70 protein-coding genes (1 of these 70 cut by a window edge) are annotated in these 51,702 nt (G+C 63.2%); 50 read left to right on the plus strand and 20 right to left on the minus strand.

Annotated elements, in window-relative coordinates:
• The 23 genes from rpsC to QA643_RS16425 all read left to right on the plus strand — a co-directional run.
• A protein-coding gene (gene rpsC, locus QA643_RS16315) for a 30S ribosomal protein S3 (protein ID WP_283034125.1) crosses the window boundary here: on the plus strand, positions 1-288 show its 3' portion. 423 nt of this gene lie to the left of the window's left edge; 288 of the gene's 711 nt are visible here — the last part of the coding sequence; its start codon lies off the left edge, out of view; the stop codon is at positions 286-288.
• Between the two features lie 30 nt (positions 289-318).
• Positions 319-732 carry a 50S ribosomal protein L16 gene (gene rplP / locus QA643_RS16320; protein WP_283034126.1) on the plus strand — a complete coding sequence of 138 codons (414 nt, stop codon included), beginning with the start codon at positions 319-321 and terminating at the stop codon, positions 730-732.
• 4 nt (positions 733-736) lie between these two features.
• A complete protein-coding gene (gene rpmC / locus QA643_RS16325; protein ID WP_171578048.1) occupies positions 737-943 on the plus strand; it encodes a 50S ribosomal protein L29 in 207 nt (68 codons plus the stop codon).
• Positions 944-953: 10 nt separating this feature from the next.
• A complete protein-coding gene (gene rpsQ / locus QA643_RS16330; protein WP_009797129.1) occupies positions 954-1,202 on the plus strand; it encodes a 30S ribosomal protein S17 in 249 nt (82 codons plus the stop codon).
• Between the two features lie 76 nt (positions 1,203-1,278).
• Positions 1,279-1,647, plus strand: coding sequence for a 50S ribosomal protein L14 (gene rplN / locus QA643_RS16335; protein WP_011473865.1), 369 nt, complete (start codon positions 1,279-1,281; stop codon positions 1,645-1,647).
• Positions 1,647-1,961 carry a 50S ribosomal protein L24 gene (gene rplX / locus QA643_RS16340; RefSeq protein ID WP_225673667.1) on the plus strand — a complete coding sequence of 105 codons (315 nt, stop codon included), beginning with the start codon at positions 1,647-1,649 and terminating at the stop codon, positions 1,959-1,961. Before rplN ends, rplX begins: the two co-directional genes overlap by 1 nt.
• Positions 1,954-2,511 carry a 50S ribosomal protein L5 gene (gene rplE, locus QA643_RS16345; RefSeq protein ID WP_283034127.1) on the plus strand — a complete coding sequence of 186 codons (558 nt, stop codon included), beginning with the start codon at positions 1,954-1,956 and terminating at the stop codon, positions 2,509-2,511. Before rplX ends, rplE begins: the two co-directional genes overlap by 8 nt.
• A 44-nt stretch (positions 2,512-2,555) precedes the next feature.
• Positions 2,556-2,861, plus strand: coding sequence for a 30S ribosomal protein S14 (gene rpsN, locus QA643_RS16350; RefSeq protein ID WP_065750118.1), 306 nt, complete (start codon positions 2,556-2,558; stop codon positions 2,859-2,861).
• Between the two features lie 14 nt (positions 2,862-2,875).
• Entirely contained in the window at positions 2,876-3,274 is a 399-nt protein-coding gene (gene rpsH / locus QA643_RS16355) for a 30S ribosomal protein S8 (RefSeq protein WP_283034128.1), read from the plus strand.
• A gap of 16 nt (positions 3,275-3,290) precedes the next feature.
• The gene (gene rplF, locus QA643_RS16360; RefSeq protein ID WP_057834253.1) at positions 3,291-3,824 is read left to right on the plus strand and encodes a 50S ribosomal protein L6; all 534 of its coding nucleotides are present in this window, start codon (positions 3,291-3,293) and stop codon (positions 3,822-3,824) included.
• An 11-nt stretch (positions 3,825-3,835) separates the two neighbouring features.
• Positions 3,836-4,195, plus strand: a complete 360-nt coding sequence (gene rplR / locus QA643_RS16365; RefSeq protein ID WP_283034129.1) for a 50S ribosomal protein L18 — start codon at positions 3,836-3,838, stop codon at positions 4,193-4,195.
• A gap of 57 nt (positions 4,196-4,252) precedes the next feature.
• The gene (rpsE, locus tag QA643_RS16370) at positions 4,253-4,828 is read left to right on the plus strand and encodes a 30S ribosomal protein S5 (RefSeq protein WP_029081759.1); all 576 of its coding nucleotides are present in this window, start codon (positions 4,253-4,255) and stop codon (positions 4,826-4,828) included.
• A gap of 35 nt (positions 4,829-4,863) precedes the next feature.
• Positions 4,864-5,058, plus strand: coding sequence for a 50S ribosomal protein L30 (gene rpmD, locus QA643_RS16375; protein ID WP_283034130.1), 195 nt, complete (start codon positions 4,864-4,866; stop codon positions 5,056-5,058).
• A gap of 81 nt (positions 5,059-5,139) precedes the next feature.
• Positions 5,140-5,625 (plus strand): 50S ribosomal protein L15, encoded by a 486-nt coding sequence (rplO, locus tag QA643_RS16380; protein WP_283034131.1) that lies wholly within the window; start codon positions 5,140-5,142, stop codon positions 5,623-5,625.
• A gap of 146 nt (positions 5,626-5,771) precedes the next feature.
• Positions 5,772-7,103 carry a preprotein translocase subunit SecY gene (secY, locus tag QA643_RS16385; protein ID WP_283034132.1) on the plus strand — a complete coding sequence of 444 codons (1,332 nt, stop codon included), beginning with the start codon at positions 5,772-5,774 and terminating at the stop codon, positions 7,101-7,103.
• A 76-nt stretch (positions 7,104-7,179) separates the two neighbouring features.
• Positions 7,180-8,025: an adenylate kinase gene (locus QA643_RS16390; protein ID WP_283034133.1), complete on the plus strand. Its 846-nt coding sequence runs from the start codon at positions 7,180-7,182 to the stop codon at positions 8,023-8,025.
• Between the two features lie 206 nt (positions 8,026-8,231).
• On the plus strand, positions 8,232-8,600 hold the full coding sequence (gene rpsM / locus QA643_RS16395; protein WP_283034134.1) for a 30S ribosomal protein S13: 369 nt from the start codon (positions 8,232-8,234) through the stop codon (positions 8,598-8,600).
• Between the two features lie 129 nt (positions 8,601-8,729).
• Positions 8,730-9,119 carry a 30S ribosomal protein S11 gene (gene rpsK, locus QA643_RS16400; protein ID WP_006021048.1) on the plus strand — a complete coding sequence of 130 codons (390 nt, stop codon included), beginning with the start codon at positions 8,730-8,732 and terminating at the stop codon, positions 9,117-9,119.
• A gap of 104 nt (positions 9,120-9,223) precedes the next feature.
• Positions 9,224-10,255, plus strand: a complete 1,032-nt coding sequence (locus QA643_RS16405; RefSeq protein WP_283034135.1) for a DNA-directed RNA polymerase subunit alpha — start codon at positions 9,224-9,226, stop codon at positions 10,253-10,255.
• Between the two features lie 159 nt (positions 10,256-10,414).
• Positions 10,415-10,834, plus strand: a complete 420-nt coding sequence (gene rplQ, locus QA643_RS16410; protein WP_283034136.1) for a 50S ribosomal protein L17 — start codon at positions 10,415-10,417, stop codon at positions 10,832-10,834.
• Positions 10,835-10,961: 127 nt separating this feature from the next.
• Positions 10,962-11,420, plus strand: a complete 459-nt coding sequence (gene greA / locus QA643_RS16415) for a transcription elongation factor GreA (protein ID WP_283034137.1) — start codon at positions 10,962-10,964, stop codon at positions 11,418-11,420.
• A 26-nt stretch (positions 11,421-11,446) separates the two neighbouring features.
• Complete coding sequence (locus QA643_RS16420) at positions 11,447-11,746, plus strand: DUF1330 domain-containing protein (protein ID WP_283034138.1); 300 nt, start codon at positions 11,447-11,449, stop codon at positions 11,744-11,746.
• Positions 11,747-11,897: 151 nt separating this feature from the next.
• On the plus strand, positions 11,898-12,245 hold the full coding sequence (locus QA643_RS16425; RefSeq protein WP_283034139.1) for a DUF1236 domain-containing protein: 348 nt from the start codon (positions 11,898-11,900) through the stop codon (positions 12,243-12,245).
• Between the two features lie 63 nt (positions 12,246-12,308).
• On the opposite strand, the gene QA643_RS16430 is transcribed toward QA643_RS16425, so the two are convergent.
• The 4 genes from QA643_RS16430 to QA643_RS16445 all read right to left on the minus strand — a co-directional run bounded on the left by QA643_RS16430 (position 12,309) and on the right by QA643_RS16445 (position 16,616).
• A complete protein-coding gene (locus QA643_RS16430; protein WP_283034140.1) occupies positions 12,309-12,692 on the minus strand; it encodes a hypothetical protein in 384 nt (127 codons plus the stop codon).
• A gap of 301 nt (positions 12,693-12,993) precedes the next feature.
• Positions 12,994-14,487, minus strand: coding sequence for an amidase family protein (locus tag QA643_RS16435; protein ID WP_283034141.1), 1,494 nt, complete (start codon positions 14,485-14,487; stop codon positions 12,994-12,996).
• Positions 14,488-14,494: 7 nt separating this feature from the next.
• Complete coding sequence (locus QA643_RS16440; RefSeq protein WP_283034142.1) at positions 14,495-15,472, minus strand: tripartite tricarboxylate transporter substrate binding protein; 978 nt, start codon at positions 15,470-15,472, stop codon at positions 14,495-14,497.
• A gap of 130 nt (positions 15,473-15,602) precedes the next feature.
• A complete protein-coding gene (locus tag QA643_RS16445; protein WP_283034143.1) occupies positions 15,603-16,616 on the minus strand; it encodes a zinc-binding alcohol dehydrogenase family protein in 1,014 nt (337 codons plus the stop codon).
• Positions 16,617-16,743: 127 nt separating this feature from the next.
• Here QA643_RS16445 and QA643_RS16450 point away from each other — a divergent pair, with 127 nt between their 5' ends.
• The 4 genes from QA643_RS16450 to QA643_RS16465 all read left to right on the plus strand — a co-directional run bounded on the left by QA643_RS16450 (position 16,744) and on the right by QA643_RS16465 (position 20,640).
• Positions 16,744-17,121, plus strand: a complete 378-nt coding sequence (locus tag QA643_RS16450; protein ID WP_283034144.1) for a helix-turn-helix domain-containing protein — start codon at positions 16,744-16,746, stop codon at positions 17,119-17,121.
• Positions 17,122-17,204: 83 nt separating this feature from the next.
• Positions 17,205-18,599 carry a DegQ family serine endoprotease gene (locus tag QA643_RS16455; protein ID WP_283034145.1) on the plus strand — a complete coding sequence of 465 codons (1,395 nt, stop codon included), beginning with the start codon at positions 17,205-17,207 and terminating at the stop codon, positions 18,597-18,599.
• The gene (locus tag QA643_RS16460) at positions 18,596-19,933 is read left to right on the plus strand and encodes a replication-associated recombination protein A (protein WP_283034146.1); all 1,338 of its coding nucleotides are present in this window, start codon (positions 18,596-18,598) and stop codon (positions 19,931-19,933) included. The genes QA643_RS16455 and QA643_RS16460 overlap by 4 nt, the downstream gene beginning before the upstream one ends.
• Positions 19,930-20,640 carry a tetratricopeptide repeat protein gene (locus QA643_RS16465; protein WP_283034147.1) on the plus strand — a complete coding sequence of 237 codons (711 nt, stop codon included), beginning with the start codon at positions 19,930-19,932 and terminating at the stop codon, positions 20,638-20,640. Before QA643_RS16460 ends, QA643_RS16465 begins: the two co-directional genes overlap by 4 nt.
• 18 nt (positions 20,641-20,658) lie before the next feature.
• Here the strand turns inward: QA643_RS16465 and QA643_RS16470 are convergent, their stop codons facing one another.
• Together QA643_RS16470 and QA643_RS16475 are read right to left on the minus strand one after the other, a co-directional pair.
• A complete protein-coding gene (locus QA643_RS16470; protein ID WP_283034148.1) occupies positions 20,659-21,492 on the minus strand; it encodes a class I SAM-dependent methyltransferase in 834 nt (277 codons plus the stop codon).
• 145 nt (positions 21,493-21,637) lie between these two features.
• Entirely contained in the window at positions 21,638-22,237 is a 600-nt protein-coding gene (locus QA643_RS16475) for a TetR/AcrR family transcriptional regulator (protein ID WP_283034149.1), read from the minus strand.
• Between the two features lie 169 nt (positions 22,238-22,406).
• Here QA643_RS16475 and QA643_RS16480 point away from each other — a divergent pair, with 169 nt between their 5' ends.
• On the plus strand, positions 22,407-22,784 hold the full coding sequence (locus tag QA643_RS16480; protein WP_283034150.1) for a tautomerase family protein: 378 nt from the start codon (positions 22,407-22,409) through the stop codon (positions 22,782-22,784).
• A 148-nt stretch (positions 22,785-22,932) separates the two neighbouring features.
• On the opposite strand, the gene QA643_RS16485 is transcribed toward QA643_RS16480, so the two are convergent.
• Entirely contained in the window at positions 22,933-23,874 is a 942-nt protein-coding gene (locus QA643_RS16485; RefSeq protein ID WP_283034151.1) for an alpha/beta hydrolase, read from the minus strand.
• Between the two features lie 180 nt (positions 23,875-24,054).
• On the opposite strand from QA643_RS16485, the gene QA643_RS16490 reads away from it, so the two are divergent.
• The 9 genes from QA643_RS16490 (at position 24,055) to QA643_RS16530 (ending at position 31,717) form a co-directional block, all read left to right on the plus strand.
• Positions 24,055-24,339, plus strand: coding sequence for a type II toxin-antitoxin system RelE/ParE family toxin (locus QA643_RS16490; protein ID WP_283034825.1), 285 nt, complete (start codon positions 24,055-24,057; stop codon positions 24,337-24,339).
• A gap of 12 nt (positions 24,340-24,351) precedes the next feature.
• Positions 24,352-24,663, plus strand: coding sequence for a HigA family addiction module antitoxin (locus tag QA643_RS16495; RefSeq protein ID WP_283034152.1), 312 nt, complete (start codon positions 24,352-24,354; stop codon positions 24,661-24,663).
• Between the two features lie 6 nt (positions 24,664-24,669).
• Positions 24,670-25,887: an RluA family pseudouridine synthase gene (locus QA643_RS16500; RefSeq protein ID WP_283034153.1), complete on the plus strand. Its 1,218-nt coding sequence runs from the start codon at positions 24,670-24,672 to the stop codon at positions 25,885-25,887.
• 97 nt (positions 25,888-25,984) lie between these two features.
• The gene (locus tag QA643_RS16505) at positions 25,985-27,199 is read left to right on the plus strand and encodes an amidohydrolase family protein (RefSeq protein WP_283034154.1); all 1,215 of its coding nucleotides are present in this window, start codon (positions 25,985-25,987) and stop codon (positions 27,197-27,199) included.
• Positions 27,200-27,357: 158 nt separating this feature from the next.
• Entirely contained in the window at positions 27,358-28,131 is a 774-nt protein-coding gene (locus tag QA643_RS16510; RefSeq protein WP_283034155.1) for an ATP12 family protein, read from the plus strand.
• An 83-nt stretch (positions 28,132-28,214) separates the two neighbouring features.
• Complete coding sequence (locus QA643_RS16515; RefSeq protein WP_283034156.1) at positions 28,215-29,816, plus strand: flagellar hook-length control protein FliK; 1,602 nt, start codon at positions 28,215-28,217, stop codon at positions 29,814-29,816.
• Entirely contained in the window at positions 29,813-30,079 is a 267-nt protein-coding gene (locus QA643_RS16520; RefSeq protein ID WP_283034157.1) for an EscU/YscU/HrcU family type III secretion system export apparatus switch protein, read from the plus strand. Before QA643_RS16515 ends, QA643_RS16520 begins: the two co-directional genes overlap by 4 nt.
• A 160-nt stretch (positions 30,080-30,239) precedes the next feature.
• Positions 30,240-30,665 carry an EF-hand domain-containing protein gene (locus tag QA643_RS16525; RefSeq protein ID WP_283034158.1) on the plus strand — a complete coding sequence of 142 codons (426 nt, stop codon included), beginning with the start codon at positions 30,240-30,242 and terminating at the stop codon, positions 30,663-30,665.
• Between the two features lie 239 nt (positions 30,666-30,904).
• The gene (locus QA643_RS16530) at positions 30,905-31,717 is read left to right on the plus strand and encodes a penicillin-binding transpeptidase domain-containing protein (RefSeq protein ID WP_283034159.1); all 813 of its coding nucleotides are present in this window, start codon (positions 30,905-30,907) and stop codon (positions 31,715-31,717) included.
• Between the two features lie 8 nt (positions 31,718-31,725).
• On the opposite strand, the gene QA643_RS16535 is transcribed toward QA643_RS16530, so the two are convergent.
• From QA643_RS16535 to QA643_RS16545, 3 genes are all read right to left on the minus strand, one after another.
• Positions 31,726-32,214, minus strand: a complete 489-nt coding sequence (locus QA643_RS16535; protein ID WP_283034160.1) for a hypothetical protein — start codon at positions 32,212-32,214, stop codon at positions 31,726-31,728.
• A 108-nt stretch (positions 32,215-32,322) separates the two neighbouring features.
• Entirely contained in the window at positions 32,323-33,324 is a 1,002-nt protein-coding gene (locus QA643_RS16540; protein ID WP_283034161.1) for a dienelactone hydrolase family protein, read from the minus strand.
• Between the two features lie 71 nt (positions 33,325-33,395).
• Positions 33,396-33,803 carry a DUF4260 domain-containing protein gene (locus QA643_RS16545; protein WP_283034162.1) on the minus strand — a complete coding sequence of 136 codons (408 nt, stop codon included), beginning with the start codon at positions 33,801-33,803 and terminating at the stop codon, positions 33,396-33,398.
• Positions 33,804-33,938: 135 nt separating this feature from the next.
• Here QA643_RS16545 and QA643_RS16550 point away from each other — a divergent pair, with 135 nt between their 5' ends.
• On the plus strand, positions 33,939-35,471 hold the full coding sequence (locus QA643_RS16550) for an acyl-CoA carboxylase subunit beta (RefSeq protein ID WP_283034163.1): 1,533 nt from the start codon (positions 33,939-33,941) through the stop codon (positions 35,469-35,471).
• 114 nt (positions 35,472-35,585) lie between these two features.
• Here the strand turns inward: QA643_RS16550 and QA643_RS16555 are convergent, their stop codons facing one another.
• Positions 35,586-36,044: a VOC family protein gene (locus QA643_RS16555; RefSeq protein WP_283034164.1), complete on the minus strand. Its 459-nt coding sequence runs from the start codon at positions 36,042-36,044 to the stop codon at positions 35,586-35,588.
• 156 nt (positions 36,045-36,200) lie between these two features.
• Complete coding sequence (locus QA643_RS16560; RefSeq protein ID WP_283034165.1) at positions 36,201-36,836, minus strand: glutathione S-transferase family protein; 636 nt, start codon at positions 36,834-36,836, stop codon at positions 36,201-36,203.
• Positions 36,837-37,128: 292 nt separating this feature from the next.
• On the opposite strand from QA643_RS16560, the gene QA643_RS16565 reads away from it, so the two are divergent.
• Positions 37,129-37,821, plus strand: a complete 693-nt coding sequence (locus QA643_RS16565) for a hypothetical protein (protein WP_283034166.1) — start codon at positions 37,129-37,131, stop codon at positions 37,819-37,821.
• Positions 37,822-37,906: 85 nt separating this feature from the next.
• Here QA643_RS16565 and QA643_RS16570 read toward each other — a convergent pair whose 3' ends face one another.
• From QA643_RS16570 to QA643_RS16580, 3 genes are all read right to left on the minus strand, one after another.
• Positions 37,907-38,047, minus strand: coding sequence for a hypothetical protein (locus QA643_RS16570; protein ID WP_283034167.1), 141 nt, complete (start codon positions 38,045-38,047; stop codon positions 37,907-37,909).
• Complete coding sequence (locus QA643_RS16575; RefSeq protein WP_283034168.1) at positions 38,044-38,244, minus strand: hypothetical protein; 201 nt, start codon at positions 38,242-38,244, stop codon at positions 38,044-38,046. The genes QA643_RS16570 and QA643_RS16575 overlap by 4 nt, the downstream gene beginning before the upstream one ends.
• Positions 38,245-38,425: 181 nt before the next feature.
• Complete coding sequence (locus tag QA643_RS16580) at positions 38,426-38,635, minus strand: hypothetical protein (protein WP_283034169.1); 210 nt, start codon at positions 38,633-38,635, stop codon at positions 38,426-38,428.
• 218 nt (positions 38,636-38,853) lie between these two features.
• Here QA643_RS16580 and QA643_RS16585 point away from each other — a divergent pair, with 218 nt between their 5' ends.
• The 7 genes from QA643_RS16585 (at position 38,854) to QA643_RS16615 (ending at position 44,938) form a co-directional block, all read left to right on the plus strand.
• Entirely contained in the window at positions 38,854-39,360 is a 507-nt protein-coding gene (locus QA643_RS16585; RefSeq protein WP_283034170.1) for a hypothetical protein, read from the plus strand.
• A 51-nt stretch (positions 39,361-39,411) separates the two neighbouring features.
• Complete coding sequence (ftsZ, locus tag QA643_RS16590; RefSeq protein WP_283034171.1) at positions 39,412-40,635, plus strand: cell division protein FtsZ; 1,224 nt, start codon at positions 39,412-39,414, stop codon at positions 40,633-40,635.
• A 128-nt stretch (positions 40,636-40,763) separates the two neighbouring features.
• A complete protein-coding gene (locus tag QA643_RS16595) occupies positions 40,764-41,111 on the plus strand; it encodes a hypothetical protein (RefSeq protein ID WP_283034826.1) in 348 nt (115 codons plus the stop codon).
• A 155-nt stretch (positions 41,112-41,266) separates the two neighbouring features.
• Positions 41,267-42,070 carry a hypothetical protein gene (locus tag QA643_RS16600; protein ID WP_283034172.1) on the plus strand — a complete coding sequence of 268 codons (804 nt, stop codon included), beginning with the start codon at positions 41,267-41,269 and terminating at the stop codon, positions 42,068-42,070.
• Between the two features lie 82 nt (positions 42,071-42,152).
• Positions 42,153-42,890 (plus strand): protein-L-isoaspartate(D-aspartate) O-methyltransferase, encoded by a 738-nt coding sequence (locus QA643_RS16605; protein ID WP_283034173.1) that lies wholly within the window; start codon positions 42,153-42,155, stop codon positions 42,888-42,890.
• Between the two features lie 151 nt (positions 42,891-43,041).
• On the plus strand, positions 43,042-43,638 hold the full coding sequence (locus QA643_RS16610) for a GNAT family N-acetyltransferase (RefSeq protein ID WP_283034174.1): 597 nt from the start codon (positions 43,042-43,044) through the stop codon (positions 43,636-43,638).
• A gap of 310 nt (positions 43,639-43,948) precedes the next feature.
• Complete coding sequence (locus QA643_RS16615; RefSeq protein WP_283034175.1) at positions 43,949-44,938, plus strand: tripartite tricarboxylate transporter substrate binding protein; 990 nt, start codon at positions 43,949-43,951, stop codon at positions 44,936-44,938.
• A 115-nt stretch (positions 44,939-45,053) separates the two neighbouring features.
• Here the strand turns inward: QA643_RS16615 and QA643_RS16620 are convergent, their stop codons facing one another.
• Positions 45,054-46,244 (minus strand): glycerophosphodiester phosphodiesterase family protein, encoded by a 1,191-nt coding sequence (locus QA643_RS16620; protein ID WP_283034176.1) that lies wholly within the window; start codon positions 46,242-46,244, stop codon positions 45,054-45,056.
• Positions 46,245-46,499: 255 nt separating this feature from the next.
• Between QA643_RS16620 and QA643_RS16625 the strand changes: the two genes are divergently transcribed.
• Together QA643_RS16625 and QA643_RS16630 are read left to right on the plus strand one after the other, a co-directional pair.
• A complete protein-coding gene (locus QA643_RS16625; RefSeq protein ID WP_283034177.1) occupies positions 46,500-46,814 on the plus strand; it encodes a hypothetical protein in 315 nt (104 codons plus the stop codon).
• Between the two features lie 188 nt (positions 46,815-47,002).
• Positions 47,003-47,359: a twin-arginine translocation signal domain-containing protein gene (locus QA643_RS16630; RefSeq protein ID WP_283034178.1), complete on the plus strand. Its 357-nt coding sequence runs from the start codon at positions 47,003-47,005 to the stop codon at positions 47,357-47,359.
• A 79-nt stretch (positions 47,360-47,438) separates the two neighbouring features.
• Here QA643_RS16630 and QA643_RS16635 read toward each other — a convergent pair whose 3' ends face one another.
• The 3 genes from QA643_RS16635 to QA643_RS16645 all read right to left on the minus strand — a co-directional run bounded on the left by QA643_RS16635 (position 47,439) and on the right by QA643_RS16645 (position 49,637).
• Positions 47,439-47,687, minus strand: a complete 249-nt coding sequence (locus QA643_RS16635; protein ID WP_283034179.1) for a hypothetical protein — start codon at positions 47,685-47,687, stop codon at positions 47,439-47,441.
• 97 nt (positions 47,688-47,784) lie between these two features.
• Positions 47,785-48,795 carry an alpha/beta hydrolase gene (locus QA643_RS16640; protein WP_283034180.1) on the minus strand — a complete coding sequence of 337 codons (1,011 nt, stop codon included), beginning with the start codon at positions 48,793-48,795 and terminating at the stop codon, positions 47,785-47,787.
• 332 nt (positions 48,796-49,127) lie between these two features.
• On the minus strand, positions 49,128-49,637 hold the full coding sequence (locus QA643_RS16645) for a hypothetical protein (RefSeq protein WP_283034181.1): 510 nt from the start codon (positions 49,635-49,637) through the stop codon (positions 49,128-49,130).
• A 320-nt stretch (positions 49,638-49,957) separates the two neighbouring features.
• Here QA643_RS16645 and QA643_RS16650 point away from each other — a divergent pair, with 320 nt between their 5' ends.
• Both QA643_RS16650 and rnk read left to right on the plus strand, forming a co-directional pair.
• Positions 49,958-50,440, plus strand: coding sequence for a GreA/GreB family elongation factor (locus QA643_RS16650; protein ID WP_283034182.1), 483 nt, complete (start codon positions 49,958-49,960; stop codon positions 50,438-50,440).
• A 16-nt stretch (positions 50,441-50,456) separates the two neighbouring features.
• The gene (gene rnk, locus QA643_RS16655; protein ID WP_283034183.1) at positions 50,457-50,870 is read left to right on the plus strand and encodes a nucleoside diphosphate kinase regulator; all 414 of its coding nucleotides are present in this window, start codon (positions 50,457-50,459) and stop codon (positions 50,868-50,870) included.
• Between the two features lie 27 nt (positions 50,871-50,897).
• Here the strand turns inward: rnk and QA643_RS16660 are convergent, their stop codons facing one another.
• Positions 50,898-51,596, minus strand: coding sequence for a metalloregulator ArsR/SmtB family transcription factor (locus tag QA643_RS16660; RefSeq protein WP_283034184.1), 699 nt, complete (start codon positions 51,594-51,596; stop codon positions 50,898-50,900).
• Positions 51,597-51,702 lie beyond the last annotated feature (106 nt).

A 51,702-nucleotide genomic window follows, 5' to 3' on the forward strand; every position in this document is an offset into this window, starting at 1 on the left:
ATGCGCCTCGGCGCCGAGGGCATCCGCATCAACTGCTCGGGCCGTCTCGGCGGCGCTGAAATCGCGCGCATGGAGTGGTACCGCGAGGGCCGCGTGCCGCTGCACACGCTGCGCGCCGACGTCGATTACGGTGTGGCGACCGCGTTCACGACCTTCGGCACCTGCGGCGTCAAGGTCTGGATCTTCAAGGGCGAGATCCTCGAGCACGATCCGATGGCCCAGGACAAGAAGATGGCCGAGGGCGAGGGCGGTGGCTCGCGTCCGCGCCGTGACGCTGCCGCAGCGTGAGAAATAGAGAAGGTTTGAGGGCTTAAAGCCATGATGCAACCAAAGAAAACGAAGTTCCGGAAGGCGCATAAGGGCCGTATCCACGGCGTTGCGTCTTCGGGTGCGACGTTGTCGTTCGGTCAGTTCGGCCTGAAGGCGATGGCGCCCGAGCGCGTCACCGCCCGTCAGATCGAAGCCGCGCGCCGCGCGCTGACCCGTCACATGAAGCGCGCCGGCCGTGTCTGGATCCGCGTATTTCCCGACGTGCCGGTGTCGAAGAAGCCCGCCGAAGTCCGCATGGGCTCGGGCAAGGGCACGCCGGAATTGTGGGTGGCGCGGGTCAAGCCGGGCCGCGTGATCTTCGAGATCGACGGCGTCAACGTGCAGACCGCGAAGGAAGCGCTGACGCTCGCCGCCGCCAAGCTGCCGATCAAGACGCGCTTCGTCGCGCGCATTGCGGAGTAACGTCATGGCCCCGATGAAAGTGGAAGACATCCGCGCGATGAGCGACGACCAGAGGGAGGACGCGGTCCTCAATCTGAAGAAGGAGCGCTTCAATCTGCGTTTCCAGCGCGCCACCGGGCAGCTGGAGAACACCTCGCGCTTGCGCGAAGCGCGCCGCGATATCGCCCGTATCAAGACCATCGCCGCGCAGCTTCGCGCGAAGAAGAAGTAAGAGGCCGCCAATGCCGAAACGTACCCTTCAGGGCGTTGTCGTGAGCGACAAGCAAGCCAAGACGGTGGTGGTGCGCGTCGATCGCCGCTTCACCCATCCGATCTACAAGAAGACGATCCGCCGCTCCAAGAACTACCACGCGCACGACGAGAACAACGAGTTCAAGCCGGGCGACATGGTGTGGATCGAGGAAAGCAAGCCGATCTCGAAGTTGAAGCGCTGGACCGTGGTCCGGGGCGAGCAGAAGAAAACCGCCTGATAATTTCGGCTTGGCCGAGATCATTCAGGAAAAATTTTGAGCGCGATAGAGCGCAGAAAGAGGACGAGGTGCATCAATGATTCAGATGCAGACCAACCTCGACGTGGCCGACAATTCAGGCGCACGCCGTGTCATGTGCATCAAGGTGCTGGGGGGCTCCAAGCGCCGCTATGCCACCGTGGGCGACGTTATCGTCGTTTCGATCAAGGAAGCGATCCCGCGCGGTAAGGTGAAGAAGGGCGACGTGATGAAGGCCGTCGTGGTGCGGGTCCGGAAGGACATCCGCCGCGCCGACGGCTCGGTCATCCGCTTCGACCGCAACGCCGCCGTCCTGATCAACAACCAGTCGGAGCCGGTCGGCACCCGCATCTTCGGGCCGGTGCCGCGCGAGCTGCGCGCCAAGAACCACATGAAGATCATCTCGCTTGCGCCGGAGGTGCTGTGATGGCTGCCAAGATCCGCAAGGGTGACAAGGTCATGGTGCTGACCGGCCGCGACAAGGGCCGGACCGGCGAAGTCTATGAGGTCCGCCCCGCCGACAACACGGCGCTGGTGCGTGGCATCAACATGGTGAAGCGTCACCAGAAGCAGACCCAGAACCAGGAAGGCGGCATCATCTCCAAGGAGTCGCCGATCCACCTGTCCAACATCGCCTATGTCGGCAAGGACGGAAAGCCGACCCGCGTGGGCTTCAAGATTCAGGCTGATGGCAAGAAGGTACGCATTGCCAAGAGCTCGGGAGCAGAGATCGATGGCTGATACCGCTTACGTGCCGCGCCTGCGCGCGGAGTATGACCGGACGATTCGTGGCCAGCTGACTGAGAAGTTCGGCTACGCCAACGTCATGCAGGTGCCGCGGCTGGACAAGGTCGTGCTCAACATGGGCGTCGGCGACGCGGTCAATGACCGCAAGAAGGCCGAGGTCGCCGCCGGCGAGCTGTCGATGATCGCCGGCCAGAAGGCCGTCGTGACTTATTCGCGGATCGCGATCTCGACCTTTAAGCTGCGCGAGAACCAGCCGATCGGCTGCAAGGTCACGCTGCGCAAGGCGCGGATGTACGAGTTCATCGACCGCCTGGTGACGGTGGCGCTGCCGCGCGTGCGGGACTTCCGTGGCCTCAACCCGAAGAGCTTCGACGGCCGCGGCAACTATTCGCTCGGCATCAAGGAGCACATCATTTTCCCCGAAATCGATTTCGACAAGGTTTCGGAAGCCCGCGGCATGGACATCACGGTCTGTACCACGGCCAAGACCGACGACGAGGCGCGCGCCTTGTTGACCGCTTTCAATTTCCCGTTCCGGCAGTGAGACGCCCGTAAAGCCTCTCAAACGCGGAAACCCAGGAGCCAAGCATGGCAAAGAAGAGTTCGATCGAGAAGAACAACCGGCGCAAGCGGATGGCCAAGAACGCCGCGCCTGCGCGCGCGAAGCTGAAGGCGATCATCGCCGACAAGACCAAGCCGATGGAAGAGCGGTTCGCGGCGACGCTGAAGCTCGCCCAGCTGCCGCGCAACTCGTCGACGACCCGGATCCGCAACCGCTGCGAGCTGACCGGCCGTCCGCGCTCGAACTACCGCAAGAACAAGCTCTCGCGCATCGCGCTGCGTGAACTCGGCTCCAAGGGCCTGGTTCCCGGGCTCGTGAAGTCGAGCTGGTAAGGAGGGTCGGCAAGATGTCAACGCACGATCCAATCTCCGATCTGATCACCCGCATCCGCAACGCGCAGATGCGCTCGAAGTCCAAGGTCTCCAGCCCGGGCTCGAAGATGCGCGCCAGCGTGCTCGAGGTGCTGAAGAGCGAAGGCTATATTCGCGGCTATGCCAGCGTCGAGCACGCTTCGGGCCGCAGCGAGCTCGAGATCGAGCTGAAGTATTTCGACGGCGAGCCGGTCATCCGCGAGATCGAGCGGGTGTCCAAGCCGGGCCGCCGGGTTTACGCCTCGGTGAAGAACCTGCCGCGGGTGAACAACGGTCTCGGCATTTCGGTGTTGTCGACGCCGAAGGGAATCATGGCTGACCACGACGCGCGCGACGCGAATGTGGGCGGCGAAGTTCTCTTCACGGTGTTCTGAGGAAGGATTTTTAGCCATGTCACGTGTTGGCAAGCGGCCTGTGGCGATCCCGTCCGGTGTGACGGCGACCGTCGAAGGGCAGACCGTCAAGGTGAAGGGCCCGAAGGGCCAGCTTCAGTTCGTCGTGCATGACGACGTCGAGGTGAAGTTCGAGAGCGGTGCGGTCAAGGTCGCGCCGAAGTTCAAGACCAACCGCGCCCAGGCCATGTACGGCACCGCGCGCGCCCAGGTCGCGAACCTCGTCGAGGGCGTCACCAAGGGTTTTGAGAAGAAGCTCGAGATCACCGGCGTCGGCTACCGCGCTGCGATGCAGGGCAAGAATCTGCAGCTTGCGCTCGGCTACAGCCACGACGTCGTCTACGCGATCCCGGAAGGCATCACCATCGCGGTGCCGAAGCCGACGGAGATCACGATCACGGGCACCGATTCCCAGCGCGTCGGGCAGGTTGCCGCCGAGATCCGCGCCTACCGTCCGCCGGAGCCCTACAAGGGCAAGGGCGTGAAGTACGCCAACGAATTCATCTTCCGCAAGGAAGGCAAGAAGAAGTAACGGAGCCGGTCATGTCACTGAAGGTCACGAATGCCCGGCGCAAGCAGCGCGTGCGCAACGCGCTGCGCCGGTCCGCCAATGGACGCCCGCGTCTGTCGGTGTTCCGTTCGTCGAAGCACATCTACGCCCAGGTCATCGACGACCTGAAGGGCGAAACGCTGGCTTCCGCCTCGTCGCTGGAAAAGACCATGCGCGAGAGCGGCAACACGGGCGCCAACATCGATGCGGCCAAGGCCGTCGGCAAGCTGCTGGCGGAACGCGCCGTGAAGAACGGCGTCAAGGAAGTGATTTTCGATCGCGGTCAGTATCTCTATCACGGGCGCGTCAAGGCGCTTGCCGATGCGGCCCGCGAGAGCGGATTGAGCTTCTAACGGTTTTGGACATTTACGAGGACAGGGGCTTTCTTCCCCTAAAGATTGGAAAACACCATGGCAGGTGAACGCGAACGCGGCGGACGCGAACGGAGCAGGGATCGCGAGGAGCGCGACAGCGAGTTCGTCGACAAGCTCGTCCACATCAATCGCGTGGCGAAGGTCGTCAAGGGCGGCAAGCGCTTCGGCTTTGCGGCGCTGGTCGTGATCGGCGACCAGAAGGGCCGGGTCGGTTTCGGCCACGGCAAGGCGCGCGAAGTGCCCGAGGCGATCCGCAAGGCGACCGAATCGGCGAAGCGCAACCTGACGCGAGTGGCGTTGCGCGAAGGCCGTACGCTGCATCACGACATCGCCGGCCGCCACGGCGCCGGCCGCGTCTATCTGCGCGCCGCTCCGGCCGGTACCGGCATCATCGCTGGCGGCCCGATGCGCGCGGTGTTCGAAACGCTCGGCATCCAGGATGTGGTGGCGAAGTCGATCGGCTCGTCGAATCCCTACAACATGGTTCGCGCGACCTTCGACGCGCTGAAGCATCAGGATTCGCCGCGTTCGGTGGCGGCGCGCCGCAATATCAAGGTGTCCACGCTGCAGTCGCGCCGCGTCGGCGGCGACGCTGAAGCGGTGGCTGAATAACCGGCGCTTCCAAAGCGCTTTTTGGAGTTAAGACGATGGCCAAGGCCGCAAAGACGATCAAGGTCGAGCAGACCGGCAGCGCGATCCGCCGCCACCACTCGCAGCGTTCCACGCTGATCGGCCTCAAGCTCAACAAGATCGGCCGTGTTGCCGAGCTTCCGGATACGCCGGAAGTTCGCGGCATGATCACCAAGGTCCAGCATCTCGTCCGCGTGGTCGGCGAGAAGTAAGTCAGACAGAGAGGGCATGATCCCGAACAGCGGGGACCGGGTTCCGGTCAAGATCATGCTCAAAGGATAAGGACGCTAACGATGAAGCTCAGCGATATCGCCGACAATCCGGGCTCGCGCAAGAAGCGCATGCGCGTCGGCCGCGGCATCGGTTCCGGCAAGGGCAAGCAGTCCGGCCGCGGCGGCAAGGGCCAGACCGCGCGTTCGGGCGTGCGCATCAAGGGTTTTGAGGGCGGCCAGATGCCGATGCATCGCCGCCTGCCGAAGCGCGGCTTTAACAACATCTTCCGGCTCGAATTCGCCGAGATCAATCTCGATCGCCTGCAGGACGCGATCGACGCCAAGCTGATCGACACCAAGGAAACCGTGACCGCCGAATCGCTGGTCAAGGCCGGCGTGATCCGCCGCGCCAAGGACGGCGTGCGGCTGCTCGGCCGCGGCGAACTCAAGGCCAAGCTCGCGATCGAGGTGTACGGCGCCTCGAAGTCCGCGGTTGCGGCGGTCGAGAAGGCCGGCGGCACGGTGAAGATCCTGGCCCCGGCCAAGGAAGAAGGCGAGGCGGCGTAACATCTGCGTCATTGCCCGCAAATGGGCAGACGATCCGCACCGCGGAATGATGGACTTATCGAAGCCGAGCACCAAATAATGTCCGGCGTCTGCCGATGGCCCCGGAGCGGGCCTCGGCCTCGGAGGCGACGGGAGAAAGCCTGAACATGGTCTCAGCAGCAGAACAACTTGCCGCCAACCTCAATTTCGGCGCTCTGGCGAAGGCCGACGAACTGAAGAAGCGCATCTGGTTTACGCTGGGTGCGCTGCTTGTTTATCGGCTGGGCACCTATATCCCGCTGCCCGGCATCGATCCCGCGATCTGGGAACAGGTGTTCAAGTCGCAGGCCGGCGGTATTCTCGGCATGTTCAACATGTTCGCCGGCGGTGGCATCCACCGCATGGCGATCTTTGCGCTGAACATCATGCCGTACATCTCGGCATCGATCATCATCCAGCTCCTCACCACGGTTTCGCCGCAACTCGAAGCGCTGAAGAAGGAAGGCGAGGCCGGCCGCAAGACGCTGAACCAGTACACGCGCTATTTGACGGTGATCCTCGCCGCGTTTCAGTCCTACGGCATCGCCGTCGGCCTGCAGGGCGCCGGCAACGTGGTCAGCGACCCCGGCATCTTCTTCCTGCTCTCCACCACGATCACGCTGACCGGCGGCACCATGTTCCTGATGTGGCTCGGCGAGCAGATCACCTCGCGCGGCATCGGCAACGGCATCTCGCTGATCATCTTGGCCGGCATCGTGGCCGAATTGCCCTCGGCGCTCGCCAACATGCTGGAACTGGGCCGCCAGGGCGCGCTGTCGACCGGCCTGATCCTGATCGTCATCGTGATGGCGGTCGCCGTGATCGCCTTCATCGTGTTCATGGAGCGCGCGCAGCGCCGGCTCTTGATCCAGTATCCGAAGCGCCAGGTCGGCAACAAGATGTTCGAGGGCCAGTCCTCGCATCTGCCGCTCAAGCTCAACACCTCGGGCGTGATTCCGCCGATCTTCGCCTCGTCGCTGCTGCTGCTGCCGGCGACGGTCGCGAACTTCAACGCCGGCAAGGGACCGGAATGGTTCCAGTGGCTCAACACGCAGCTCAGCCACGGTCGCCCGCTGTTCCTGTTCCTTTATCTGGCGCTGATCGTGTTCTTCGCCTTCTTCTATACGGCGATCGTATTCAACCCGACCGAGACCGCCGACAATCTGAAGAAGCATGGTGGCTTCATTCCCGGCATCCGCCCGGGCGAGCGCACCGCCGAATATATCGACTACGTGCTGTCCCGCGTCACCGTGCTCGGTGCGATCTATCTTGCGATCGTCTGTCTGATTCCCGAGATCCTGATTTCCTATGCGTCGGTGCCGTTCTATTTCGGCGGCACCTCGCTTCTGATCGTCGTCAGCGTGACCATGGATACGGTGGCGCAGGTGCAGGGTTATCTGCTCGCCCATCAGTATGAAGGGCTGATCAGGAAGTCCAAGCTGCGGGGCCGTCGCCGCTGATCAGCGGCCACGCATGGTCTGAAATTTCAATAAAGGTGTGCGGGGTTTCGCTCACCAAGCCGGGGGGCGAATAGTCATGAGATTGATCCTTTTGGGGCCGCCGGGGTCGGGGAAGGGTACCCAGGCGCAGCGGCTGGTGCATCGCTACGGGATCGTGCAGCTCTCGACCGGCGAGATGCTGCGCGCGGCGGTAGCCGCCGAGACGCCGGTCGGGCTGAAGGCCAAGGACCTTATGGCCAATGGCCAGCTGGTGCCTGATGAGATCGTGGTCGGAATCATTTCCGACCGCATCGACCAGCCCGATGCCGCCAAAGGTTTTGTTCTTGACGGCTTCCCGCGGACGGTGCCGCAGGCCGAGGCACTCGATGAACTCCTGAAGAAGAAGCATCTGCGCCTCGACGCGGTGGTCGAGCTGCGCGTCAACGAGAGCGCGCTGCTGCAGCGCGTCGAAACCCGCGTCGCCGAGATGCGCGCGCGCGGCGAGGAGGTCCGTGTTGACGACACGCCGGAAGTGCTGACCAAGCGATTGGCCGCCTACCGGTCGCAGACCGAGCCGCTGATCCACTACTATTCGGAGCGGCGCAAGCTCGCCACCGTCGACGGCATGATGTCCATCGAGCAGGTGACCCGCGAGGTTAACCGGATCCTGTCCGCCGTCGGTGCGCTGGAACCCAAGGCGGCGCCGGCCCGGAAGGCCAAGGGAGCCGCCAGGAAGAGCGCCAAGCCAGCCGCTAGATTGGCGGCCAAACCAGCCAAAAAGGCCCGTAAGGTCGCCAAAACGGCCTCGAAGGGGGGCAAGAAAGCCGGCCGGAAGGCTGCTGCGGCGGTCAAGGGGCGGGGAGCTGGCAAGGCCAGGAAGGCGGCCAAAAGGGCTGTCCCGAAGGCGGCCAAGAAAGTCACGAAAAAGCGAGCTAAACGCTAGAATCGGTTGACGAAACCCGTTTGAATCCCTTAATAAGCCCCGCATCCAGATCGGATAGTTTTCAGACGATGCCGGGCCCCGGGAAACCAAGGGGTTAGGGCGTCGTGTTCGCGTTTGTGGACACCTGCCCGAGCGAAGCAAGACAAGGCGCGCGAGCGTCTTAACCGAAATGTCCGGCCCGGTGGCCGGCGACAGGAGAGAATTCCGTGGCCCGTATTGCCGGCGTCAATATCCCGACCAACAAGCGCGTCCTGATCGCGCTCCAGTACATCCATGGCATCGGCCAGAAGAACGCCGCCGACATCATGGATAAGGTGAAGATCCCGCTGGATCGTCGTGTCAGCCAGCTGAGCGACCAGGAAGTCCTGCAAATCCGCGAAGTGATCGACCGCGATTATCTCGTCGAAGGCGACCTTCGCCGTGAGACCGGCATCAACATCAAGCGCCTGATGGACCTCGGCTGCTATCGCGGCTTGCGTCATCGCCGCGGCCTGCCGGTGCGCGGCCAGCGCACCCACACCAATGCGCGCACGCGCAAGGGCCCGGCCAAGGCGATCGCCGGCAAGAAGAAGTAAGTTTCGCGAATAGCGAAATAGGGAGTGGCGAATAGTTCTGTTCGCTACTGGCCATTCGCCACTCGCTTTTTTTCGGTGTAGCCGCTGGCAGTACGGCGGCGTTTGAGATCACAGGAAGGTTTTAGGATAATGGGCAAGGAAGCCACCCGCGTACGCCGCCGCGAACGCAAGAACATCGCCTCCGGCATCGCGCACGTGAATTCGTCGTTCAACAACACGACCATCACCATCACCGACGCGCAGGGCAACACCATCGCCTGGTCGTCGGCCGGCACGATGGGCTTCAAGGGCTCGCGCAAGTCGACCCCCTATGCCGCACAGGTCGCGGCGGAAGACGTTTCCAAGAAGGCGCAGGAACACGGCATGCGCACGCTGGAAGTGGAAGTTGCCGGCCCCGGTTCGGGCCGCGAATCGGCGCTTCGCGCGCTGCAGGCTGCGGGCTTCACCGTGACGTCGATCCGCGACGTCACCACGATCCCGCACAATGGTTGCCGTCCGCGCAAGCGCCGGCGGGTTTGATGTTCGATTGCGGGCGGTTCTGCCGCCCGCAATTGTTTTTGGAATTTTCCGCGGACTGATCCGCGATCTCCAACGCCAGTGATCGGATTACCATCGACTGGCCCATGGGTGACAAAGTGACGATCCAGAAAAATTGGCAAGAACTGATTCGACCGAACAAGCTGCAGGTGACGGCGGGCTCCGACGCGAGCCGGTTTGCCACCGTCGTCGCCGAGCCGCTCGAGCGCGGTTTCGGCCAGACGCTCGGTAACGCGCTGCGCCGCATCCTGCTGTCGTCGCTGCAGGGCGCCGCCGTGCAGTCGGTGCACATCGACGGCGTGCTGCACGAGTTCTCCTCGATCGCGGGCGTTCGCGAGGATGTCACCGACATCGTGCTCAATATCAAGGACATCTCGATCAAGATGCAGGGCGAAGGCCCCAAGCGCATGGTCGTGAAGAAGTCGGGCCCGGGTGTCGTCACCGCCGGCGACATCCAGACCGTCGGCGACATCGTCGTGCTCAACCCCGACCTGCAGCTCTGCACGCTGGACGAGGGCGCGGAAATCCGCATGGAGTTCACGGTCGCCGCCGGCAAGGGCTATGTCGCCGCCGAGCGCAACCGTCCCGAGGACGCGCCGATCGGCCTGATCCCGGTCGACAGCCTGTTCTCGCCCGTGCGCAAGGTCTCCTACAAGGTCGAGAACACCCGCGAGGGCCAGATCCTCGACTACGACAAGCTGACCATGACGATCGAGACCAACGGCGCGATCACGCCGGAGGACGCGGTGGCCTATGCCGCTCGCATCCTGCAGGATCAGCTCAACGTGTTCGTGAACTTCGAAGAGCCGCGCAAGGAAGTCGCGCAGGAGATCATCCCGGATCTCGCCTTCAATCCGGCCTTCCTCAAGAAGGTGGACGAGCTCGAGCTGTCGGTGCGTTCGGCCAACTGCCTGAAGAACGACAACATCGTCTATATCGGCGACCTCGTGCAGAAGAGCGAAGCGGAAATGCTCCGCACCCCGAACTTCGGCCGCAAGTCGCTGAACGAGATCAAGGAAGTGCTGGCCCAGATGGGTCTGCATCTTGGCATGGAAGTGCCGGGCTGGCCGCCGGAGAACATCGACGAGCTGGCCAAGCGCTTCGAGGATCACTACTGAGTTTTCGTCATTCCGGGGCGCGCGAAAGCGCGAACCCGGAATCTCGAGATTCCGGATCGCCGCTTCGCGACGTCCGGAATGACTGGGGCGAACGCAGGAAGCCCACCTGAGAAACTTGTCGCTGAACCACCGCGACAGAATTGAAGAAGGAATAGTCCAATGCGTCACGGCAAGGTTCACCGCAAGCTCAACCGCACCGCCGAGCATCGCCGCGCGATGTTCGCCAATATGTGCGCCGCGCTGATCAAGCACGAGCAGATCGTCACCACGCTGCCCAAGGCCAAGGAGCTCCGCCCGATCGTGGAGAAGCTCGTCACCCTCGGCAAGAAGGGTGGTCTCTCCATGCGCCGCCAGGCGATCTCCGAGATGCGTGACAAGGACCAGGTCAAGAAGCTGTTCGACACGCTGGCGCCCCGCTACAAGGACCGCCAGGGCGGCTACACCCGCATCATCAAGGCCGGCTTCCGCTACGGCGACAATGCCCCGATGGCTGTGATCGAGTTCGTCGACCGCGACGTCGACGCCAAGGGCCAGGATTCCGGCCCGGTGCAGGAAAAGGCGGCCGACGAAGCGGCGTAAGCCTTTCGGACCGGTTCAGTCAAAAGCGGCGCTTCGGCGCCGCTTTTTTGTTGGCTGGCGCACCCCGCGCCGTCATCACTGCGTGATGACATAGGAACCGCGCCGGGCCACCAAGCGTTGACGTCCCATGAGTAGAGCTTTCGTCAAGGAAACTGCGGACGTCGAGGATCTGCCTGACCGGCCGATCTCCGATCTTCCGAATGACGTCACGGCTGAAGGTCTGGACCGGATCGAGCAGGCGTTGGCCGCTGCCGAGGCGAACCAGGCTGCGGCGCAATCCGCCGGTGATAGCGCGGCCTTGGCCAGCGCGCGCCGCGATCTCCGCTACTGGAGTGCGCGCCGCGCCACCGCGAAGGTCGCCCCTGAACCCGCGGACAATTCGGTCGTGCGGCTCGGCCACACCGTCACCATCGTGCGCGAGGATGACCGCCGGCAGACCTTCCGTATTGTCGGGGAAGACGAAGCGGATCCCGCGCACGGCACGATCTCGCACGCCGCGCCGCTGGCGCGCGCGCTGTTCGGCAAGGCGATCGGCGATGTCGTCGCCATCGCCGGAGGCGAGGCGGAGATCCTGGAAATCCGGTGATCTGCAAAACCATCCGGCGAGTGAAGATGTCAGCCTATGTCATTTCTGAAGTCGGCGAGGTGCGCGACGCGGCAGCATTCGAGGCCTATCGAACCATCGCGGCGAAAGCGATCGCGGCCTATGGCGGGCGCTATCTGATCCGTGGCGGCGCGGCAAATGTGGTCGAAGGCGTCCCGCCGCCGAAGACTATTATTGTCGTCGAATTTGCGACGATGAATCGATTGCGCGAATGGTACGCCTCGCCGGAATATGCCGAAGCATTGAAGCTGCGGCAGGATGCGTTCGATCGGCGACTGATCTTTGTCGAGGGCCTGTCGCCGGCGTGAGGTGAATTGCGGCTGGCGGCTCCGATGCCGTACGGCCAGTGCCATATCGTTGCATATTCAACGCGTTGCGGCGCCGAATTCTTGCCGGAACAACACGCTGGAAAATCTGTTTCCTCGAAAGCCGCGCTGATGCGGTTTGAGGAGGAACTAGATGAAGAAGCTGTTCATACTTGCGGCGGCAGCGTCGCTGGTTGCGACGATGGCCAATGCGCAGACGACCATCACCACCGAGACCACGACCGGTACCGCCGGCGCGGCAGTTCGGATCGAGCCGGAATACCGCACGAGGATCAAGAGCTACGTGACGGAGCACAAGATCCGTCCGGTCGAAACGCGCGAGCGGATTGTGGTTGGCGCCCAGGTGCCGACAGATGTCGAGCTAGCGCCGGTGCCTTCGGACTGGGGTCCGTCGGTGACGAAGTATCGCTACGTCTATTCGAACAACCGCGTGATGCTGGTCGATCCGGCCACGCGTACCGTGGTGCATGAGATCGATTGAGGCAGTCTCGTCGCTCCATGCAAAAAGGGCCGCCATTTTCGGCGGCCCTTTTCATTTGGTGCGTCACCAGTGATGCCAGTGACGTCGATGGTAGAAACGCGGACCGTAGAACCGCGGGCCGCCATAGTAAGCGTAAGCGGGCCGAATCACGCGGCGGTAGCGAACGACGGGATAGTAGGGTTCGCTGTAATAACCACCGTAATAGGCCGGCGCATAGCCGCCGTAATAGCCGGGGTAGTAGCCGTCATAGTAGCCGTAGCCGGGACCATAGGCGTAGGCGTTCGAAGCCAACCCGCCGATCACGGCGCCCGCGATCAGTCCGCCAGCCAAAGCGCCGCCCCAGCCCCAGCCCCCTCCGCGCCAGTGGGCTTCCGCTGGCGAAGGTGCCGTTACCGCCGTCAAGCCCAGGACCGCTGCTGCGGCCAAAGCCAAAGGTGCCTTCCTCATGACCAACTCCTTTCCGTAGTCTGACAGTCGCTAAACACTTTCGGGTGAAGTTCGTTTCTCAGGGCGCTCGTCGCCAATGCGCTACTGCCAAATTTAACTTTGATGAACATGCGTTCAGGGCGACGCGGGCCATCTGCCGACAAGAATCGTCAAGATCCGAGCCGTTTGGAACTCAAGGCTGCGTGAGCCGGCCCGATCTGGCTGCGGCGAAATCGCCGGGCACTGCTAATGCCGGTCACCGTGTTTTTGGATTTACTAGGAAAGGTTGCGTTCAATCCATAGAGGCCGAATCCTCGCCGTCTTAATCAAAAGCGCGAAAACCCGGCCGAGAGGCCATCGGCGGCTGGCGGCCGAGCCACGCGATATCGGGGATGGGGCGGGCCGTCTCCGGATTAGCGCCGAGCAGCGCCTCGATCTCGCGGGCGACCGCGAGCGTCGCGGCATCGCCGCCGCGCGGGCCGACGATCTGGATGCCGAACGGCAGTCCGGCGCCGTCGCGGCCAGCCGGTATCGCCACCGCCGGATGCCCGGCATTGGTCACTGCATAGGCCATCGCCAGCCAGTGGAAATAGGTTTTCGTCGCTACGCCGTCGATCATGGCCGGGTAGAGCTCCGACCACGGCCGCGGGGAGATCGTGACCGCCGGGGCGATGACGAAATCGTGCTGGCCGAAGAACTGCTGCCAGTTTCGATAGAGCGTCGTTTGCAGCGAGAGCGCGCGCGCGACATCAAGGGCGGAATATCCCAGGCCCTCGGCGACGTTGTCGCGAATATTGGGACCGACCTTGTCGGGGTGTTTCTCGACGAGGTCGCGGTGGCGACCAAGGAACGCGACGGCGCGCAAGACCCGGAACACTTCGTCGGCATGGCTGCAGTCCGGATGCGTCCATTCGAGGCTGCGGAACGTCGATCCGAAGGTAGCGATCTTCTTCCTGAACGTCTCGGCGATGGCGCGCTCGGTCGGCGCAAAGCCGAAATCGGTCGTCGCCGCGATCCGCAAGGTGGCGAGATCGACCGGAGGCGGATTGCGATAGGCCGTGGTCACCGGCGTGCCGCCGGCATGCAGGATCGCCGACAGCGGATCGCGTGCGTCACGGTCCAGCATGCAGGACAGCATCAGGCAGGCGTCCGACACGTTTCTCGCCATCGGGCCGAGCTGCGAGATCTGCAGCCAGGCCATGTTGCGGCTGTTGCTGGCGATCAGCCCGGGCGAGGGGCGGAAGCCAACGACGCCGCAGAACGCGGCGGGATTTCTGACCGAACCGCCGGTGTCCGAGCCGGTCGCCAGCGGCACCATGCCCGCGGCGAGCGCCACCGCCGATCCGCCGGACGAGCCGGCGGCGGAGCGTTCGGGATCGAACGGATTGCCGGTCGCGCCATGAAGCGCGTTGCGGGTGTTGCCGCCCGCGCCCCATTCGGGGACGTTGGTCTTGCCGACGACGATGGCGCCGGCCCGTTTGAGCATCGCGACGATCGCCTCGTCGGCCGCCGCGATATTGTCGGCGAACAGCACGCTGCCGAAACTGGTCGGCAGCCCCTTGGCGTCGATCAGGTCCTTCACGCCGAGCGCTAGCCCGTGCAGGGGCCCGAGCTCGTCGCCGCGCATCACCGCGGCCTCGCTTTCCCGCGCCGCCACGCGCGCCGTATCGAACGCGCGCGCGATGATCGCATTGACGGCAGGATCGACCTTCTCGATCCGACCGATGCAACTGTCCATGAGTTCGACCGGCGAAAGCTTGCGCTCGCCGATCAGCGCCCGCGCCGTGACGGCGGGCAGATCGCACGGCTCCGTCATCTCAGAACTACTCTTCCTTGATGCCGCCCTGGCGGGCCAGCTCCTTCATCTCGGCGGTTTCCTTGGCGATAAATCCCGGCCAGTCCGAATAGCGCTTGAAGCCGGGCTCATAGCCGACCTTCTGGAAGCGCTCGATCACCGAAGGGCTCGCGATCGCCTCTTCCAGCGTCGAGGCCAGCCGGTCGCGAATGGCCGGCGGCGTCCCCTTGGGCACCACGACAGTGCCCCATGAGACAAGGTCGATATTGGAATAACCGAGCTCAGCGAGCGTCGGAACATCAGGGAGGAACTGCGAGCGCTTGGCGGAGAACACCGCCAGCGGGCGAACCGTGCCGGCTTCGATCTGCGGCCTGATCGCGATCACGGTATCGACGTGGTACTCGATGTGCTTGCCGATCAAATCGTTCATCGCTGGCGCGCTGCCGCGATAGGGCAGGTGCACCATCTTGATGCCGGCACTCGACTTGAACAGCTCGCCGGCAAAATGCGAAATGGTCGCCACGCCAAACGACGCCAGCGACAGCTTGTCGGGATTGGCCTTGGCGGCCGCGACCAGCGCCGCAACGTCCTTGATCGGATTGTCGCGATGGGTGACCAGCACCATCGTGATGGTGCCGGTCTGGGCGATCGGCTCGAAATCCTTCGCGCTGTCATACGGCACGTTCTCCTTCACCGCATTCTGCAAGGTGAAGGTCGAATTCGAGCTGGAGAACAGGGTGTATCCATCGGGAGCCGCGATGGCGACCTCCTTGGCGGCGATCGTGGTGCCGCCGCCGGGGCGATTGATCACGATCACGGGCTTGCCGAGGCGCGTCTCGAGCTCGCCGGCAATGATCCGCCCGACGACATCGGAGGCCCCGCCCGCCGGGAAGGGCACGATCAGCTGCAGCGGCTTTTCGGGATAGTTGGCTTGCGCCATTGCGATCGACGGACACACCGCCACACAGGCCGACGCAATCGCGGCCGCCAGAAACTTACGCACCATGTCGAAACAGGCCTCCTGTCTTGCTTAACCCCCGGCAATTCGCGCCGGGGTTTTTGCCGACAGGCCATCCCGGATCGATGGCAACAGCGTTCCCTAAATCGATTTCTCGATCAACCCTGTTGTTTGGTCGCTACCATCCCTCCAGCACGATCTTGCCGCGCGACTTGCCGCTTTCCAAAAGCGCATGTGCCCGTTTCAGGTTAGCTGCGTTGATGGTACCGAAAGTCTGATCGAGCGTGGTGCGCAGCACGCCTTTGTCGAGCAGATCTGCCACATCGTTGAGCAGATGATGCTGGGCGATCATATCAGGCGTCTGGAACGAGGAGCGCGTGAACATCGATTCCCAGTGCACCGAGATCGCCTTGCCCTTGAAGGCGGACATGGTGAATTCCGGGGGATCGTCGATCAGGCCGAACTTGCCCTGCGGCGCCATGAACTCGGCGATGCTCTTATAGTGCTGATCGGTGAAGGTGAGGCTCGCGACGAGCGCGACCGGCGGCAGCTTCAGCTTCTCGATCTGCTCCTTCATCGGCTTGCCATGATCGATCACGGCATGGGCGCCGAGATCGAGGCACCATTTTTGCGATTCGGGCCGTGTGGCGGTGGCGACGACGGTGAGGCCGGTGAGGCGGCGCGCAAGCTGGATCAGGATCGAGCCGACGCCCCCGGCGCCGCCGATGATCAGCAGCGTGCGCGGATCGAGGCTCTTGCCCGGCACGGCGCCGAGCCGGTCGAACAGCAATTCCCAGGCGGTGATCGAGGTCAGCGGCAGCGCCGCGGCCTGTGCGAACGACAGCGATTTCGGCTTGCGGCCGACGATGCGCTCGTCGACCAGATGATATTCCGCATTGGTGCCCTGACGCAGGATTGAGCCGGCGTAAAACACTTCGTCGCCCGGCTTGAACAGGGTGACGTCGGGACCGACGGCATCGACGATGCCGGCTGCGTCATAGCCCAAAATTTTGGTCTCGCCCTCCGGCGGGGCGGCGCGCTTGCGCACCTTGTAATCGACCGGGTTGGCGGAGATCGCTCTTATGGCGACGCGGATGTCGCGGCCAGCCGGTTCCGGCTTGGCGGCCTCGAAATCGATCAGCGCATTGGCATCCTCGATGGGGAGCGATTTGCGGTATCCGACGGCTTTCATGTCCGTGTCTCCTTGTTGGAAGTGTTGGTTTCCTACCTGTCGTGCTGGCATCCAATTGGCAAGTACTGTAAATTCGGGGAACTAGTCCCTGTTTGGATACTATTGGAAAAAATCCCGGGAAAACCTCATGAAGCGGCGAGATTTTGCCCGACGGCCGGGCTGTGCGGTGGAAGCCACGCTCGACCTGATCGACGGCAAGTGGAAGGGCGTGATCCTGTTTCATCTCCTGGCCGGCACCCAGCGCTTTGGGGAGTTGCGGCGGCGGATGCCTGGGATTACCCAGCGCATGCTGACCAAGCAGCTCCGCGCGCTCGAGGAGGACGGGCTGGTGATCCGAAAAGTCTACGCCGAGGTGCCGCCGCGGGTCGAATATACGCTGTCCGAGATCGGCGAGAGCCTGCGTCCCGTCATCGAGACGCTCAGGGCCTGGGGCGAGAGCCACCAGCAACGGCTATCCTGTGGGCCCGCGCCCGACGCCGTCAAAGCATCCGATCGCGCCGCGTAGAAGCCGTTATTGTGTACCGCTTTATCTTCTATCGTTGCCGCCCCGCATCTATATGTGTGGCGCTCATTCCCAGGGTTTTCGAGATGAATTTGATCCGCTCCGCCGTTCTGCTGCTGGCTTCCGTCGTCGTTGCAACGCCGGCACTGGCGCAGGACCGCCGCGTGCCGTCCTCCGGCGCCGAGCTGCGGCTGTCCTACGCGCCGATCGTGCAGCGCGTCCAGCCGGCCGTGGTGAACGTCTATGCTGCGAAGACTGTGCAGAACCGCAATCCGCTGCTCGACGACCCGATCTTCCGCCGCTTCTTCGGCGTGCCCGGCCAGCAGCCCGAGCAGATGCAGCGTTCGCTCGGCTCGGGCGTGATGGTCGACCCGGCCGGGCTCGTCGTCACCAACAACCACGTCATCGAGGGGGCCGACCAGGTCAAGATCTCGCTCGCCGACAAGCGCGAGTTCGAGGCCGAGATCGTGCTCAAGGATAGCCGCACGGATCTCGCCGTGCTGCGCGTCAAGGATGGCAGGGAGAAGTTTGCGACGCTGGACTTCGCTAATTCCGACGAGCTTCTGGTCGGCGACGTTGTGCTTGCGATCGGCAACCCCTTCGGCGTCGGCCAGACCGTGACCCACGGCATCGTCTCGGCGCTGGCGCGCACGCAGGTCGGCATCACCGACTACCAGTTCTTCATCCAGACCGATGCCGCGATCAATCCCGGCAATTCCGGCGGCGCGCTAGTCGACATGACCGGCAAGCTGGTCGGCATCAACACCGCGATCTTCTCGCGCTCCGGCGGCTCGCAGGGCATCGGCTTTGCAATTCCTGCCAACATGGTCCGCGTCGTCGTGGCCTCCGCCAAGAGCGGTGGCAAGGCGGTCAAGCGGCCGTGGCTCGGCGCCAAGCTGCAGGCGGTGACGCCCGAGATCGCCGAGACGCTAGGGCTGAAGCTCCCGAACGGCGCGCTGGTCGCCAATGTTTCGCCGAACAGCCCGGCGGCGCGCGCCGGACTGAAGCCGTCGGATTTGATCGTCGCGGTCGAAAGCCAGACGATCGACGATCCGAACGCGTTCGATTACCGCTTCGCGACCCGGCCGCTCGGCGGCGCGGCGCAGATTGACGTGCAGCGCGGCGGCAAGACCGTCAAGCTGACGGTGCCGCTGGAGACGGCGCCCGACAGCAACCGCGACGAGATCGTGCTCACCGGGCGCTCGCCGTTCCAGGGCGCCAAGGTCGCCAATATCTCGCCGGCGGTTGCCGACGAACTGCGTCTGGATTCGCAGACCGAGGGCGTCGTCGTGATCGACCTCGCGGACGGCGGCACGGCCGCCAGCGTCGGCTTCCAGAAGGGCGACATCATCCTGGCCGTCAACAACCAGAAGATCGCCAAGACCAGCGACCTCGACAAGGTATCGAAGGCCGGCTCCAGGCTATGGCGCATCGTCGTGGTGCGTGGCGGCCAGCAGATCAACGTGACATTGGGCGGATGAGTCCGAAGCAGCCCCGCGAAGCACCGAACCTCTTTGCCGCGGCAGGGATGGAAGAGGATGCGCCGCGTCCGCTTCCCGACCGGCTGCGCCCGCGTTCGCTCGCTGATGTCGTCGGGCAGGACCACATCCTCGGCCCCGACGGTGCGCTGACGCGCATGCTGGAGACGCGCACGCTCGGCTCGCTGGTGTTCTGGGGACCGCCCGGCACCGGCAAGACTACGGTGGCGCGGCTTCTGGCTGACGCCACCGAATTGCATTTCGAGCAGATTTCCGCGGTATTTTCCGGTGTCGCGGACCTCAAGAAGGTATTCGACGCGGCGCGGGCCCGGCGCGAGATGGGCAAGGGCACGCTGCTGTTCGTCGACGAGGTGCATCGCTTTAACCGCGCGCAGCAGGATTCGTTTCTGCCCGTGATGGAAGACGGCACTGTGGTGCTGGTCGGCGCCACCACGGAAAACCCGTCCTTCGAGCTCAACGCGGCGCTTCTGTCGCGGGCTCGGGTGCTGGTGTTCCATTCGCTTGACGCTGCCGCGATCGAAAAGCTCTATGCCCATGCCGAGAAGGTCGAGGGCCGCAAACTGCCGCTCGATGCCGAGGCGCGCGCCGTGCTGGTGCGGATGGCCGATGGCGACGGCCGCGCCGCGCTGACCTTGGCCGAAGAAGTCTGGCGCGCCGCGCGCAAGAACGAAATCTTCAACGCGGCGCAGTTGCAGGAAATCCTGCAGCGCCGTGCGCCGATCTACGACAAGTCCGCCGATGGCCATTACAACCTGATCTCGGCGCTGCATAAATCGGTGCGCGGCTCCGATCCGGATGCCGCGCTATACTATCTCGCGCGGATGCTGGATGCCGGCGAGGACCCGCTGTTCCTGGCGCGGCGCGTGGTGCGCATGGCGGTCGAGGACATCGGGCTTGCCGATCCGCAGGCGCTCGTCATCTGCAACGCCGCCAAGGATGCGTTTGACTTCCTCGGCCATCCCGAGGGCGAGCTCGCGATCGCGCAGGCCGTGATCTATCTCGCCACCGCGCCGAAATCGAATGCCGCCTACAAGGCCTTTGGCGCGGCGATGCGCACGGCGAAGGAGGGCGGTTCGCTGCTGCCGCCAAAGCATATTCTGAACTCGCCGACCAAGCTGATGAAGTCGGAAGGCTATGGCGCGGGCTACGAATATGATCACGACGCGCCGGATGCCTTTTCCGGACAAGACTATTTTCCGGAAGCGCTCGGACGGCAGACCTTCTACGATCCACCGGACCGCGGTTTTGAGCGGGAAATCCGCAAGCGGCTGGATTACTGGGCCAAGCTGCGCAGGGAACGAGGCCAGCAAGAATGAAATGTCTAGTGAAGCATTTTGGCCGGATCACCGGAGCAGCCGCCTTCGTTGTGGCAATGGCGCTGCCTGCCGCTGCCGAGACCGTCGAGGTGGCGCCCGGCGTGCAGGTGACGAAGCGGAGCTATTCCGCGCCGACCAACGAGCAGCCGTTCTTTGGATTTGCCGACAAGAACGCGGAAGAGAAGGCGGGCGACGAGAAATTCGTCAGCGCCATCGTCGCCGCGACTGGCACCCGCGAGAAGGCGTTCCAGGAAATCACCATGCGCGCATGGCGGGCGCTCAACACCGGCAAGATCCACGAGGCCGCGCTGCGATTCAATCAGGCGTTCCTGATCTCTCCGGCGGAGAGCGCCGTCTATCACGGCTTTGCCGTGGTCGCGCAATTTCGCTTCAACGACTTCGAAGCATCGGATGAATTGTTCAAGATCGCGCTCAAGCAGCCAGATCCGGTGAAGGCGTTGCGCGCCGATTATGGTCGCATGCTCTTGATCGCCAAGCGCCCGCGCGACGCCGAGCCGGTGCTGGAGCAGGCGGTCAAGGATGCGCCTGACTTCGGCGATGCCTGGACCAATCTAGCCGTAGCGCGTTTCCAGAACGGCAATGCCCCGGCGGCCTGCGCGGCGGTGGAGGAGGCGCTGAAGCGTCGTCCAACCAACAATTCCAGCCAGGACCTGATGACGGTGAAGAATCTCGCGCAGTGTAAGTAGCTGTTGCAGTGTCGCCGTCTACTTGTTCGCTACTATCCGGACTCCGCCGAGCTTGCGCTGTTGAACGAGGTCGACAAATCGAATGTAGGACTCGTGAAATGCATCGTGTCCCACGGGTGTTCCGGACTGCCTCGCTTCCTCGCGCAGCCGTTGGTACATGGCGAGCCGTTCTTTGAGTATCGGCCTCCATTCCTCCGTCAAGTCAGTGACCGAAAGCACCGTCAAGCCGACGCCCTCGACCAGGTGCCGGTAGTCCGGAATCGAACGGAGCGGCTGAATTGCCATCCCGTCCCACATCAGTTGCACGTCGGCGGCTGCGAGCGGTTGGTTGGCTACCCAGTCTGTGAAGGCCAATCGGCCGCCAGGCTTCAGAATGCGTCTGGCTTCTGCCAGTGCCTTCTTCACATCCGGGACGTGACAGAATGATTCCTGGCTGACGACCGCATCGACGCTCGCATCGGCCAGCGGAGCGTCCATCACGTTGCCCTCAACGATCCGCGCCGTCTCCTGAAGGCCCACCATTTGGGTCAGCTCTTGCGCGCCTGCAGCGCGCACAGGCGTGAATTCGACACCAGTAACGTCGGCTCCGTATTTGTGTGCGAGATAGCGTACGGTCCCGCCAAGGCCGGCGCAAAAGTCGGCGGCGGCCGTTCCGGGACCGATCTGCGCCGCTCGCGCCAGTTCGTCCGTGGCGTTGAGACCACCATAGTGGTCCTGATCGTGCGCATATAGGTCCTCAGGGCGCAGGTTGTCGAGATGACCGTGGCTTGCGCGCAGTTTGGCGACGATGATATCGCGCGAGATCGGATGACGATTATAGAAATAAAACAATTGCGAGGAGGTGTCGTTCATCAAGCCCGCTCCAAAGTTTCAGATAAACGGCCTGGAGATGACGCCGCTTCGAAGCGCCAATGCCAGATCAATAAATAGATTCCTGTGACCTCAGGCTAAACTCCGAAGATCATATCAAGTCAGAGGAGGGCGATGCTAGGGTCCGCTAGCGACTATCCTCGCCGAGCACGAGATCGATCGTGTGCCCGGCGATCTTGCGCAACTGGGCCTCGTCGCCGAATGCGCGTTCGAGCACGGCTAGGCCGCGCGTAACCGTCGCGATGTGGAGCGCCGCCGTCGCGGGCACCCCGCTAAACTCGCCGCGCTTTTTGCCCTCAGCAAAAGCTTCCTCGATGAGACTGGTGGCGCGCGCCACCAGATCCGCAAAAGCCTGGCGCGCATTCTCATCCAGCCCTTCACCGTCACCCGATGCGAGCTCCATCAGCCCGCGCGTGGTCGGACATCCGCGGGGCGGGGAGCCGGAACGAAAATTCTTGATCGTGACGTCGAAGAATGCCGTGAGCCGCTCGCGCAACGTACCCGAGCCGAGCGCCTTTTGCAGCGTGGCGAGATATTTTCTCGCGTAACGCTCATAGGCGCAGAGAAACAGCGCCTCCTTGCTGCCGAAGGCATTGTAAAGACTGCCGCGCTGGACGCCCGCGTCGCGCGCGATGTCCGACAACGACGTGCCGCGCACGCCCTTGCGCCAGAACTGCTCAAACGCGATCCGCAGGACGTCGTCATGGTCAAACTCGCGCGGCCTCAAATCTAGCTCCTTTGTCTCAACGTGCGGGTGCCTTTGCTGCCAGATAGTATTTGACGCGTCGTCAACAATGTGTTTTTGATATCGTGTCAAAAACTACTGATAGTTCATTTCGCCCATGAAGTGAACCACCCGCGCCGGGATCGCCGCGCGGGATGCGAAAGGATTTGCGATGCCTCTCATTCACATCTCGCTACGCGCCGGCAAGCCGGAGGCCTACCGGCAGGCAATCTTCGACAGCCTCTACCGCGCGATGCGCGAGGCGCTCCACGTGCCCGAAGACGATCAGTTCATGACCATCACCGAGCACGATGCGGCGAACTTCCGCTATGGCAATGCCTTCGGCATCAAGCGTAGCGACGATCTCGTCTACATCCAGATCACCGTGTTCGACGCGCGTACATCAGAGCAGAAACACGCGCTGTTCCAGCGGATCGCGCAACTGCTCGGCGACCGTCCCGGCATCCGGCCGGAGGACATATTCGTGAACATCCTCGCTTCAGCGAAAGAGAACTGGTCCGTAGGCCACGGCCTCGCGCAATTCGCGTGAGGCGGCTTGTCGTCCCCCCGCGCAGGCGGGGGACCCAATACGCCGCGGCTTCTCAATTAATCACGGCTGTCTCTGGAATACTGGGTCACCCGCCCCAGTGCGCAATTGCGCACAAGGCGGGTGACGACGAACGTCGGCCGCCGGCGGTCTACTTCCCCGTCTTCACGAATTCCAGAATCTCGTCGGCAAGACGGCCTTCCACCGCATTGATCGCATACACTTCCGACATATGGCTGTGCTGCTGAAGCATGGTTGCGCGGGCGCAGCCGTTCGGCCCCTTGCAGCTTGCCTGCTTTAGGAGATTGAACTGCTCGACGAAGCGCGGCGGGTCGAGTTCGGCGGCGGCGATCATCAGCGGGATCTTTGTCGCGAGCAGGCCCTGCAGCGAGGAGCGTTCCGCATAGCGCGACGGGTCGGAGCCGAAATAGGCGATCTCGCCGTCGCCCATCGGCGAGGCGCCCATTTCATAAAGTCCCGACACCATCACGGCGCCGGCAAGACCGCCGTCCTGCACCTTGTGGAATTCGGGGTGCGAGACGTAATTCGCGACATGGATCGCGCCGGCCGAGTGCCCCATCAGATAGATGCGCGCGGGATCGCCGCCGCGCTCGCCGATCTTGGCGGCAACCCAGGCCACGATCGCGGCGATATCTTCGGCGCCGGCCGGGTAGGGCGATTGCGGCGCCAGGCGGTAGGTGGCATTGACGCCGACGAAGCCGTTATTGACGGCCCACAGCATGATGTTGTCGTAGAACGGGCTGCCGGGTGTGCGCTTGTTGCCGGCAATAAAACCGCCGCCATGGATGAAGATCAGCACCGGCCGTGCCGATGAACCGGTCTCCTGCGTGAAGACATCGAGCAGATGGCGGTCGGCCTGGCCGTATTGGATGTCCCGCTCGATCTTGATGCCCTGATAGGGTTCCTTCTGCTGCAGCGGTGCGAAGATCGCAGCCGTCTTCGGCGGGTCGATGACGCGGCCGAGTTCGAGCAGTTTCCAGGCGAGATCTTCCGACATCGGGACTTGCTGAGCGGAGGCTGCGCTTGCGAGGAGGGCTGCAACCGCCGTCAATGCGGTTCTCGAAAAGGCCATCGGGGAAACTCCCTTCGTCGTCCGTGTCGGGCGGAACATGGCCGATCTTGGGACGGATTTGTAGTAGTTTCGCTGCGACGATCCGTTGCGTTGCGGACCGTAACGAAAAGCGAGATGAAATGCCCGCGATCGGATATTTACTATTTACGTAACTCGTAAATCCTGTTACCTTGCTTGGCGATGATCGTCAGCTATCGGGACAAGCGCACGGAGCGGTTTGCCTCAGGACGTCACGTCAAGGAGTTCTCCGGCTTCGCGCGACAGGCCGAGATGCGGCTTGATCGACTGGACGCAGCGACCAGCCTGGCTGATTTGGCTGCGCTGCCCGGCAACCGTCTGGAAGCACTCAGAGGCGATCGCGCTGGATTGTATTCGATCCGCATCAATGATCAGTGGCGAATATGCTTTGCCTGGCCGGAAGGATCATCCGGTCCGATAGAGGTAGAGATCGTCGATTATCACTAGGGAAAGACCATAATGCCTCGCTCACCCATTCATCCCGGCGAACATCTCGCTGAAGAGCTGAACGAGCTTGGAATCACCGCTGCGGAACTGTCGCGTCAGATCGACGTGCCGGTAAACCGGATTACCGGCATCATTCACGGTCAGCGCGGCATCACCGCCGACACCGCACTGCGCCTGGGGCACTGGTTTGGCAACAGCCCGCAATTCTGGATGAACCTGCAGCAGCTCTACGAATTGCGTCTTGCTGAAAATGAAGTTGGTGCGGAAATCGCAGCGTTGCCGCGCCGCGCCGGTCGAACGGCGTCGCGCCAGGGCAGGAGCTAGATCGTCATGAGCCGTCGCGTCAAAAGACCTCTCGCGAAATCCCATGCGCCGGGCGATCGTCCCAAGGGGGATCGCCTCAAGGGCGCGCGCCCGTTTCGCGGAGCGCAGAGCGATCGCCCAGCGCCGCATCGTCAGGGCGCTAAATCGCAGCGCTTTGCCGAGCCGCGGCGGGACAAGCCGTCCCATGCACCGGCCGAGCCCGAGGCGGCAAAAGCCGAGCCGCCACCGCTGCCGACAAAAGTCCAGACGGTCGTCGTCACACCGGACGAAAACAACATGCGCGTCGACCGCTTCCTCGAGGCGCGCTTCCCCGGCCTGTCGTTCTCCCACATCCAGCGCATCGTCCGGAAGGGCGAGCTGCGCGTCAACGGCAAGCGCGCCGACAGCAAGGACCGGCTGGAGGAAGGCCAGAGCGTGCGCATTCCGCCGCTGCGGCTTGACGCGCCGAGGGGCGCGGGCCCGCTCTCGGAGGCCGCAACCAAGACGCTGCAGGCGCTGAAGGAGATGACGATTTACGAGGACGCCGACGTTCTCGTCTTGAACAAGCCTGCCGGGCTCGCCGTCCAGGGTGGCTCGGGCATCACGCGCAATGTCGACCAGATGCTGGAGGTAATGCGCGATGCCAAGGGGCAGAAGCCGCGGCTGGTGCACCGGCTGGATCGCGAGACATCCGGCTGCCTTCTGATCGCAAAGACCCGCTTTGCCGCCACCGCGCTGACCGGTTCGTTCCGCCACCGCTCGGCGCGAAAAATCTACTGGGCGCTGGTCGCCGGTGTGCCGAAGCCGAAGCAGGGTCGCATCTCGACCTACCTCGCCAAGGAAGAGAGCGAAGAAGACAGCATCATGCGGATCGCCAGGCATGGCGAGGAGGGTGCCAGCCACGCGGTGACTTATTATGCCGTGGTCGAGACCTCGGCGCAAAAACTGGCCTGGGTGTCGCTGAAGCCGGTCACCGGGCGCACCCATCAATTGCGTGCCCACATGGCGCATATCGACCACGCCATCATCGGCGACCCCAAATATTTCAACAAGGAGAACTGGGATCTGCCGGGCGGCCTGCAAAACCGGCTGCATCTGCTTGCGCGCCGGCTGGTGATTCCGCACCCGCGCGGCGGCGTGATCGACGTCAGCGCGCCACTGCCGCCGCACATGCTGCAATCCTGGAATCTGCTCGGGCTCGAGGCCGACCGCTTCGATCCGATCGAGAACGCGCCGGAGGAATAGGACCGCCTTCATCGTTGGCGTGCAGCAATATCGATCAAAGCGGCGTCGCGCGGTTCCGCTAGTCTGCGCGATGCAGCTGTTCGGAAAGGCTTTGCTCATGACCCGCCATTGGCTCGGCGCGGCGCTTCTCGCCTGTGTTCTTGTTATCTCGACGGGCGCGGAAGCCCAAACGCTGGTCCTGAACGGAGGCAGCGTCTACGCCTCGCCAGAAGCCGCGCCGATCTCCAACGCCGTCATCGTGACATCGGCGGGCGTCATCACGGCCGTCGGACGAGCCGGTGAGATTCAGGTTCCGCCCGACGCGCGTGTGATCGACTGCACCGGCAAGACCGTCGTCGCCGGCTTCTGGAACAGCCACGTCCATTTCACCGAAGCCGTGTGGCGGAACGCCAGCAGCGCGCCGGCGGCGCCGCTTACGGCGCACATGCAGGCAATGCTGACGCGCTGGGGTTTTACCACCGTCTGGGACATCGGCTCCAACACCGACGACTCGCTGGCGCTGCGCCGCCGCGTCCATGCGGACGAAATCCCCGGTCCCAACATTTTTCTTGCCGGCAACATTTTTCCCAAAGACGGCCATCCGGCCTATCTGCCGGCCAGCGTTCAGCTACCCGAGGCGGCGACGCCGGAGCAGGCGGCGGAAATGGCGCGGAACTACCTGCGGATGGGCCTCGACGGCATCAAGCTGTTCACCGGATCCTACAAGGGCGAAGACAAGCCTGTCGTGAACATGGACGCGGCCATTGCCAAGGCCGCGGTCGATGTCGCGCATGTGCAGGGCAAACCGGTATTCGCGCATCCGCAGAACACAGCCGGTATCGAGGTCGTGATTGCCGCAGGCGTCGACGTGATGGCACACACGGTTGCGAGGCAGCCGGGCTATCCTGCCGAGCAACTCGCGCGCTTCAAACAGCAGGGGATCGCGCTGACCCCGACATTGTCGCTGTTTGCAAAACTGCCCGTGCCGCCCGAGATCGCCGCGCGCATCGTCGACAACATTGTCGGCCAGCTCAGGAGCTTTTCGGAAAACGGCAGCACGGTGCTGTTCGGCACTGATGTCGGCTACATCCAGCTCTACGACACCACGCTGGAATACAAACTAATGCGCCGGGCGCTGTCGGAGCGGCAGGTGCTGGCGTCGCTGACGACCAACCCGGCGAGCTATTTCAAGGCGGCGAAGAAGGGGCGGATCGAGAAGGAGTTCGATGCCGATCTCGTCGTGCTCGACGGCGATCCGATCGCCGATGTCCGGAACCTCGCCAAAGTCGCCACCACGATCCGGGCCGGCAAGGTGATCTATCAGAAGCCCTGAGGCATCACCCCCAAATCAAGACCCCAAGTCGAGGGAACCTAGCCAAACCAATCTCACGATTGATCGTTGCAACGGCCTCATCAGCTTTATTTGCGTCCACCGTTATCGTATTGTCAGCGCTGAATTTTCCCTCGATATTGGCAAGCTGAAATCACGACATGCGTGAATTATTCGATGAAGTCGCCGGACAGTCGCCGCTCGACCCGCAGGAGGCGGTGCGTCGCGCCACGCGCGCGCCGCAGCGCAAGCGGTTCTACAAAGAGGCTGATATCGCTGAGGCCGATGGCGGCTTTGCCGTGACGCTGGATGGCAGGCCGATCCGCACGCCGTCCGGCCGCCAGGTCGTTGCGCCGACCAGTAGCATTGCCGAAGCAATCGCGGCCGAATGGAACGCGCAGGGCGAGACCATCGATCCCCTGACCATGCCGCTGACGCGTTTTGCCAACTCGGTCGGCGAGGTCACCGATCGCGTCGATGCCGTGGCCGACGATGTCGAAAAATATCTCGGCACCGATCTGCTGTTCTACCGCGCCGGCCATCCCGAGGCGCTGGTCGCCCGCGAGGCCGCCTATTGGGATCCGGTGCTGGCCTGGGCCGCAAGCCAACTCGGCGCCCACTTCATCCTGTCCGAGGGGATCGTGCATGTGACGCAGCCGGAGCAGGCGATCAAGGCCGCGCGGAGTGTCTTCCCGGCCGACCCTTGGTCGGTGGCGGCACTGCACGTGGTGACGACGGTGACGGGCTCGGCCTTGTTGGCGCTGGCGCTATTTCGTGGCGCCATGGACTCCGACGAGGTCTGGGCGGCCGCTCATGTCGACGATGACTGGAACGTCGAGAAATGGGGCGTCGACGAGGAGGTCGCCGCCCGCCGGGCGGCCAGATTCATCGATTTCCGGGCTGCGGTGACCATTTTGGACGCCCTGAAGGCCTGATCGCCCCGGGCCGGTTCGAGCCGGTTAAGGAGAGGTTTACGGCGCCGGGTTAGCCTTCCTGACCCTGGCCGAGACCTCAAACTATGGCGATTTCGATCAATCCCGTTTTGCCGGTGCTGGCGGCCCAAGAGGCCGGCAGCATTGCGCCCGAGCTCGTGCTGCAGCCGGGCAGCGTCGTCAACGCCCAGGTCCTGAAAGTGCTGTCTGCCGATCTGGTGCGGATTGCGATCGCCAGCCTCTCAATCGATGTCGCTACCGAAATTCCGCTGCAGCAGGGCCAGAGCCTGCAGCTTGCGGTCACGCAAACCAAGGACGGCATTCGCCTCGCGGTGGTCGGGCAGGGCGGCGATGCGCACGATGCGGTCACGCTGTCGCCCGACGCGCTGGCCGATCTCCCCGTCAATCAGCCGGCCGTTGCGGCCCCGAAGATCGTGCTGACGCCGGCGGAGCGCGCCGCCGTCTTCGCCGCGGCGCAGGCTGCCGTCAGCGAACAGGACAGCCTGGCCCCCTTGTTTGCCAATCTCGGCGCCGCCGTCTCCTCCAGCAGCCTGCCACCAAAACTGCGCGAGGCGATCGCGCAGGTGCTGGCGCAACAAACCAGTCTCGATCAGAACCTCGACGGCGGCGACATCAAGACGGCGTTCCAGAAGTCCGGAATTTTTCTCGAGGCGTCGCTCGCGGCGGGGACGGTCCCGCAGAATGGCGTGCCCGATCTGAAGGCCGCGCTGATCGTGCTGCGCCAGACGCTGCAGTCGGCGCTCGGGCTCAATGCGACGCCGGCATCGCCCGCCGTACCGGCAGCGCCAACCGGGGCGCATCCAACCGCACAGCCCCAGGCGCTGCCCCAGGTCTCCACCGCGACTTCTGCGCCGCCTTTGGCGCCTAACATCGACGCGTCGGAAATTCTGCCGCCACAGGCGCGATTGCCCGCCGGAGACGCGCTGGCGCCGCAGGCCGCGAGAGGCGCCCTGGCGCCGGGTGCCGAACATTCGGCAGGGGCGACGCTGAACCTGCTGCGGGAAGCGCTGCATGAACTCGGCATTCCCATGCGGACAGCCGCTGCCGTGCCGCGGGACATGCGCGGTGGCGATGTGACCTTCCAGACCAACACACCGCCGCCACCGGTCCGTGGCGCGCCGCCGGCCGTGCAGCCGATCGCTACCCCGACACTTCAGCCGCAAGCGCCGCTCGAAGCGACCGCGCATCATCTGCTCGACGATACCGATGCCGCGATTGCACGGCAGACCTTGCTGCAGGTCGCATCCCTCCCGGACCGCGTCGACACATCCTCGCCTCGGCTGGACGCAACGGCGCCGCGCTGGCATTTCGAAATCCCGTTCGCAACGCCGCAAGGCACGGCGATGGCGCAGTTCGAGATCTCGCGCGACGGCGGCCACGAGGACGTCGAGGCGGCCAAACGGGTCTGGCGCGCGCGCTTTTCGCTCGACGTCGAGCCGGCAGGGCCGGTGCACGCGCTGATCTCGCTCAGCGGCGACAAGACATCGGTGCGGCTCTGGGCGGAACGGCCAGCAACGGCAGAACAGTTGCGCGCGGGATCGTCTCAGCTCAGCCAGGCGCTCAGCCGCGCCGAATTGCAACCCGGCGATATCGTGATCCGCGACGGCGCGCCGCCGCAGGCCGCGCCTGCCGCGCGTGCCGGCCATTTCCTGGACCGCGCGCTATGAGTGTCGACACCAAGAACAAGCTTGCGGTCGCGCTGCATTACGACAAGACGGGTGCGCCGCGCGTCGTCGCCAAGGGCAAGGGCACGATCGGCGCCAGGATCGTCGATCTCGCCAAGGAGCATGACATTCCGATCGAGGAGAACGAGGTGCTGGCGGCCGCGCTGTCGCATGTCGAGATCGGCGACGAAATTCCTCCCGAGCTCTACAAGGCGGTCGCCGAAGTCCTGATCTTCGTGCTGCGGCTGTCGGGGCGGATCCGCTAGGCCTGTACCCAAAAGAGCGATGTCGGATTCCGAGGACCGGCCGCGCTTTCGGCGAGGCGGTGGCCGTACCATCTCACGGGATTATGACGGAACGTAGCTCGAAAACCTGCATTTACCGTCGCCGAAGCAATCCGCTTTGGCACCAAACGAGGAAACGCCCATGAGGAAAACCGTTCGCGTCGTGGGAGTTACGATATCTGCTCTCGTGCTGGCATATGGCGCCGTCAGCGCGATGGCACAGGCCCAGCCAAGCCAACAGGCTCAACCCCATAGCATGGATCAGCAAGAAGTCGGTACGACGGGGCAAGGTGGTATGGGGCAAGGCGGTATGATGTCTGGAGGCATGATGGGTCGCGGCATGATGGGCCGTGGAATGATGGGTGGCCACATGGGGTCTCCGATGATGTTCCGCATGATGTTCGCTCTGATGGACGATGGCGACGGGCAGATCTCATTGCAGGAGTTTCAAGCGGCCCATGAGAGGATTTTCAAAGCGATGGACAGCAACAAGGACGGCCAAGTGACGATGGAGGAGATGCAAGCCTTCATGCACGGGCAGCCCAGGACATCAGCTTCGCACCAGTAGTGCCGGCTCAGGACGTGGATGCTGTACCTCAGCGGCGTAAGGCTGGTCTGAATGATCATTCGCCTTTTGGCGCCTAGACGACCCTCAGGCGATGCCGCTTTTGCGCTGCTGTTGAGCCTAAAACCAAGCGCTTGATACAGAGGTACACGCCCTGGATCGGTTCCTGCTATTGTCATAGTTTCTCCACGATGCCATCAGCATCGTCGCGCCGTTTCCTCAACCAGCGTCGGACATTCCTCGTGATCAATCGCCGCTATGCGCTCGGTCTTCTTGCCGCGACCCCGCTCATGCCCGCGCGTGCCCTTGCCAACGTCTCCTATCAGCGCAGCGAGTTTCGCGACGATCTCTCCCGGCGCTTCTTCGATCTCGGCACGGTCGGAACCTTCGTGGCCTACAAGGTGGACGACTACCTGATCATCGCCAGCGACAAGGTTCGCTCGGGCGAGGGGAGGCCGCCGGCTTCGACCTTCAAGATTCCGAACTCGGTCATCGCACTCGAGACCGGCGTGGTCGAGGACCCCGACAAGGACGTCTTCAAATGGGATGGCGTGACGCGCAGCATCGAGGCCTGGAACAAGGACCATACACTGCGCTCGGCGATCGCGGTCTCCGCCGTGCCGGTCTATCAGGAAATCGCCCGCCGCATCGGCGCGGAGCGCATGCAGAAATATCTCGACCTGTTCGACTACGGCAACCATGACATCGGCGGCGGCATCGATCAGTTTTGGCTATCAGGCAATCTGCGCATCGATCCGATCCAGCAGATCGATTTCGTCGACCGGCTGCGGCGCGGCGTGCTGCCGATCGGCAAGCGCAGCCAGGAGCTGACGCGCGACATCCTGCCGGTGACGAAAATCAATGATGCCACCATCCGCGCCAAGAGCGGATTGCTCGGCGCGGAGCAGGGATCACTGGGCTGGATGGTCGGCTGGGCCGAGAAGGGCAGCCAGCAGACCGTGTTCGCGATGAACATGGACTGCAAGGAGCCAAGCCACGTCGCGGCGCGCATGACGGTCGTGCAGCAATGCCTCGCCGATCTCGTGGCGATCTGATCCGCCGGTTAGCGCCGGTTCAGCGTGAGCGAGACGGCCGTAATGTTGGCGCCCTGCGGCTGGATCGAGACCGTCTGACGGCCGCCACGCGTGGTCAATGACAGGTTGGCCGAGAAGCTGTCGCCTCTGGCCGCCGCCTCGACATGATCACCGGACGCCCGTCCGGAAAGCGTCCCGGAGGCGTTGCGGCTTGCTTCGCTCCATGATCCCGAGATCGCACCGCCGCGATATTCGACCTCGCTTGCGAGATCGAAATTGTAGCTCGGGCTGGCGCATCTCAGATTGAGCCGGAGCTGCTCGCCGCTGCCGGCGACATCATATGCCGCGCGGCAACGCAATTCTTCGCGCTGTCCGTCGCTGGTGCTGAGCACGCCGCCGCCGGACCATGAACCCGCCATGGCGAGGAAAGGCGAGGCCGGCACGGCCAGCGCGACGCCGCTGGGCAGGCTGAGCGACGCCAGGAGCAGCGCTGTTCGCGTGAGATTGGATCGATACATCGGATGGCCTCCGTTTCGGTTTGGGCAATCAACGTCCCAAGCCATCCGCGGCTCTATGGTTCCACTGCCGCCACACGTTTGTGAAGCAAGGTTCCGCCTGCAGACGAATTAGCCGAGCTTGAGCAGCGCCTGCAAAAATTCGCTCACCGCCTTCTGCGCTTCCTTTGCTGTGGCCGGATTGCCGCCGACATGCGGGTTGAGCGCGATGCATTCATCCTTGTAGGTGAAGGGCGCTTTCGTATCATCGTTCATCAACACGCCGCCTTCGCCTTCCCGGATGCGGCAGTTGCGCGCCGACTGCGCGTTGGCTGAGATGGCGACGGTGCTGACGCCGAGCAGGCCGGAATCGAAGCCATGTGCGGAATCCGGATATTCGGTCAGCGCGACATCGCGATTGGCTTCCTGCAGGCGGGCGAGATAGGCCTTGCAGGTGGCGACCGGGTTATAGTCGTCGGGTGTGCCGTGAAAGATCCGGATCGGCCGTGCGACGGTCTCGGTGTCGGTGGCGTAGGTGGTCGAGCAATCCGGATAGAACGGAATGTAAGCGGCGAACTGCGCGCCTGATCTGTTCCACGTCTTGTGGAAGCGTTCGAGGCTGGCATAGAGCGCGGCCTGTCCGCCGCGCGAAAATCCCATCAGCACGATGCGATCGGCGTCGACGCGCGGATGTTTGGCGAGGATTTCCAGCGCGCGATAGATGTCGATGATGAAATTGAGCCGGCCGAGCAGGGCCTGATTGGGGCCGACTGCCGTGAGCCCGCGGCCGCTGAAGCCGTCGATCACAAAGGTCGAGACTCCCATCGCATTGAAGTGGCGCACCCAAGGATCCATTCCGGCGCCGACGCCGCTGGAGCCATGCATCAGCACGATCGCGGGGAGCCTGCCCGTTCCTTGCGCGATGCGGAATTCGCCGGCAACGGTGACCTGCTTGCCGCTGGCATCGCCGCTCAGAAACTGCTGATCGGAAATCGTCAGCGAAGGGATCGCGTAGATCTCGGTGCGAACAGCAACGTCCTTCGGCAAGGATTGCGCCGACGTTTCGATGCAGGTGACCAACAATCCCGTGCAGAACGCCGCAGCCGCAGCGGTGAAGCGCCAGTTCGCCAGCATAAAGTCCCCCCATATTTTGTCGCCGTCATGCGACGGCTTTGGAGGGACTACAACAAGCCAACAATAGGCTGTCAATTCGTTGGCTTGCCGATCCGCCCGAGATGCGTGAGGGAAAAGCCGGCTGCATATTTCAGCCCATAGCCGAGCGCGCGGTCGAAGCCGATATGGGCCAGCCAGATCATCGCGATCGAAAGGATCAGCGGCGAGGCGGTGGCAAAGCCTGTTGTCATCATCGCCATCGGCGCCAGGTAGCTGTGGACGGCGTTGTAGATCATGGCGCCGAACCGCGGTCCGCTCAGATAGCCAGCAAAGCTCAGATCAGGAACGAAGAACAGGGACGCGTAGACCCACCAGTCGCCGTCCCAGACATAGTAAAGCAGCGTCATTCCGATAAAGAGCGCTAATCCTTCCAGCCGAAGCACCGTTCGCACGCCCCCCGTGGCGGCGCCCGAGGCGTCGGCGCTAGCAATTTCGGTCATTCCGATCCCCATGGTCAGGATGCGCATATAGGGGCCGCGCCACGGCGGTACCAGAGGCGGGAAGGGGTGTTTCCTGTCTCGAAAATGCCGTGTTAGAAGGCCTCTCAAAGTGGCACCTGAGCGGGCGGAAGCAGCATGAAGGATATTCTGGACACCCTCGAGGCACGGCGCGCCGGCGCCAAGCTTGGCGGCGGCGAAAAGCGCATCGAGGCGCAGCACGCCCGCGGAAAATTGACCGCGCGGGAGCGCATCGAGCTGCTGCTGGACAAGGGCTCGTTCGAGGAATTCGACATGTTCGTCGAGCACCGCTCGACCGAATTCGGCATGGAAAAGACCAAAGTGCCGGGCGACGGCGTCGTCACCGGCTGGGGTACGGTGAACGGCCGCAAGACCTTTGTCTTCGCCAAGGATTTTACCGTGTTCGGCGGCTCGCTGTCGGAAACCCACGCGCTGAAAATCACAAAGCTGCAGGACATGGCGATGAAGGCGCGGGCGCCGATCATCGGCCTCTATGACGCCGGCGGCGCGCGCATCCAGGAGGGCGTCGCCGCGCTTGCGGGCTATTCCTATGTATTCCGCCGCAACGTCATCGCCTCGGGCGTGATCCCGCAGATCTCCGTCATCATGGGTCCCTGCGCCGGCGGCGACGTCTATTCGCCGGCGATGACTGACTTCATCTTCATGGTGAAGAACACCAGCTACATGTTCGTCACCGGTCCCGACGTGGTGAAGACCGTGACCAACGAGGTGGTGACGGCGGAAGAGCTCGGCGGCGCCTCAGTGCACGCGGCGCGCTCTTCGATTGCGGACGGCGCGTTCGAGAACGACGTCGAGACGCTCTTGCAGATGCGCCGCCTGATCGACTTCCTGCCCTCCAACAACACCGACGGTGTGCCGGAATGGCCGAGCTTTGACGACGTCGGCCGGGTCGATATGTCCCTGGACACGCTGATCCCCGACAATCCGAACAAGCCTTACGACATGAAGGAGTTGATCTTTAAGGTCGTGGACGAGGGCGACTTCTTCGAGATCTCGGAAGCTTTTGCCAAGAACATCGTCACCGGCTTCGGCCGCATTGCGGGGCGCACTGTGGGTTTCGTCGCCAACCAGCCGATGGTGCTGGCGGGCGTGCTCGATAGTGACGCCTCGCGCAAGGCGGCGCGCTTTGTCCGCTTCTGCGACGCTTTCAACATCCCGATCGTGACGTTCGTGGACGTGCCGGGCTTTTTGCCGGGCACCGCGCAGGAATATGGCGGCCTGATCAAGCACGGCGCGAAACTGCTGTTCGCCTATTCGCAGTGCACGGTGCCGCTCGTCACCGTCATCACCCGCAAAGCCTATGGCGGCGCCTTCGACGTCATGGCGTCAAAGGAAATCGGCGCCGATATGAACTACGCCTGGCCGACCGCGCAGATCGCGGTGATGGGCGCCAAGGGCGCGGTGGAAATCATCTTCCGCAGCGACATGAACGATCCCGAGGCGATCGCCAAGCGCACCAAGGAATACGAGGACCGCTTCCTGTCACCCTTCATCGCGGCCGAGCGCGGCTACATCGACGACGTCATCATGCCGCATTCGACCCGGCGCCGCATCGCGCGGGCGCTGGCGATGCTGAGAGACAAGAAGGTGGAAATGCCAGCGAAGAAGCACGACAATTTGCCGTTGTAGGCACATGGGTAGGGTGGGTTAGTTAGGCGAAGCCGTAACCCACCAAAGTCTCGACGCGGTCGGTTCGGCTGGTGGGTTACGCCTTCGGCTAACCCACCCTACGAAGCTTCGGCGCTACGCCGCCTTCTGCTTCTTGAACGCTTCCTCTGCGCGCTTCTTCAGCTCCGCCGGCGACACGTCCTCGATATGCGTGCCGAAGAACCAGCTGTTGCCGGCGGCATCCTTCACGCCGCCGCTGCGATCGCCGTAGAATTGATCCGCCGGCTCCATGATCGAGGTGGCGCCGGCTTTGATCGCGCGCTGATAGGCGGCATCGACGTCGGGCACGTAGAGATACAGCATCACGGGCATGGCTTTGACCTGCTCGGAGGCGTCGGAGATCATCACCATGGAATCTCCGACCTTGAGCGTCGCATGCATCACCGTGCCGTCGGGCCGCAAGGTCGGCTCATGATCATGCTGGGCGCCGAGTGCCTGTTCCATGAAGCTGATGGTCTTCTTCGCGCCCTCGACGATGAGGTAGGGGGTCACGGTGTGAAACCCTTTCGGGATCGGTTTTACTTTCGCAGCCATGGGCAGTCTCCTGTGGCGTTGAACGAACCGGAAATAACGCGGGGCGAGCAGATCGGTTTGCTGCAACCGATGGCTAAATTATCCGTTCGAAATGGCTCTGCGCCGATGGATCTGGCAAGGGTTCCGCATGTGTCTGCACGCCTGACCCAGCTGCGATCAGCGTGATCGATCCGCCGCCGCGAAATGCGCCAATTGGTCTGCGTGCGCCTTCACGAAAGCCGGTCGGGCCGTGGCGCGTGCCATGTAGTCACGGCAGGCGGGATGGCCCGCCAGGCCGTCGAAGCGGTCGATGGGGCGCAGCACGTCGGACATGAGGATGTCGGCGACGGAGAAGGACCCCGCCAGCCATTCGCGTCGTGCCAGCACCGGTTCCAGGTACTTGAGCCGGATCTTGAGGAACTCGTCCAAAAACTTCGATGCCGGCTCGCCCATGAACTTGAACATGACCCAGGGCAGGCCCGCCATCTCGACCGAATTCAGCGCAGCGAACACCCATTTGGTCACCTCGCTGCGGCCACGCGGGTCGGCTGGCATCAGCGCCGAACTCAGTTCGCCCAGATGGAGCAGGATCGCGCCGCTCTCGAAGATCGAGATGTCGCCATCGGTCAGCCACGGGACTTGCCCGAACGGCTGGTGCGCGAAATGCTCTGGCCCCCGGTCGCCGAATGGAACGCTGTTGACGCGGTAGGGCAGGCGCGCCTCTTCCAGCGCCCAGCGCACGCGAAGGTCGCGCACAAGACCCCGCGGCATCTCGGGAACCCAATCGAAGGTGGTCAGCGTCAGGTCGGCCATTCGGTGTCTCCATGTCTTGTTCATGCATAGGACGGGCTAAGGGCTCGCCTTCCGACAGCGGCGACAGGTTTTTTCGCCGCGCCGTAGGATGGATGGAGGCGATGCGACGGTCGCAGTGTCGGCGTTTGAACGTGGAAAGTACCGACGAGAGAGGGGCAACAGCCTTCCGCCCGTTGTCAATCTTGGCGCGAATTTTGCTCCTGTAGCAGCCTAAGCATGCTCTGCGTGGTTTTGGCAGGAATCTTCTGCCGCTGCAGCTGGTCATGGGGCAGATTTTGCCTGGAGGAAAGTGATGGCGGTGTCTTCGGTTGCAGGTGGCCTGTTTACACAGAACCCCCTGATGAAGGGGCGGCATGCGCCGGACCTGTCCGCGCCTTTCGCGCTGAGCCAGGACGATAGGCAGGTGCTATCGATGCGAGGCATGAGCGAGGGCCAGCAGGATGCGGTCAGTTCGCTCTACGCCAAGGCGCACTCTGCCGTTCAGGGCGGCCAGGGCAGGGGTTTCCTGGCGTCACTGGACACGCAATCACTGGCCTTGTTGCAGCAGGCGGCGAGCCTCGCTGCGCCCGTCAATGTTTCCACGCTTACGGAAGAGGGCGCCGAGAATCTGTTGCTGGCGCCTACCGAGGCGGTCGATCTCAACGGTGACGGCATGATCCAGGTCGGCGCGGCGCTGACATCCTCGTTTCCGCCCGTCAATGCCTCACCGGAGCTGCGTGCGGCCTGGGAGAAGACGGCTTCCGGCATGAACGAGAAAGACGCATTGACGCTGTCATTCAAGCTGAGTGGTGTGTCCACCAGCCTCGAGGGCGGCAGCGTAAAGGGACAGGATTTTTCCGGCGATTTTGACTGGAACGGCTATGTGCAGAAATTGATCGCCAGCAACGACATGTCGAAACCCTACAATAGCCCGGAGCAATACCAGAAGGTTAGTGATCAGCTTCTCAGCTTCTGGGCGGCGCTGAAGGAGCAGGGACTGGCCTGATTTCGGGCGCAGCATACGTCGGCGGCCCGATGATCACTGACCGAGCGTCGTGAGCTTGCCTTGCTTGGCCGCCTCGACGGCCCGCCTAACGCGACACCAGCGGCACGAAATCGTATTCGCCGACGCCTTGCAGGACCAGGAAGGTGAGCGAGGTCGTACCGGCGTTGGTCACCAGATGCGGCCGCGTCGGCCTGACGACATAGACCTCGCCCGGCTTCAGGTTCACTTCCTCTTTCGGCTCCGCATCTGCCCTTCAAGAATATAGAACGTATCGGAGACCTTGCTGTGGGTGTGCCACGGCACCTTCTGGGTTGCAGAGAGCTGCAGCTCCATGATGCGAAAGCCGGGACGCGTGGCGTGTTCGGCACGGCGCTCGACCTCGTAAAGATGGCTGGCGTCCTTGACTGGCTGCGGCTTGTTCATGACGATCTCCTTGTCGTCCGCCCCCATCGCCGCGCGATGATAGCCGAAACCGGAGCCGCAGGGTGGCGCAAAGGCGCAACAGCGCCGTGCCCACCATTTTTCGAACCGCAGCCGTTTATTTATTCTGGGGGGCTTCGCTTCGCTCAGCTCACCCTACGAAGCTGGCCACCCCACGAAACAGTCACTCCATCTCTTGGCGCTTGCGCTGCTCGCCCTCGCGCAGCCTTTGCGCGATCGCGGATCGCCGCGGGATCAGCGCAGCTTCATCGGCGAGCCGCTGCGCCAGATCGGCATGATATTGCTGCACGACGTCGAGCACCGCGTCCTTGGCGAGCTGGCGGTGGTAGTCGGCCAGGAATTTGTGCAGATCAGCGAGTTCGTCGTCATCCATAGCTATCGCGCCTCAGCCGCGATGGCGGGATTATACTGCAAGCTGTTGATCCTACACCAGCTTTTCCCGCTGCGGGCAGCGCGTCGATCGGAAGAATAGGCGCCAAGCCACTGAGCGCCCTTTGTTAACCACTTGTTAACCATAACGCCGCTAGCCTCAGGTCACTATCCGGTCATGATCAGCCGATTCCAGCGCGGTTCGTTCGAGGAGAACAGCCGATGTCCGTTGAGATTCTGACCTATGCAGCCCTGGCCGCCCGCCTGAACATCTCGGTGGCGGCCGCCCGTTCGCTTGCCCGCAGGCTCCGGCTGCCGCGGTCGCTTTCGGACGATGGCAGGGCCCTGGTGAACGTTGATTTCGCTGAAGTCAGGCACAAGCCTCAGCCACCGGTTGGTCACCGGGCGGGCGAGGCCGCTCAATTGAGGGCACTTGTCGGGACGCTGCAGGCGGAGATCGCGCAGCTGGAAGCCAGAGCAGCCGGTCATCGCGCCGATTTTGAACACGAACGCGAGCGCGCCGATCGCCTGGTGACCGAACTGATGCAGATGACAGCCGAGACCAAGGCCGCCAGGGAGGCGGCGGCGCGGCTTGAGGGTGAGGTGACAGCGCTGCGGACCGCCCTCCATGCTGGCGGTTCCAGCGAGAATCACGGACATTCTGCGCGCCGGGTCGGTCATCTGGCGGCAAGCCTGGTAGAGTCGGACCGCAAGGCGGCGCGTAGGTAGCAATCTCTTTTTTCTCATTCCGCGGTTTGGCGGAGCAACCGTGGGGCAAAAATGACTGGCACCGACATCCGCGAGCTGAGGGCCCGTATCATCGTATTCGGGGTCGGCGGCGCCGGGGGCAATGCCGTCAACAACATGATCGACGCCGGACTTGAAGGCGTCGAGTTCATCGTCGCCAACACCGACGCACAGGCGCTCACCAGCTCCAAGGCCCAGCGCGTCATCCAGATGGGGACGCAGGTGACCGGCGGCCTCGGCGCCGGTGCGCAGCCCGATATCGGCCGCGCTGCAGCCGAAGAGACCATCGATGAGATCCGCGATCACCTGACCGGCGCCCACATGGTGTTCATCACCGCCGGCATGGGCGGCGGTACCGGCACCGGCGCCGCGCCCGTCATCGCCAAGGCCGCGCGCGACCTCGGCATTCTCACCATCGGCGTCGTCACCAAGCCGTTCCAGTTCGAGGGCCAGCGCCGCATGCGCTATGCCGAAGCCGGCATTGCCGAGCTGTTGAAGGCGGTCGACACGCTCCTGATCATTCCGAACCAGAACCTGTTCCGCGTTGCCAATGAGAAGACCACCTTTTCCGACGCGTTTGCGATGGCCGATCAGGTGCTCTATTCGGGCGTTGCCTGCATCAGCGACCTCATCGTCAAGGAAGGCCTGATCAATCTCGATTTCGCCGACGTCCTTTCGGTGATGCGCGAGAAGGGCAAGGCGATGATGGGCAGGGGCGAGGCTTCCGGCGACAAGCGCGTGCTCAATGCCGCCATCGCCGCGATCTCCAACCCGCTGATCGAAAATCCCTCGATCAAGCGCGCCAGCGGCCTGATCGTCTCCATCACCGGCGGGCGCGACCTGACGCTGTTCGAAGTCGACGAAGCTGCGACGCGCATCCGCGACGAGGCCGATCCGGATGCCAACATCATCGTCGGCGCCACCTTCGATGCCGATCTCGATGGGGTCGTCCGCGTCTCTGTCGTGGCGACCGGCATCGACAATCTCGATGCGGCTGGCGCGGCGCATCAGGCGGAAGGCATGCTGTCGGACCTCGCCGGCCGGCTGAGCCACGACCGGCGCCGCATTGCCGATCGCGTGCCGCCGCCGTCGGTCCCCACGGCCCGCCACCTCGAAGCGCGAATGGGGGTCGCGGAACATTTGCGGCCGGCACCGTCGCAACGCCTCGATTCATTCGGCCGGGCGGCGCCCGTGCGCACGCCTGTCGAGGAAAAGGTGCTCGATATCCCGCCCTTCCTCGGCCGCAAGTCGTCCTGACGGGCAGCCGGCATCCGTTGTCGGCGCGGCCCGCGTCCAGTAGCATCCAGCCGTTTCACGGTATCACCATCGGCTAGTGGTTCGTGCGGCGGAAGCAACTGACGCATGGGTGCTCGATCTTGAATTCGATAGTTGAGGACGATCCCGCCGACGAGATTGCCGAGATCGAGGCGCGGCTCGAGCGGCTCGCCGAAGCCGCCGAGCGGTGCCGGAAGTTCATTCTGGCTTCCAAGGCGGCGATCGCCGGCGGTTTCGCGCTGCTGCTCGTGACGATGCTCGGGCTGTTCGCCGCCGGTCAGACCGCAGCACTTGGGTCGATTGCTCTGGTGCTCGGCGGTATCGTCTCGCTCGGATCGAATGTCAGCACGCTGCGCCAGACCATGGATGCGATCAGCGCCGCCGAAGTTTTGCGTTCGAACCTGATCGGCCGGATCGATCTGCGTGTGGTCGCGGACAGTCCGATGAAGCTGATGTGATGCGCCAGCACCGTGATCTCGACGGAGGAACCTGAAGGCTGATGCCCAAAATCAGCCCTATACCAGCCTTGCTTTAGTCAAAACGGCGGTACGGAGTAGTCTACATTCCGACGATCGCCCGTCCAGTTGACGGCAAAACTGGCAGGAGGCCACTCATGGATTCCTCGGCGACTATCAGCCCAACTGATTCGCGCGACGTTAGTCCGGGACTATCTACGCAAGACGCGGAGCTGGTCGCGCGTGCCGATCAACGGCTCGCGCATGCTTATGAACAGATCGCTCTCGCGGATGAGCAGCTCGCGCGCGTCAATGAACAGATTTCCAAGTTGGAGAACGATGGCGCGCGGAAGAACAGCTCGCGTCGATCATCGCGTGGCAGACCGGCGCTACGCGGCTTTATCGGTCTGTTGCTGACAGCGGGCATCTGTACCGCTGCGTTCGCCTGGCATTCCTATGGTGACGCGGCGAGGCCGATGATCGCGCAGTGGGCGCCGCAACTGGCCGCAGCTTCGTCGTTGCCCTCGGAAACACCGAAGGTCGCCGCCGACAAGCCGCCAGCGGTTCAGCTGGCTGCGGCGGATGCGGCCATTTCGCAATTGCCAGCTCCGGCTCAAACCGCGGCACAGGACGCGGTGAACCCGATTGCTCCCGAGACCGCACAATTGCTTCAGACGATGGCGCGCGATCTCGCAAGCATGAGGCAAGAGATCGAGCAGCTCAAGGCTGGCCAGGAAGTATTGGCCCGCGAAACGGCTGAGAATGCCGAGCAACTCAAGGAGAGCCGGGAGCAAACGGCGCGCGCGATTGCAGCTGTTTCCGAACAGAATCTGCGCCGGTCGTCAGTGGCTCCGCCGCCGCCGGCTGCCGGCCCGCCGCGCAAGCCAGTGTCAGCGCTTGCCCCAACAGAGGTTAGAACGCAAGCACGCCCGCCGGTGAGATTGCAGCCTCGGCAACAATAGGCTTCATGGTCGCAGGCCGAAGGCTAACGTTCTTGGGCCCGCAGCGATTGTGAACGTGCTTTGATATTGTATGGCGGACCGCATGATCGCGAAGATCTTGCTGCTGCTCGTGCTGTTCATGGTTGCGGTCGCGCATGAAGTGGCCGCACAGGACACTGACTGCGTCCGCGAACGGGCCGCCATGGTCGAAACCGTCAGCGCCTACGCCCGATCCCACGCCAACGCCCTGGGCCAGGACGGGCTGTCAGATAGAGTTCTTGAGGCCTTGCGGCGCACGAAACGCCATCTGTTCATCTCAGAGCGGTCCTGCTCCACCGCATACGCCGACACACCGCTTTCGATCGGCCACGGCCAGACCATATCGCAACCGCTCATCGTCGCCCTGATGACGGAGTTGGCTGCAGTTGCGCCCGATCACGTCGTGCTCGAGATCGGCACGGGTTCGGGCTATCAGGCCGCCATCCTGGCACACCTGGCGCGGAAGGTCTGCACCATCGAGATCATCCCGTCATTGGCCGAGGCTGCCGCGAAATCGCTCCGGGACGCTGGGTATGACAATGTGAGCGTCAAGCTCGGCGACGGCTTCGTCGGTTGGCCGGAATGCGGTCCTTTCGACGCCATCGTGGTGACCGCCGCACTTGGTGAGGTGCCGCCGCCACTGATCGAGCAGCTCAAAGTGGGTGGCCGGCTCGTCATGCCGGTGGGAGCCGCCTACGCCTCGCAGCACCTCACCGTTGTCGAAAAATCGGCTCCCGACAGGACGACGGCGCGCGCCGTCGCGCTCGTGCGGTTTGTGCCTTTTACGCGTTCAAAGAAATAGGAGCCGGTTGGACACACCGGAAGCTGGGGGTCAAGCGGCTGGTGCCCTGGGGACGTGACCGCACATTTCGGAAATTGTGATCGCATGCAACCGACTGGAAAGAAGGCCTCCAGCATTTACATTGAGGGTGGATGATCGAGGGAACAACACGATGTCGGCGGCGCCAGAAGTCGAATCCGCGGACGTGAACATCCGCTCACGCGCAATCAGTACCATTGTGCTTGGCTTTGCGGCCGACCCGATGGCGCGCTGGGTTTGGCCTGATGCGTCCGAATACCTCAGAATAACGCCTCGGTTCTTCGATGCCTTCGGCGGTCGGGCTTTCGAGCATGGCACAGCCTACATCACTCCTGGGGCGCGTGCTGCCGCGTTGTGGCTGCCACCAGGCATCGAGCCGGACCAGGCTGAAATGGACGCCATCATGGAGGGGTCCCTGCGCCCGGAGATATCAGAGGATATCACAGCCCTGATAAACGGAATGGCCGAACATCATCCGTCCGAGCCCCATTGGTATCTGCCTCTTGTCGCCGCCGATCCGAGCTGGATCGGGCAAGGGCTCGGCACGCAGCTGATGAAACATGCGCTTCGACGCTGCGACGAGGAGGGTGTCGCGGCCTATCTCGAAAGCTCGAACCCGCGCAACATTTCCTTCTATCAACGCCTCGGGTTCAAAATCACCGGCCGAATCCAGAGCGGCTCTTCTCCCGTGCTGACGCCGATGCTGCGGCCGGCCAGCAAAATGGGTTAGCCCTTCTGGCGCTTCTTGCTGCGCTCCGCGCTGCACGCTCTGCGGTAAGCACAGCTGAGTTCGGACGCAGAGTGAGAGTGGAGGTTTACACGTGTCGTGCGACAGGCCCGTGTCATCAAGACCACGGCCAACTGCTGGTCGTACACATTTTCCAGCTCTCGGAAAATCGTAGTGTAAAATACCATCATCGAGCTAGCGCGCCACCGACTAGAGTCGAAAGCCCAAATAAAGTGCGCCAATCTGTCCCGGCGTTCGGATATGGCGGAAGCCGGGCGATGCGATACCTTCCTTGAAAAATCAAGGAGGAGATATGCCCCTAAAATTAAACCGCCGTCATTTCATTGCCGCCGGTTCGGCCGCCGCCGCGATGCCGTTCCTTGGCCGCGGCGCCTCCGCGCAAGGCACGTGGCCGTCGCGCAATATCCGCATGGTCTGCAGCTATCCGGCGGGTGGACAGACCGACCTCTTGGCGCGCGCCTTCGGCGATTACATCGCAAGGCAGGTCGGACAGAACGTCGTCAATGAAAACAAGGCGGGTGCCTCCGGCTCGATCGGCGCGGCGGAGGTTGCACGCGCGGCGCCGGACGGTCACACCATCCTGTGCTCGATCTCGGCCACTTATGTGATGAACCGGGTGATGATGAAGAATCCCGGCTACGACATGGACAAGGACCTGACGCTCGTCAGCGTCATTCCGGGTGCCGGGCTTTTGCTGATTGCGAGCAAGGCGTCCGGCGTCAAAACACTGGACGATTTCGTCACGTTCGCGCGCAAGAAGGGCCAGGTGAATTTCGGCACCTATAGTGCCGGCTCGGCGCCGCACATGACGATCAACGAGCTCAACAAGCAGTATGGCCTGAAGATCGAGCCGATCCACTACCGCGGCGAAGCGCCGATGTGGACGGGTTTGATGGACGGCACGCTCGATGCCGCGATGGGCAGCTACACGGCCGCACAGGCCGTGCTGCAGAGTAATAACGGGGTGGTGTTCGGCGTGCATTCGAAGAAGGTGGCCGCGATCTCCGACGTCAAGACGCTGCCCGAGCAGGGCGCGACATCGAAGTTCTTTACTCTTAGCGGCTTCACCGGCTGGGCAGTACCGAAGGCGACGCCGCAGCCGATCGTCGAGCGGCTCTCCGAACTCTGTGTCGCCGCCAACAACGACCCGAAGGTGAAGGAGGTCCTGGCAACGTTTGCGCTGGAGCCGGCGATCGGCACCAAGGAAAGCAATGCGCTGTACCAGCGCGAACTGTCGTCCTGGATCGAGAGCGCGCAGGCGCTCGGGCTGGAGCCGGCGTAGTTTGGCTTCGTAGGGTGGGTTAGCGAAGCGTAACCCACCAAGGTCTCAACGCGCGGATAGCCCTGCGGTGGGTTACGCCTTCGGCTACTAACCCACCCTACGAAGCGCCAATCCCTCACTTCATCCCCATGCAGCTCGCGTAAAACGTCGTCGTCGCCGGCCAGTCCGAGAACATGCCGCGCACGCCGACCTGCCTGGCCAGCACGTCCAGCACCGTCAGCGTGTCGCCATCGCGGTCGATCGCGGCCCGGATCGGGCGGTGATAGAAGCCGCCGCCCTTGTGCAGCGGGCCGTCGCGTTCCAGCGACCAGCCGATCAGGTCGAGGCCCGCCGCCTTCGCCGCCTTGGCGTATTCGGACGGCACGATTTCCTTGTTGCCGTTCAGCGTCAGCATCATCGGGATCGGCGGCCCCAGGATCGCGACGCCCTGCGCCTTCAATTCCGCCATCGACGGTTTCCAGGTCTCCGGCTTACTCGGATCGAGACCCCGCTTCTCGTAGCGCTCTTCGAGGTAGACCGCCTGCTTGGCGAATTCCGGCTCGGTCTTCACCCAATAGAGCACGTCGCCGAGATCGAAGCTTTGCGCAAATACATCACCTGGCGGAATGCCGGCCTTCTTGTAGGCCGCGATCATCTGGCTCGCATATTTCTCCTGCGTGTAGTCGCCATCGAACGGCATCGACACTTCCGGCGCCTTCAATTCTGGCGTGAATTTGGCGCCGAGGCTTTTGATCAGCGCGATGCTCTCGTCATGCGTCATCAGCGTGCCGGAATTGGCATAGAGGTCGGTGCGCCAGCGCGGCGTGCCGTTCTGGTATTCCTCCGGTGTCTTCGCATCGGGATTGAAGCCGTCCATCTTGGCCGAGAGCCGGCGGAAGTCGGCGAGCGTGATGTCGGAGGTGCAGCATTTTGCCGATGCCTTCTTGCCGGTGGCGGGATCGGCCGGGCTGAAGGGCTGGGTGCATTTGGCGGCAAGCTCCGGCACTGTCAGGATGTTGGTCGTGGTGTGCAGGTCGCATTGCGAGTGGCGGCAGACCAGTTCGCGGTCCCTGGTGAACGTCACGTCGCATTCGATGATGCCGGCGCCCATCCGGGCGGCCGCCATATAGGATTCCCTGGTATGCTCCGGAAATTCCAGCGCGGCGCCGCGGTGGCCGATGGAAAAGTCGGTCTTGCGAAATGGCCCGGTACATTGCGCGAGCTGCGTCTTCAGCGGACCGTCCTTCATCTTATCGACGAGATAGAATGGCCGCGGCCCGACCTGCGGCTCGCGGGGCAGGGCAATGTCCTCTGCCGCCGCAGGCATGGCCGCCGCCAGTAGGCAGAGCGCGGACAGAAGCAGGGAGCGATGGCTGGTGGGCATAGGTGGCACCTCGGATAACGCGTTGCGCGCGGCCTTGATATCACAGAGCATGTGACAGTTGTGAGTGGAGAGGTGCCGTTGCCTCGTAGGGTGAGTTAGCGAAGCGTAACCCACCGACAACGATTGCCGCATCTTGCGCCATCGGTGGGTTACGCTTCGCTAACCCACCCTACGAAAATAATCGAGGGAGAAACCAAAATGCCCGCAGCCTGTTTCGTCGTCCGCGCCACCGTCCCGGACCCCACCAAACGAGAGGCGTTCGACTCCTGGTATTCGCGCGAACATTTGCCGGATGCGCTGAAATCGTTCGGCGCAGCAAAGGCGTGGCGCTATTGGAGCGCCAGCGACTCGTCGCAGCATGTGGCGATGTACCAATTTCCCGACAAGGCTGCGCTCGATCGGGCGACCGAAGGGCCGGAGATGAAGCGCCTGGTCGCCGACTTCAACCGCGATTGGCCGGACGTGACGCGCACGCGGGAGGTGCTCGTTCTGGCCGAGGAGCTTGTGGCGTAAACGGGATTTGTTCGATCTGCAGAAATGTCGCAAGGACGGCGAATGTTCCGACGCGAGCAACAGCGCGCGAAAATAATTTTCGATCGAGTCCGTTCGCGACAAAGCTGAACACGTAATTCAGCACGTGTTCATCTACATGGATCGAAACTCATCTTCTCTCGCACACAGCAGACGGAGGAGGAGATGTGATGGAACGCCGCCACTTTCTGAAACTCGCCTTTGGATTTGCCGCCGGTGGCGTCGCGCTTGCCGCGAGCGCACAGGCTGCTCCGCTGATGCCGGCGCCGCTCGCCGATGATGCCAAACTCCCCCCTGACAAGGATGTTCAGCCTGCTGTCACCAGCGGTGAAGAGGTCGAGCAACTCACGCCCGAGGAAGTGCGCTGGGGCCGCGGCCGTCATCGCGGCTGGGGCCGTCGTCACTGGGGCTGGCGCCGCCGGCACTGGGGATGGCGCCGTCGCCGCTGGCGTCGCAGGTATTGGGGCTGGCATCGCCGCCGTCGCTGGCGTCGCCGCTACTGGCGCCGTCGTCGTTACTACTGGTAACGTACCGCCTGAGACTGTCGGAACAAGAAAAGGAAAAGCCCCGCGCGAGCGGGGCTTTTGTCGTTGCTTGAAAAGAAAATCAGTAAACGCGGCAGCGTCCATAACGCCACACCGTGCCGGGAGGGCACACGCGGCCGGGCCGCACCACGACGACCGGAGCCGGCGCCACGACCACCGGGGCCGGACGAACGATCACGGCCCGGCGATTGGGTTGGCAACCACCATAGGGGCCACGGTGCCAGCCGGGACCGCATCCGCCCGCGGCTTCCGCCGCGCTGAAGCTGGCAACGGTGCCCAGGGCCAAAATTGCTGCAAAAAGGTACTTCATGTTTTCTCCCGTTCTTGGCCGCAAGGCGGCACGGTCGGAACCTAGTCACGAACGTCTGAATGGAACATGAATGTCGTGATTTGTCATCGCCCCACAATCATGGGGCTGCGGCCAAAAATCCGAGCAGCAACTCGCGGTATCTGTCCGGCGCCTCCAGAAATACCAGATGGCCGGTATTCGCGATCACTTCGGCCCGGCCGTTTGCCATCCTGCCGGCAAGCGCTTTGGCGAGCTCGGCATTCTGGCCCATCTTCCCGCGCAGCGCTTCCGGCGCATTGGCTCTTCCAGGTGCATTGTGGTCGTCGGCGCCCATCACGAACAGCGTCGGCTGGGCGATCAGCGGAATCTCGTGCGCCACCGGCTCGCGATAGATCATCTGCGCCGAGCTGACGAAGGCACGCAGCCAGCGCAGATATTCAGCACTGGCCTTGATGTTGAAACGCGCATCGATGAAGGGGGTGACCTGCTCGGGCGGTAGCTTCAACGCGTAATTGGTCTCGAGCTGCTTGCGGTAGCCGTCGGCCGTAAGCTTGTCTTCGTTCTCCAGAATCTTTTCGGTCGGCGTCGGCGGCACGTAGAGGCGGTAGTCCTCCAGGCCGATCGGCGCGGTCAGCACCAGATGGGCGACCCTGTCGGGATAGGCGCGTGCGATCCGCACGCCGAGCATGCTGCCGAGCGAATGCGCCACGATGTCGGCTTTGGCAATCTGCAGATGGTCGAGCAGCGCGATCGTGTTGCGCGCCAGCGTATCGAAGTGTAGCTCGCCCTGTGGTTTTGAGGATTTGCCGAATCCGATCTGGTCCGGCACCACCACGCGATAGCCGGCCTCGCTCAAGGTCTTGATAACAGGCGCCCAGTAGCTCGATGGAAAATTGCGGCCGTGCAGCAGCACCACGCTGCGCCCGTTCGGCTGCGCCGGCGCAATGTCCATATAGGCCATCCGCACCTGCTCGCCGTCGTTCGCCAGCGGCAGCAAATGGACCGGGTAGGGATAGGCAAAGCCCTCGAGTGCGATGCCATAGGGCTCGCGCGCTGCAGGTTCGGCCGCGTGCGCGCAGGAGAGGCCGCCCACGATGAGAGAAAAGCAGATCATGATGACATGTCGCATCGCAGGCTCCGTCTCCGGAAGATGCGGCCTTATTGATGCGATGGACGCGTGCGGTAAAGCCGGTGCTGCTTCACGTTTTGGCGAGAGCGGTCCCCTTCATGGTGAGGAGGCGCGCAGCGCCGTCTCGAACCATGCAGGCCCGACTGGGGCTTTCATCCTTCGAGACGCCGCTGACGCGACTCCTCCGGATGAGGGGAGAGATTCGGGCGCTCCGCTATATCGACGTCGTTGCGAGCGCAGCGAAGCAATCCATCTATCCCCGAGCCGAGACGCGGATTGTTTCGCTGCGCTCGCAATGACGAAACTGGTCCGAGGGCGGGTTCGTATGAGCATCAGTCCGCTTTCAGCATGGCGCTGAAATCACCCTTCGTGTCCGTCGTATGCAGGTGCTTCAATTCGCCATTGTCGTCGATCAGGTAGTAGTGGTTGCCGCTGATGCCTTTCTCGTTTCGCATGCCGCGGAAGACGATGAGGCGGCTGTCTGCGCGGCTGACCACGGGCTTGAACTCTTCAGACACATTGCCCCAATCGGATACGACGAAGTGCTGCGTGATCCGCCCGGTGCGGACGTCGAGGAAGGTCGGGGCCTGGCATTCGGTGCCGCAGGGCAGGATCACGACGATGAAACGCCCGCCGGCGTTGATCTTGTCGTCTTCCATCGCCCCGCGATAGGTTTCGCTGCGGTCACGCCAGAATTCATGGTCAAGCCGCGGCTTGGCGCGCTTGCCGGCATAGACCTTCAGCTTGTGATCGCTGAATTTGGGCAGCTCCTCCGCCGAGGCGGGCAGGGCGTAGCATGCCACCACCATCGCGGCGGCAAGGGTTCGAAGCAAATGGTTCATGAAAATCTCGTCTGAAACGCAAAGGTCCCCCTTGGTCTCTGCTTCCGCCGGAAAAGTTCAAGAATGCTGCAGCGGCAAGGGCGCAGATGTGCGGTCTTTGGTCGCGATGCAGGGCACGGCAGAACGTCCTAGGTTAGCTGTACGATGATACACGTTCTCCAAATCGATCCGCGCATTGCGCGCCGCTGCCTGCACGCCGGACGCCTCCAAGCAGGAGCTTAGCCGGACGGTAGCTTTTGCCGTCCGGATATCCCTCTCGTTCATCAACAAATTTGATGTGTGGCTCTTCCGTGAGGAAAGCCCAAACAAGGAGGCATGTCGTGAACAATCCCTCTATTCCGGACGTCACCCTTCCGGCGTCTGATCATCGGCGTTTGGAACGGCTTGCGCGGGTCGGCGCCGACCAAGGCGATAACGATGCACGTTTTCTGTTGAGTGAAATCAACCGTGCGGAAATCGTCCCCGATCGGGCAGCCAGGTTGGACAGCATCGTCACCATGGGTTCGTGGGTGACGTTCTGGGTGAGTTGGGGCTTCCCCCCTGCGACGAGGCGACTGGTGTACCCCGAAGACTACACATCCGAGAGAACCCAGATTCCCGTGATGTCGCCGTTGGGTGCAGCGCTGGTGGGGCTGAAGGTCGGAAGCGAAATCCCCTTCTTCACCGCTGGCCGCACCAGCGTGGTCAGGGTCGAACGCGTCAGTCGAGGTGGTCCGAATGATGTTGTCAGGGCTCTGTTTTGCAATCCGGTGGTCAAGGGCAAAAAGCCCTTTGATGATGATCCGGGGCCATCGGCAGCTTAGGAAAGGAGAGAAGGTGATGAATAAGACTAATCGCAAGGGCAAGCCTGAATTCGCGTTGCCGCCCATCACCGTGATTGAGGATGAGGCCAGGCGCCTGAATGCCCTGGCCAGTTCGAGCGCGGTGCTTTTTCCGCGCGTGGCCCATTTCCTTGCACAGGAGATGGAGCGTGCAAGCGTGGTGGCGAACAATTCCGATCTGCGCGACGTGGTACGCATGGGCTCGCAGGTCCGGTATTGCGATGACAAGACCGGCGAAGTCCGGGATGTAGTGTTGGTGTATCCGCACGAAGCGGACATAACGCTAAAACGCGTTTCGGTTCTTACGCCGGTTGGAGCTGCGTTGATCGGTCTATCGGTTGGCCAGGCGATCGAGTTTCACACGCCGGGCCACAACAAGCGGTCCTTGACCGTACTAAGCGTGTCCAACTGAAGGAGCCGATTTCAGGCGCCGTGTTCGTTATGCCGGCTCGCTCCCGAACAGCCCAGCAAAGCGCTTTTCGCCGGTGCGGGTGAAATTGACGACGCGGCTGCCCGGCGCGGTATCGCGTGCCGCCCAGTTCAATTCGGTGAAGCGGTTCATCACGGCGGCGCCGAGGGTGCCGGCGAGATGGTGACGGCGCTCGCTCCAGTCGAGGCAAGCCTTGCACACCGGACGGCGCGGATGCGCCAGCGCATCGGTATCGATCTGCAACGCCTCGGCCATGAAGCGCTTGCCTTCGCCGGTCAGCTCGATCGCCTGCTTGGTCTGCCGCACCAGTTTCTGCCGGCGCAGGCTGTCGAGCATCTGCACGCCAAGATCGCCGGCGAGATGGTCGTAGCAGATCCGCGCCCGCCGCAGCGCCGGCTCCTTCGGCCCCGTGCGCACGCGGGTATGGCCGGCGCGCTCGGCGAGGCCGGCGAGCCCTTCCAGCACATGCGCGACATCGGGGCCGGTGAGGCGGTAATAGCGGTGCCGGCCCTGTTTCTCCGGCTCGATCAGCCCGCCGGCCTCGAGCTTGGAGAGATGCGAGCTGGCGGTCTGCGGCGTGATGCCGGCCTGCTGCGCGAGTTCGCTTGCCGTCAGCGCGCGGCCGGTCATCAGCGCGGTCAGCATGTTGGCGCGCGCGGGATCGCCGACCAGCGAAGCGACCACGGCAATGTCGGGACCTGCTTTCATAGTTCGATGATAGCCGAAGCATCGAGGTCAGGCAAGCGGGTATTGTGTGCTCTCAGAAAGTTGCTCCGTCATTGCGAGCGCAGCGAAGCAATCCATGCCGCCGCAA

The sequence above is a fragment of the Bradyrhizobium sp. CB3481 genome (assembly GCF_029714305.1).
GTDB lineage: Bacteria > Pseudomonadota > Alphaproteobacteria > Rhizobiales > Xanthobacteraceae > Bradyrhizobium.

Coding starts and splice junctions, on each gene's coding strand:
- QA643_RS16390 (WP_283034133.1), top strand. CDS start 7,180: ATGAGATTGATCCTTTTGGGGCCGCCGGGGTCGGGGAAGGGTACCCAG.
- rpsE (WP_029081759.1), top strand. CDS start 4,253: ATGGCAGGTGAACGCGAACGCGGCGGACGCGAACGGAGCAGGGATCGC.
- QA643_RS16485 (WP_283034151.1), bottom strand. CDS start 23,874: ATGGCCTTTTCGAGAACCGCATTGACGGCGGTTGCAGCCCTCCTCGCA.
- QA643_RS16450 (WP_283034144.1), top strand. CDS start 16,744: ATGAAGCGGCGAGATTTTGCCCGACGGCCGGGCTGTGCGGTGGAAGCC.
- rpmC (WP_171578048.1), top strand. CDS start 737: ATGGCCCCGATGAAAGTGGAAGACATCCGCGCGATGAGCGACGACCAG.
- QA643_RS16575 (WP_283034168.1), bottom strand. CDS start 38,244: ATGAACAAGCCGCAGCCAGTCAAGGACGCCAGCCATCTTTACGAGGTC.
- QA643_RS16630 (WP_283034178.1), top strand. CDS start 47,003: ATGGAACGCCGCCACTTTCTGAAACTCGCCTTTGGATTTGCCGCCGGT.
- ftsZ (WP_283034171.1), top strand. CDS start 39,412: ATGACTGGCACCGACATCCGCGAGCTGAGGGCCCGTATCATCGTATTC.
- QA643_RS16635 (WP_283034179.1), bottom strand. CDS start 47,687: ATGAAGTACCTTTTTGCAGCAATTTTGGCCCTGGGCACCGTTGCCAGC.
- QA643_RS16470 (WP_283034148.1), bottom strand. CDS start 21,492: ATGAACGACACCTCCTCGCAATTGTTTTATTTCTATAATCGTCATCCG.
- QA643_RS16625 (WP_283034177.1), top strand. CDS start 46,500: ATGCCCGCAGCCTGTTTCGTCGTCCGCGCCACCGTCCCGGACCCCACC.
- QA643_RS16425 (WP_283034139.1), top strand. CDS start 11,898: ATGAAGAAGCTGTTCATACTTGCGGCGGCAGCGTCGCTGGTTGCGACG.
- QA643_RS16555 (WP_283034164.1), bottom strand. CDS start 36,044: ATGGCTGCGAAAGTAAAACCGATCCCGAAAGGGTTTCACACCGTGACC.
- QA643_RS16465 (WP_283034147.1), top strand. CDS start 19,930: ATGAAATGTCTAGTGAAGCATTTTGGCCGGATCACCGGAGCAGCCGCC.
- QA643_RS16660 (WP_283034184.1), bottom strand. CDS start 51,596: ATGAAAGCAGGTCCCGACATTGCCGTGGTCGCTTCGCTGGTCGGCGAT.
- QA643_RS16620 (WP_283034176.1), bottom strand. CDS start 46,244: ATGCCTGCGGCGGCAGAGGACATTGCCCTGCCCCGCGAGCCGCAGGTC.
- QA643_RS16480 (WP_283034150.1), top strand. CDS start 22,407: ATGCCTCTCATTCACATCTCGCTACGCGCCGGCAAGCCGGAGGCCTAC.
- rplN (WP_011473865.1), top strand. CDS start 1,279: ATGATTCAGATGCAGACCAACCTCGACGTGGCCGACAATTCAGGCGCA.
- rpsH (WP_283034128.1), top strand. CDS start 2,876: ATGTCAACGCACGATCCAATCTCCGATCTGATCACCCGCATCCGCAAC.
- rplR (WP_283034129.1), top strand. CDS start 3,836: ATGTCACTGAAGGTCACGAATGCCCGGCGCAAGCAGCGCGTGCGCAAC.
- QA643_RS16515 (WP_283034156.1), top strand. CDS start 28,215: ATGGCGATTTCGATCAATCCCGTTTTGCCGGTGCTGGCGGCCCAAGAG.
- QA643_RS16610 (WP_283034174.1), top strand. CDS start 43,042: ATGTCGGCGGCGCCAGAAGTCGAATCCGCGGACGTGAACATCCGCTCA.
- QA643_RS16540 (WP_283034161.1), bottom strand. CDS start 33,324: ATGCTGGCGAACTGGCGCTTCACCGCTGCGGCTGCGGCGTTCTGCACG.
- QA643_RS16440 (WP_283034142.1), bottom strand. CDS start 15,472: ATGGTGCGTAAGTTTCTGGCGGCCGCGATTGCGTCGGCCTGTGTGGCG.
- QA643_RS16500 (WP_283034153.1), top strand. CDS start 24,670: ATGAGCCGTCGCGTCAAAAGACCTCTCGCGAAATCCCATGCGCCGGGC.
- rplQ (WP_283034136.1), top strand. CDS start 10,415: ATGCGTCACGGCAAGGTTCACCGCAAGCTCAACCGCACCGCCGAGCAT.
- rplX (WP_225673667.1), top strand. CDS start 1,647: ATGGCTGCCAAGATCCGCAAGGGTGACAAGGTCATGGTGCTGACCGGC.
- QA643_RS16585 (WP_283034170.1), top strand. CDS start 38,854: ATGTCCGTTGAGATTCTGACCTATGCAGCCCTGGCCGCCCGCCTGAAC.
- QA643_RS16490 (WP_283034825.1), top strand. CDS start 24,055: ATGATCGTCAGCTATCGGGACAAGCGCACGGAGCGGTTTGCCTCAGGA.
- secY (WP_283034132.1), top strand. CDS start 5,772: ATGGTCTCAGCAGCAGAACAACTTGCCGCCAACCTCAATTTCGGCGCT.
- QA643_RS16460 (WP_283034146.1), top strand. CDS start 18,596: ATGAGTCCGAAGCAGCCCCGCGAAGCACCGAACCTCTTTGCCGCGGCA.
- rplF (WP_057834253.1), top strand. CDS start 3,291: ATGTCACGTGTTGGCAAGCGGCCTGTGGCGATCCCGTCCGGTGTGACG.
- rpmD (WP_283034130.1), top strand. CDS start 4,864: ATGGCCAAGGCCGCAAAGACGATCAAGGTCGAGCAGACCGGCAGCGCG.
- QA643_RS16600 (WP_283034172.1), top strand. CDS start 41,267: ATGGATTCCTCGGCGACTATCAGCCCAACTGATTCGCGCGACGTTAGT.
- greA (WP_283034137.1), top strand. CDS start 10,962: ATGAGTAGAGCTTTCGTCAAGGAAACTGCGGACGTCGAGGATCTGCCT.
- QA643_RS16615 (WP_283034175.1), top strand. CDS start 43,949: ATGCCCCTAAAATTAAACCGCCGTCATTTCATTGCCGCCGGTTCGGCC.
- QA643_RS16520 (WP_283034157.1), top strand. CDS start 29,813: ATGAGTGTCGACACCAAGAACAAGCTTGCGGTCGCGCTGCATTACGAC.
- QA643_RS16550 (WP_283034163.1), top strand. CDS start 33,939: ATGAAGGATATTCTGGACACCCTCGAGGCACGGCGCGCCGGCGCCAAG.
- QA643_RS16560 (WP_283034165.1), bottom strand. CDS start 36,836: ATGGCCGACCTGACGCTGACCACCTTCGATTGGGTTCCCGAGATGCCG.
- QA643_RS16525 (WP_283034158.1), top strand. CDS start 30,240: ATGAGGAAAACCGTTCGCGTCGTGGGAGTTACGATATCTGCTCTCGTG.
- rplP (WP_283034126.1), top strand. CDS start 319: ATGATGCAACCAAAGAAAACGAAGTTCCGGAAGGCGCATAAGGGCCGT.
- QA643_RS16435 (WP_283034141.1), bottom strand. CDS start 14,487: ATGACGGAGCCGTGCGATCTGCCCGCCGTCACGGCGCGGGCGCTGATC.
- QA643_RS16405 (WP_283034135.1), top strand. CDS start 9,224: ATGGGTGACAAAGTGACGATCCAGAAAAATTGGCAAGAACTGATTCGA.
- QA643_RS16505 (WP_283034154.1), top strand. CDS start 25,985: ATGACCCGCCATTGGCTCGGCGCGGCGCTTCTCGCCTGTGTTCTTGTT.
- QA643_RS16445 (WP_283034143.1), bottom strand. CDS start 16,616: ATGAAAGCCGTCGGATACCGCAAATCGCTCCCCATCGAGGATGCCAAT.
- rpsK (WP_006021048.1), top strand. CDS start 8,730: ATGGGCAAGGAAGCCACCCGCGTACGCCGCCGCGAACGCAAGAACATC.
- QA643_RS16535 (WP_283034160.1), bottom strand. CDS start 32,214: ATGTATCGATCCAATCTCACGCGAACAGCGCTGCTCCTGGCGTCGCTC.
- QA643_RS16580 (WP_283034169.1), bottom strand. CDS start 38,635: ATGGATGACGACGAACTCGCTGATCTGCACAAATTCCTGGCCGACTAC.
- rplO (WP_283034131.1), top strand. CDS start 5,140: ATGAAGCTCAGCGATATCGCCGACAATCCGGGCTCGCGCAAGAAGCGC.
- QA643_RS16645 (WP_283034181.1), bottom strand. CDS start 49,637: ATGAACCATTTGCTTCGAACCCTTGCCGCCGCGATGGTGGTGGCATGC.
- QA643_RS16455 (WP_283034145.1), top strand. CDS start 17,205: ATGAATTTGATCCGCTCCGCCGTTCTGCTGCTGGCTTCCGTCGTCGTT.
- QA643_RS16495 (WP_283034152.1), top strand. CDS start 24,352: ATGCCTCGCTCACCCATTCATCCCGGCGAACATCTCGCTGAAGAGCTG.
- QA643_RS16605 (WP_283034173.1), top strand. CDS start 42,153: ATGATCGCGAAGATCTTGCTGCTGCTCGTGCTGTTCATGGTTGCGGTC.
- rnk (WP_283034183.1), top strand. CDS start 50,457: ATGAATAAGACTAATCGCAAGGGCAAGCCTGAATTCGCGTTGCCGCCC.
- rpsN (WP_065750118.1), top strand. CDS start 2,556: ATGGCAAAGAAGAGTTCGATCGAGAAGAACAACCGGCGCAAGCGGATG.
- QA643_RS16430 (WP_283034140.1), bottom strand. CDS start 12,692: ATGAGGAAGGCACCTTTGGCTTTGGCCGCAGCAGCGGTCCTGGGCTTG.
- QA643_RS16510 (WP_283034155.1), top strand. CDS start 27,358: ATGCGTGAATTATTCGATGAAGTCGCCGGACAGTCGCCGCTCGACCCG.
- QA643_RS16640 (WP_283034180.1), bottom strand. CDS start 48,795: ATGCGACATGTCATCATGATCTGCTTTTCTCTCATCGTGGGCGGCCTC.
- rpsQ (WP_009797129.1), top strand. CDS start 954: ATGCCGAAACGTACCCTTCAGGGCGTTGTCGTGAGCGACAAGCAAGCC.
- QA643_RS16420 (WP_283034138.1), top strand. CDS start 11,447: ATGTCAGCCTATGTCATTTCTGAAGTCGGCGAGGTGCGCGACGCGGCA.
- QA643_RS16545 (WP_283034162.1), bottom strand. CDS start 33,803: ATGACCGAAATTGCTAGCGCCGACGCCTCGGGCGCCGCCACGGGGGGC.
- QA643_RS16565 (WP_283034166.1), top strand. CDS start 37,129: ATGGCGGTGTCTTCGGTTGCAGGTGGCCTGTTTACACAGAACCCCCTG.
- rplE (WP_283034127.1), top strand. CDS start 1,954: ATGGCTGATACCGCTTACGTGCCGCGCCTGCGCGCGGAGTATGACCGG.